47 protein-coding genes, 1 tRNA gene and 2 pseudogenes (2 of these 50 running past the window's edge) are annotated in these 57,671 nt (G+C 69.1%); 30 read left to right on the top strand and 20 right to left on the bottom strand.

What is annotated here, in order from left to right; all coding sequences use genetic code 11:
* The 4 genes in view from ACFYPM_RS02350 to ACFYPM_RS02365 are tightly spaced (at most 23 nt apart) and all read left to right on the top strand, a layout consistent with a single transcriptional unit that may run on beyond the window.
* A protein-coding gene (locus ACFYPM_RS02350) for a toxin glutamine deamidase domain-containing protein (RefSeq protein WP_387190369.1) crosses the window boundary here: on the top strand, positions 1–11,948 show its 3' portion. It extends 3,118 nt beyond the left edge of the window; only the last 11,948 of its 15,066 coding nucleotides appear in the window; the start codon falls outside the window, past its left edge; it ends in the stop codon at positions 11,946–11,948.
* Entirely contained in the window at positions 11,945–12,829 is an 885-nt protein-coding gene (locus tag ACFYPM_RS02355; RefSeq protein WP_387190371.1) for a DUF6406 domain-containing protein, read from the top strand. The genes ACFYPM_RS02350 and ACFYPM_RS02355 overlap by 4 nt, the downstream gene beginning before the upstream one ends.
* Complete coding sequence (locus ACFYPM_RS02360) at positions 12,826–13,458, top strand: hypothetical protein (protein WP_387190373.1); 633 nt, start codon at positions 12,826–12,828, stop codon at positions 13,456–13,458. Before ACFYPM_RS02355 ends, ACFYPM_RS02360 begins: the two co-directional genes overlap by 4 nt.
* Positions 13,459–13,481: 23 nt before the next feature.
* The gene (locus ACFYPM_RS02365) at positions 13,482–14,108 is read left to right on the top strand and encodes a hypothetical protein (RefSeq protein ID WP_387190375.1); all 627 of its coding nucleotides are present in this window, start codon (positions 13,482–13,484) and stop codon (positions 14,106–14,108) included.
* A 64-nt stretch (positions 14,109–14,172) separates the two neighbouring features.
* Here the strand turns inward: ACFYPM_RS02365 and ACFYPM_RS02370 are convergent, their stop codons facing one another.
* The gene (locus ACFYPM_RS02370) at positions 14,173–14,718 is read right to left on the bottom strand and encodes a hypothetical protein (RefSeq protein WP_387190377.1); all 546 of its coding nucleotides are present in this window, start codon (positions 14,716–14,718) and stop codon (positions 14,173–14,175) included.
* Positions 14,719–14,867: 149 nt separating this feature from the next.
* Here ACFYPM_RS02370 and ACFYPM_RS02375 point away from each other — a divergent pair, with 149 nt between their 5' ends.
* Positions 14,868–15,218, top strand: coding sequence for an STAS domain-containing protein (locus ACFYPM_RS02375; RefSeq protein WP_387190380.1), 351 nt, complete (start codon positions 14,868–14,870; stop codon positions 15,216–15,218).
* 9 nt (positions 15,219–15,227) lie between these two features.
* On the opposite strand, the gene ACFYPM_RS02380 is transcribed toward ACFYPM_RS02375, so the two are convergent.
* Together ACFYPM_RS02380 and ACFYPM_RS02385 are read right to left on the bottom strand one after the other, a co-directional pair.
* Entirely contained in the window at positions 15,228–16,472 is a 1,245-nt protein-coding gene (locus ACFYPM_RS02380) for a PP2C family protein-serine/threonine phosphatase (protein ID WP_387190383.1), read from the bottom strand.
* A 227-nt stretch (positions 16,473–16,699) separates the two neighbouring features.
* Positions 16,700–18,076, bottom strand: coding sequence for a lectin (locus tag ACFYPM_RS02385; RefSeq protein WP_387190385.1), 1,377 nt, complete (start codon positions 18,074–18,076; stop codon positions 16,700–16,702).
* Positions 18,077–18,570: 494 nt separating this feature from the next.
* On the opposite strand from ACFYPM_RS02385, the gene ACFYPM_RS02390 reads away from it, so the two are divergent.
* On the top strand, positions 18,571–19,791 hold the full coding sequence (locus tag ACFYPM_RS02390) for a DUF418 domain-containing protein (RefSeq protein ID WP_387190386.1): 1,221 nt from the start codon (positions 18,571–18,573) through the stop codon (positions 19,789–19,791).
* 97 nt (positions 19,792–19,888) lie between these two features.
* Positions 19,889–21,280 (top strand): glycoside hydrolase family 6 protein, encoded by a 1,392-nt coding sequence (locus tag ACFYPM_RS02395; RefSeq protein ID WP_387190388.1) that lies wholly within the window; start codon positions 19,889–19,891, stop codon positions 21,278–21,280.
* A gap of 146 nt (positions 21,281–21,426) precedes the next feature.
* Here the strand turns inward: ACFYPM_RS02395 and ACFYPM_RS02400 are convergent, their stop codons facing one another.
* A complete protein-coding gene (locus ACFYPM_RS02400; RefSeq protein ID WP_387190390.1) occupies positions 21,427–22,650 on the bottom strand; it encodes an MFS transporter in 1,224 nt (407 codons plus the stop codon).
* A gap of 280 nt (positions 22,651–22,930) precedes the next feature.
* Between ACFYPM_RS02400 and ACFYPM_RS02405 the strand changes: the two genes are divergently transcribed.
* Positions 22,931–23,581, top strand: a complete 651-nt coding sequence (locus ACFYPM_RS02405) for a CGNR zinc finger domain-containing protein (RefSeq protein ID WP_387190392.1) — start codon at positions 22,931–22,933, stop codon at positions 23,579–23,581.
* A gap of 54 nt (positions 23,582–23,635) precedes the next feature.
* Here ACFYPM_RS02405 and ACFYPM_RS02410 read toward each other — a convergent pair whose 3' ends face one another.
* Complete coding sequence (locus tag ACFYPM_RS02410; RefSeq protein WP_387190394.1) at positions 23,636–23,776, bottom strand: hypothetical protein; 141 nt, start codon at positions 23,774–23,776, stop codon at positions 23,636–23,638.
* Positions 23,777–23,982: 206 nt separating this feature from the next.
* On the opposite strand from ACFYPM_RS02410, the gene ACFYPM_RS02415 reads away from it, so the two are divergent.
* The 5 genes from ACFYPM_RS02415 to ACFYPM_RS02435 all read left to right on the top strand — a co-directional run bounded on the left by ACFYPM_RS02415 (position 23,983) and on the right by ACFYPM_RS02435 (position 29,016).
* Positions 23,983–24,696, top strand: a complete 714-nt coding sequence (locus ACFYPM_RS02415; RefSeq protein ID WP_387190396.1) for a serine hydrolase domain-containing protein — start codon at positions 23,983–23,985, stop codon at positions 24,694–24,696.
* Positions 24,582–25,934, top strand: coding sequence for a serine hydrolase (locus ACFYPM_RS02420; RefSeq protein ID WP_387191424.1), 1,353 nt, complete (start codon positions 24,582–24,584; stop codon positions 25,932–25,934). The genes ACFYPM_RS02415 and ACFYPM_RS02420 overlap by 115 nt, the downstream gene beginning before the upstream one ends.
* A gap of 714 nt (positions 25,935–26,648) precedes the next feature.
* Positions 26,649–27,008 carry a DUF1801 domain-containing protein gene (locus tag ACFYPM_RS02425; RefSeq protein WP_387190398.1) on the top strand — a complete coding sequence of 120 codons (360 nt, stop codon included), beginning with the start codon at positions 26,649–26,651 and terminating at the stop codon, positions 27,006–27,008.
* Positions 27,009–27,523: 515 nt separating this feature from the next.
* Positions 27,524–28,414: a helix-turn-helix transcriptional regulator gene (locus ACFYPM_RS02430; RefSeq protein ID WP_387190400.1), complete on the top strand. Its 891-nt coding sequence runs from the start codon at positions 27,524–27,526 to the stop codon at positions 28,412–28,414.
* On the top strand, positions 28,411–29,016 hold the full coding sequence (locus ACFYPM_RS02435; protein WP_387190402.1) for a short chain dehydrogenase: 606 nt from the start codon (positions 28,411–28,413) through the stop codon (positions 29,014–29,016). The genes ACFYPM_RS02430 and ACFYPM_RS02435 overlap by 4 nt, the downstream gene beginning before the upstream one ends.
* A 365-nt stretch (positions 29,017–29,381) precedes the next feature.
* Here ACFYPM_RS02435 and ACFYPM_RS02440 read toward each other — a convergent pair.
* The 8 genes and pseudogenes from ACFYPM_RS02440 to ACFYPM_RS02475 all read right to left on the bottom strand — a co-directional run.
* Positions 29,382–30,058 (bottom strand): annotated as a pseudogene (locus ACFYPM_RS02440) (nucleotidyl transferase AbiEii/AbiGii toxin family protein).
* Between the two features lie 2 nt (positions 30,059–30,060).
* The gene (locus ACFYPM_RS02445) at positions 30,061–30,627 is read right to left on the bottom strand and encodes a hypothetical protein (protein WP_387190404.1); all 567 of its coding nucleotides are present in this window, start codon (positions 30,625–30,627) and stop codon (positions 30,061–30,063) included.
* Positions 30,628–31,109: 482 nt separating this feature from the next.
* Positions 31,110–31,307 carry a hypothetical protein gene (locus ACFYPM_RS02450; RefSeq protein WP_387190406.1) on the bottom strand — a complete coding sequence of 66 codons (198 nt, stop codon included), beginning with the start codon at positions 31,305–31,307 and terminating at the stop codon, positions 31,110–31,112.
* Positions 31,308–31,523: 216 nt separating this feature from the next.
* Positions 31,524–32,195 carry a VWA domain-containing protein gene (locus ACFYPM_RS02455; protein WP_387190408.1) on the bottom strand — a complete coding sequence of 224 codons (672 nt, stop codon included), beginning with the start codon at positions 32,193–32,195 and terminating at the stop codon, positions 31,524–31,526.
* A gap of 188 nt (positions 32,196–32,383) precedes the next feature.
* Positions 32,384–32,701, bottom strand: a complete 318-nt coding sequence (locus ACFYPM_RS02460) for a hypothetical protein (protein WP_387190410.1) — start codon at positions 32,699–32,701, stop codon at positions 32,384–32,386.
* Between the two features lie 901 nt (positions 32,702–33,602).
* On the bottom strand, positions 33,603–33,860 hold the full coding sequence (locus tag ACFYPM_RS02465; protein ID WP_387190413.1) for a hypothetical protein: 258 nt from the start codon (positions 33,858–33,860) through the stop codon (positions 33,603–33,605).
* A gap of 3 nt (positions 33,861–33,863) precedes the next feature.
* On the bottom strand, positions 33,864–34,352 hold the full coding sequence (locus tag ACFYPM_RS02470) for a hypothetical protein (protein ID WP_387190415.1): 489 nt from the start codon (positions 34,350–34,352) through the stop codon (positions 33,864–33,866).
* 28 nt (positions 34,353–34,380) lie between these two features.
* Positions 34,381–34,572, bottom strand: a pseudogene (locus tag ACFYPM_RS02475) (hypothetical protein); the annotation flags it as partial.
* Between the two features lie 290 nt (positions 34,573–34,862).
* Here ACFYPM_RS02475 and ACFYPM_RS02480 point away from each other — a divergent pair.
* From ACFYPM_RS02480 to ACFYPM_RS02495, 4 genes are all read left to right on the top strand, one after another.
* On the top strand, positions 34,863–35,291 hold the full coding sequence (locus ACFYPM_RS02480) for a hypothetical protein (protein WP_387190417.1): 429 nt from the start codon (positions 34,863–34,865) through the stop codon (positions 35,289–35,291).
* Positions 35,288–38,821 carry an ATP-binding protein gene (locus tag ACFYPM_RS02485; RefSeq protein WP_387190420.1) on the top strand — a complete coding sequence of 1,178 codons (3,534 nt, stop codon included), beginning with the start codon at positions 35,288–35,290 and terminating at the stop codon, positions 38,819–38,821. The genes ACFYPM_RS02480 and ACFYPM_RS02485 overlap by 4 nt, the downstream gene beginning before the upstream one ends.
* A 1,108-nt stretch (positions 38,822–39,929) precedes the next feature.
* Entirely contained in the window at positions 39,930–40,940 is a 1,011-nt protein-coding gene (locus ACFYPM_RS02490; RefSeq protein WP_387190423.1) for a mechanosensitive ion channel family protein, read from the top strand.
* 233 nt (positions 40,941–41,173) lie between these two features.
* A complete protein-coding gene (locus tag ACFYPM_RS02495; RefSeq protein WP_387190425.1) occupies positions 41,174–41,626 on the top strand; it encodes a DUF1345 domain-containing protein in 453 nt (150 codons plus the stop codon).
* Positions 41,627–41,714: 88 nt separating this feature from the next.
* Here the strand turns inward: ACFYPM_RS02495 and ACFYPM_RS02500 are convergent, their stop codons facing one another.
* Positions 41,715–42,344 (bottom strand): TMEM175 family protein, encoded by a 630-nt coding sequence (locus ACFYPM_RS02500; RefSeq protein WP_387190427.1) that lies wholly within the window; start codon positions 42,342–42,344, stop codon positions 41,715–41,717.
* A 650-nt stretch (positions 42,345–42,994) separates the two neighbouring features.
* Between ACFYPM_RS02500 and ACFYPM_RS02505 the strand changes: the two genes are divergently transcribed.
* From ACFYPM_RS02505 to ACFYPM_RS02515, 3 genes are all read left to right on the top strand, one after another.
* Positions 42,995–43,837 (top strand): aldo/keto reductase, encoded by an 843-nt coding sequence (locus ACFYPM_RS02505; RefSeq protein ID WP_387190430.1) that lies wholly within the window; start codon positions 42,995–42,997, stop codon positions 43,835–43,837.
* Between the two features lie 156 nt (positions 43,838–43,993).
* Entirely contained in the window at positions 43,994–44,482 is a 489-nt protein-coding gene (locus tag ACFYPM_RS02510; RefSeq protein ID WP_387190433.1) for a hypothetical protein, read from the top strand.
* Entirely contained in the window at positions 44,479–45,654 is a 1,176-nt protein-coding gene (locus tag ACFYPM_RS02515) for a zinc-dependent alcohol dehydrogenase (protein WP_387190436.1), read from the top strand. The genes ACFYPM_RS02510 and ACFYPM_RS02515 overlap by 4 nt, the downstream gene beginning before the upstream one ends.
* A 6-nt stretch (positions 45,655–45,660) precedes the next feature.
* Here ACFYPM_RS02515 and ACFYPM_RS02520 read toward each other — a convergent pair whose 3' ends face one another.
* Both ACFYPM_RS02520 and ACFYPM_RS02525 read right to left on the bottom strand, forming a co-directional pair.
* Entirely contained in the window at positions 45,661–46,773 is a 1,113-nt protein-coding gene (locus tag ACFYPM_RS02520; protein ID WP_387190439.1) for a hypothetical protein, read from the bottom strand.
* A 175-nt stretch (positions 46,774–46,948) separates the two neighbouring features.
* Positions 46,949–48,094, bottom strand: coding sequence for a glutathione-independent formaldehyde dehydrogenase (locus ACFYPM_RS02525; protein WP_387190442.1), 1,146 nt, complete (start codon positions 48,092–48,094; stop codon positions 46,949–46,951).
* A 282-nt stretch (positions 48,095–48,376) separates the two neighbouring features.
* Here ACFYPM_RS02525 and ACFYPM_RS02530 point away from each other — a divergent pair, with 282 nt between their 5' ends.
* A complete protein-coding gene (locus ACFYPM_RS02530) occupies positions 48,377–49,315 on the top strand; it encodes an IS982 family transposase (protein WP_387190444.1) in 939 nt (312 codons plus the stop codon).
* Here the strand turns inward: ACFYPM_RS02530 and ACFYPM_RS02535 are convergent.
* A complete protein-coding gene (locus tag ACFYPM_RS02535; RefSeq protein ID WP_387190447.1) occupies positions 49,254–49,685 on the bottom strand; it encodes a hypothetical protein in 432 nt (143 codons plus the stop codon). The two genes, ACFYPM_RS02530 and ACFYPM_RS02535, sit on opposite strands and share 62 nt — an antisense overlap.
* Before the next feature lie 522 nt (positions 49,686–50,207).
* Between ACFYPM_RS02535 and ACFYPM_RS02540 the strand changes: the two genes are divergently transcribed.
* From ACFYPM_RS02540 to ACFYPM_RS02570, 7 genes are all read left to right on the top strand, one after another.
* Positions 50,208–50,525, top strand: coding sequence for a hypothetical protein (locus ACFYPM_RS02540; RefSeq protein ID WP_387190450.1), 318 nt, complete (start codon positions 50,208–50,210; stop codon positions 50,523–50,525).
* A gap of 388 nt (positions 50,526–50,913) precedes the next feature.
* Entirely contained in the window at positions 50,914–51,438 is a 525-nt protein-coding gene (locus tag ACFYPM_RS02545) for a MarR family winged helix-turn-helix transcriptional regulator (RefSeq protein WP_387190453.1), read from the top strand.
* Positions 51,435–52,757, top strand: a complete 1,323-nt coding sequence (locus tag ACFYPM_RS02550) for an APC family permease (RefSeq protein ID WP_387190456.1) — start codon at positions 51,435–51,437, stop codon at positions 52,755–52,757. The genes ACFYPM_RS02545 and ACFYPM_RS02550 overlap by 4 nt, the downstream gene beginning before the upstream one ends.
* Positions 52,754–54,085 carry an MFS transporter gene (locus ACFYPM_RS02555; RefSeq protein WP_387190459.1) on the top strand — a complete coding sequence of 444 codons (1,332 nt, stop codon included), beginning with the start codon at positions 52,754–52,756 and terminating at the stop codon, positions 54,083–54,085. The genes ACFYPM_RS02550 and ACFYPM_RS02555 overlap by 4 nt, the downstream gene beginning before the upstream one ends.
* A 21-nt stretch (positions 54,086–54,106) precedes the next feature.
* Entirely contained in the window at positions 54,107–54,400 is a 294-nt protein-coding gene (locus ACFYPM_RS02560; RefSeq protein WP_387190462.1) for a hypothetical protein, read from the top strand.
* Positions 54,397–54,897, top strand: a complete 501-nt coding sequence (locus tag ACFYPM_RS02565) for a DddA-like double-stranded DNA deaminase toxin (RefSeq protein ID WP_387190465.1) — start codon at positions 54,397–54,399, stop codon at positions 54,895–54,897. Before ACFYPM_RS02560 ends, ACFYPM_RS02565 begins: the two co-directional genes overlap by 4 nt.
* On the top strand, positions 54,894–55,307 hold the full coding sequence (locus ACFYPM_RS02570; protein ID WP_387190468.1) for an Imm1 family immunity protein: 414 nt from the start codon (positions 54,894–54,896) through the stop codon (positions 55,305–55,307). Before ACFYPM_RS02565 ends, ACFYPM_RS02570 begins: the two co-directional genes overlap by 4 nt.
* Before the next feature lie 94 nt (positions 55,308–55,401).
* Here the strand turns inward: ACFYPM_RS02570 and ACFYPM_RS02575 are convergent, their stop codons facing one another.
* Positions 55,402–55,866 carry a hypothetical protein gene (locus tag ACFYPM_RS02575; RefSeq protein WP_387190471.1) on the bottom strand — a complete coding sequence of 155 codons (465 nt, stop codon included), beginning with the start codon at positions 55,864–55,866 and terminating at the stop codon, positions 55,402–55,404.
* Positions 55,867–56,078: 212 nt separating this feature from the next.
* On the opposite strand from ACFYPM_RS02575, the gene ACFYPM_RS02580 reads away from it, so the two are divergent.
* Positions 56,079–56,151 (top strand) — tRNA-Arg (locus tag ACFYPM_RS02580).
* Positions 56,152–56,359: 208 nt separating this feature from the next.
* On the opposite strand, the gene ACFYPM_RS02585 is transcribed toward ACFYPM_RS02580, so the two are convergent.
* Positions 56,360–56,533, bottom strand: coding sequence for a hypothetical protein (locus ACFYPM_RS02585; RefSeq protein ID WP_387190473.1), 174 nt, complete (start codon positions 56,531–56,533; stop codon positions 56,360–56,362).
* Positions 56,534–56,678: 145 nt separating this feature from the next.
* The gene (locus ACFYPM_RS02590; RefSeq protein ID WP_387190476.1) at positions 56,679–57,563 is read right to left on the bottom strand and encodes an NAD(P)-dependent oxidoreductase; all 885 of its coding nucleotides are present in this window, start codon (positions 57,561–57,563) and stop codon (positions 56,679–56,681) included.
* A gap of 46 nt (positions 57,564–57,609) precedes the next feature.
* Here ACFYPM_RS02590 and ACFYPM_RS02595 point away from each other — a divergent pair, with 46 nt between their 5' ends.
* Positions 57,610–57,671 carry the 5' end (the start) of a winged helix-turn-helix transcriptional regulator gene (locus tag ACFYPM_RS02595; protein ID WP_387190479.1) on the top strand. 310 nt of this gene lie beyond the right edge of the window, so 62 of the gene's 372 nt are visible here — the first part of the coding sequence; the start codon lies at positions 57,610–57,612; its stop codon lies off the right edge, out of view.

Raw genomic sequence — 57,671 nt, forward strand, 5'->3', positions numbered from 1 at the left:
CCGCACTCGCTCGGACCAAGGTGGCCTTGGGCACCGGAAAAGGCGCTGGCCACGGCAACTGCGCCGAGGTCGCCCTGGTATCGGACCAGCTCTACCGGCTCGAACAGCAGTGGCGGGAGGCCGGTGAGCCGAGCACCTTCGAGCAGTACGCGTCAGATGGTCTCAAAGGCGCAAGAATCGTCACCCATCAGATCAAGCCTGCTCTCGAGGAAGGCATAGAGTACGACCTGGGCCACTATCGTCCGCCGTGTCGATCCTGTAGGCATTTCCTGCCGCAGTTCGACATCAAGGCGATCGAAGATCCGGAGCGGTCGCCAGCGAACTACCAGCCATCGGTCCCCGGGGTGGTGGGCACCGGGCGACCGCTGAGCGACGCTCGTCCGTACGGGGACCCCCAGGGCCTGGTCCCGCCGGACCCGGCCGACCAGCAGACGCTCGACGATGCCGTGCCCCGCGACCCGGGCACCGGCCGCCCGGAAGTGCACCCCGATCCCACCAAGGGCATATGGGCGCGCCTGCTCAACGACGGCGGCCCAACGGTTTCCGGCCGGGCCCGGAACTGCGCCGACGCGGGGCTCTCCTTCCTGTCCACCTGGTTCGGCCGGCCCGAGGTGGCAGCGGCCGTGGCGGACCCGGGGAGCGTCGAGAGCAACAGCACCGCCCGGCAGGAACAGGCGTTGCGCACCCCATTCAGCCACCGTGGCACCGGACCGGCCGGGTTGGCCGACGTCGCTGCTGCTCTGCGGGAGGCCGGTCACGGCTCGGCTGCCCTCATCATCACCGCACCCGCGGACGCCGACGGCCGGGCGCACACCTGGAACGCGGTGAACCACGAGGGCACGATCGTCTGGGTCGACGCGCAGACGGGAGAGGTCTCCGACACGGACCCGATCCACAGCGTCGATGTCGACAACGTCTGGTCGATCACGCTTGACGCCGAGGGTGACCCGATCACGCCGGCAGTCGACCGGACCGGCACCGACGCGCCGGCCGCTGACCCGGTGCCGCCGCACTCCACCGCACCGGCGGGTCCGAACTCCGAGGTCAGCGCCAACGACCCCTCGGCCGCGCCGGACCAGACGGGCACGACAGACAGCGACTACCTGAGCGGGTTGTCCGACGCCGACCAGACGACGTTGGCCCAGGCCGTCGCTGCCGCTCAGCAGGATGCCGACCAGATCCTCGCCGACATGCGGGGCGTCGCTGCCGAGGTGAACGAGCAACTCGGACTTACCGGCGAGAATGCGCTGCAGACGCTGGGCGAGGAGCACCGGGTCAAGGCTGCGGAATCGCTCGCCCGCAAGTTCCGCACCGAACTTGAGCCAATGGGTCATGACCTGGACAGCGCGCTGCAAACAGTCAACGACATCGTGCGTTTCTCGGTTCGCGGTCCGGAGTCCGAGTCTTACGGTCCTGCGGTTGACCAACTACTTAGCAGTATGGAGGCCAACGGCTATCAGGTCACCGACCTGAAGAACTTCTGGCATCCCGGTAACCGGTTCTTCGGACTGAACTGCACGCTGGTGTCCCCGAACGGCCGTACCTTCGAGCTGCAGTTCCCGACCGCGACCAGTTACGCGATCGGCAAGCAGACCCACGGACCGTACGAGGTGATGCGGGATCCCGCCTCACCTGCCGTTGCGCAGGTCCACGCGTACCTCGACATCTTGGCGATCAACAAAGCGAACGGTGCGGCAGCGTCCATGCCCGGGGGCACGGACAGTCGGCCGGAGCGATTCGGTGCGCCGAAGAACACGAGCTTCGCGGCCTGGGCTGGCAAGACGGCCCAAGCGGACCTCATGCAGGAGTACGCCGCCGAGTTGGCCGCACAGGGCCGTACATTCCAGGAAGCCCTCGCCGAGCGCGGGTTGGACGCCTCCGACCTGCCCGGCTTCGATCCCGCCTCCCTGGGGAGCACTGATGCCCGAACCGACCTTCCGGTACCACCTGTTGTTCCGCCCGGACAGTCCGGAAGTGCCAGTCAACCTGATCGCGCTGCTCCGGAGCAGCGGACCGACGAAGGCCGTGATCTGGGACCGACCACCCAGAGCGTGGACCTTCAGGCCGGACGTGGCGACGGCGATCCTGTACGCGAATCCGGAACGCCATCTGACAAGAGCGGTCGACCGGGCCACGGCCGAGAGGGAGACGGCCCACTTCACGACGGTCCCGCTGCCGACGGAAGCGGAGTTGACGGAGATCTGCCGCCAGGGGACCTGACCGTTGGCGACGCGTTGGCCGAGGAGACGGCCGGCGAGCAGACCGTCGAAGATCTGTCCGGGGACGACCAGGCCGAGGGTTACCCGGACATGCGGGGCTGGCCGATGCCGGACACCAGGCGTTTCGGGCCGGACGAGCTGACGCAGCTCGAGGATCCGCAATTCCAGGACGATGTTGCCGACAGCCTGTTGACTCCCGACGGGTACGCCGTCCTCAGCGATCCGTCCGCCCACCCGTACGGCCAGCTGATCAACGACGGTGGGCCTGGCCAGCCTGGCCGGAGCAACAACTGCATCGATTGCTCTCTGGCTGCGCTGGCTAGCTTCCTGGGCGATCCCCAGGTGGCCCTTCCGCGCTGGCCGGACCAGCTCGAAGATGGCTCCTTCGACACTGAGACCGGTGAGCTGGACGGCTTCGGCCGGGTGGAGAGTTGGATCGGCGGCGAGTGGACCGGCGACAGCGATGCGATGCCGTCGGCTCCCGCAGAACGCGCTGCAGCAGTTGCCGAGCGGTACGCAGAGCTCTACCAGCGGATCCGGGACGCCGGCCCGGGGGCAGCGGCGGTCGTGGTCGTCGAGTGGCTCGCGTTCGACGAAGACACCGGTGAACCCGCGCTCGACGAAGACGGCAACGTGCTCGGGGCCGCGCAACACGCCTTCCTGATCGTGTTTCCGGAGGGTGCGGACGGGCCGGTCTGGTGGGATCCGCAGAGCGGCGACACCACCTCGGAGGCGCTGCCCGGCGACTACGTTGATGGGACGTACGACCTATGGTCGATGGAGGTGGAGCCGAGCGATGGCTATGACCAAAGAGGAAGCCAGGCAACTGATAACCCGCCTACTGGGGACCAGCAACCCGGTGGCGGTGATTCCGTTCGAGTTCGGCTGGGCGGCACAGGAGACCCTCTCGCCACAGCAACGAGCGCAGGGCAGGCATCTGGGCCAGGGGGTCTTCATCATCGACGAGACGGGAGTGGTGACGGCCCATTCCAGCCTGCCGCCACCCCTGGTGATGAAGCGGTACGCGGCGGCACGCCGGGAGGGTCGGGTAACCGGCCGGCAGGTGTGGCCGAAACTGGCCCAGCCGGACTGACCCCAACCGACGCCGACACCGACACGAGCGCGCCGGCCGTCAACACCGACACCGACACCGACACTGACACGACCGTGCCGGCCGTCGACACCGACACCGACACCGCGCAGCCGGCGACCCCGGGCAGCACCGACGCGTCCACCGACGGAAACGTGGCGACCGACGGGCCGATCACCGCGAGCGCGTTGCCCGGCACGGCCTTCCATGGCGAGGGACGGGCGCAGGCCGATCCCGATGCCGTCCTGGACCGGGCGCGGACCGCGCTACCCGGTGTGGCCGCGCACGCCGGTGTGCAGGCCGTGACCGCCCTGGCCGACGGGACGTACCAGGTCACCCGCGCTGACGGTAGCCAGTTCAACCTCCGGGTGAACAGCGGGCCGGTGGCCGACCGCGCGGTCGCGGCCAGCGCGTTCGACACCGACGGTACGGCCGTGGTGACGGTCTCCGACCGGGCGGCCGACGCGGTGATAGATCGTGCGGTGGCCCACGAGGTGGCCGAACTGGCCGCCGTCGGTCAGCCACTGGCGGACGGCGCACCGGTCGTGACACCGCTCAGCCGCGCCGACGTGGCCGAGCTGGTGACGGCCGCGCACCAGGTCCGGACCGCCAACCCGTCGTCCCGGGCGGCGGTGCGGCGCGAGTTGTCCGCCATCGTGGACCGGTTGGGTCTGCGTGACGGGATGCTCGGTTCCGAGCAGAAGATGGCCGCCCTGCCTGCCGACGTGCGGGCCGCGTTGGCCGACGCGACCAGCCTACGTTCGACGCGGACGAGCGAGCGTTCCCGGGTGCGAGCCGACCGCCGCGCCGCCGAGGCGAACGGGCGCCCGGTCGGCCTGCCGCGGATGAGGACGTACCTGGTCACGCATCTCACCGTGAACTCGATCCTGGTCGCGCTGGCGACGAAGCTCACCCTGGATGCCGGTGGGCGGCCGGAGGTCGCCCTGATGCTGGGCGCCGGCGCGGTCGTCGGAGCCGTCGCCACCGGTCCGGCGAAGTGGCTGGCGAAGCGGTCCGGTCTGGCTGCCGAAGACCGGCGGGCGCGGTACGACACCCGCCAGGACGCGCGTACCGCCGCGGAGACGGACACCACCACCGCCGAGGCGCTCGCGGCCCAGACCGGGGACGCGAGCCCGGCGGTCCAGGAGCTGGGCGAGGCGGTGACCGGGCTCGGTGAGCAGCTCGCGGCCGTCCAGGAGCAGTTGCGGCAGGGCGAGCGCCGGCATCGGCTGATGGGCCGGCCCCGCCGGCTCCCGGCGGTCGGCGGAGACCCATCGGCGGCGACCGGCCGGGACCCCGGCAACGGTACGACGTCGACCGACGGCCAGGGCGGTCCCTCGCAGGTCGGGCTGACCCCGCACGAGCAGGGGCGGCTTGCCGAGTTGCGCGCTCTCGCGGCCCGTCACGACGGAGCGCGTCCATGGACGCGGCCCGGCACCGGCCGGGAGATCAGGGCGCTGCTGGACAGCCTCGGGCTGCGACAGGGGACGCCCGGTGTCCAGCAGCGCCGGGACCTGGTGCCGGCCGACGTACGGCCGCTCGTCGACCGGTTCGGTGGTTCGCGGACGGCGGCGGTGCGGGACCGGGCCCGGGCCGTGATCGACCGCCACCCGGCCGATGGTCAGCGGCCGGGCAAGGTCGCGCCGTGGTGGATGTCGGTGACGGAGAACGCCCCGAACCTGCTGACGGCCGCCACCATCGTGGGGGTCGGTGACATCCTCGGCCAGCTGCAACTCGGCTGGTCCGGCATCGCGGGCGCGCTCGCCGCAGCGGCGACCGGCGTGGCGGTCGACCCGGTGGTCGCCCGCAAGGAGGCCGCTGCCAAGGACGCCCGGGACACCTGGGACGTGGACCATCCGGCGCTGCCGGCGGAGGCGCTGCTGTCGCAGGCTGCCGAGGCGCTCGTCGACCCGATCAGTGCGGTGGACGCCCGCGCCGCGGACGTCGTGCAACGCACGGTCGACCTCAGGCAGCGCCTCGCCGACCTGGAACGCCGGCTCGCCGAGTCGCAGCGACGCAACGGTGTCGCCGACTCGTTCCGCAATCTGCTCTTGGGCAATCCGGCCTGGGCCGGGCTGGCCCCGCCGAACGCCAACATCCCTGCGCCGCGTCAGTCGACCGACCCGGCGACGTCGGCCGGTCCGGCTGCGGCTCCGTCGGCCGATCCACCCACGCCTTCCCTGCAACGGCTTGCCGAGCTCGCCGCACGGCACGAGGCCGCGGGTCCGATGGCCCGCGCGTCGGTGGCCCGGCAACTGCGGGTCCTGGTCGACCAGCTCGGCCTGCGCGAGGGTACGCCGGGCGTGGACCAGCGCCGTGAGCTGGTGCCGGCCGAGCTGCGGCCGGTGGTGGAGCGGCACGGGCGTCCGGGCCTGACCGACCGGGCGAAGCAGCGGCTCACCCGCACGCCGGCACAGGCGACGGACAGCGACGCACGGCCGAGCAACGTGCCGAGCATCGGGGTGTACGCGGTCGAGCAGACACCCGGGCCACTGATTCAGGCCGGTACGACGGTCGGGGTGGCCCAGGCCCTTCAGGTCGCCGCCGGAGCCGGGCCGGGCAACATGCTGGCCGGTGGGCTCCTGAGTCCGCTCCGCGACCTGCTGCTCAAGCGGGTCGAGGCTCGGATCAAGGACGCTCGGCGGACCTGGGACCTGGCCCACCCCAACCCGGCGACGGACCCGACGACACGGGTGGCCGGGCTCGCCGGCCCGTCGACGACCACCCTGACCGACGCCGCCGGTCAGCTCGACGCGGCGTCGCGGCACCTCGACGAGATGAACGAGACCCTGGAGCGGCTGGCGCAGGGGCGCACCACCGCCCCCGGCACCACACCTCCGGAGACCGGCACCGGCACCACCACGCCCGGTTCGACCGACACCACGGCGGGGGTCGACCCGGCAGCCGCCACCGGAACCCCGGATTCGGCGGCCACCACCCCGGACCAGAACCAGGAAGGGATCGGTCCGGACCCGCTGAGCAGGGCGGACGCCTGGGAGGTGCAGACGGCCGCGCACCACGTGCGGACCGCTGATCGGGTTTCTCTCAAGCCGGCGTTGCGCGAGCTGCACGCGGTGATCGACCGGCTGGGTCTGCGGGAGGGCATGCTCGGGGCGCCGGACCGGGTCGCGCAACTACCCCCCGAGGCCCAGCAGGTGGTTGCCGAGTTCGGTGGCGACCGCTCGGGCCGGGCGCGGCAGCTCCGGACGCTCCGGGGCGAGCGGCGATCCGCCGAGGACGCTCGTCCCGCGGGCATTCCCCGACTGCGGACCTACCTCGTGTCGAGCGTGCTGACCACCGCCGCGACCGCCGGAGCGGCGACCGCGATCGCGTTCGCGGTGGCCAGTCCGCTGGCACCGGTGATCCCCATCGCCGCAGTAGCCGCCGCGCCGGTGATCGGGTTGGCGAAGTGGCACGCCAAGCGGCAGGGCCTCGCCGCCGACGATGTGCGGACCCGCTTCGACGGGCGTAGCGATGCCCGGGATGCCGCGAATCGGGTCGACCAGGTCATTGATCGACTGAACGAGCCGGTCGCCGAGCTGGAACAGGCGGCCGACCGGGTCGAGGGCCGTCTGGCCGCCGCCGAGGTGGCCACCGACCGGTTGGCCGAGCGGCTGGCGGAGACCCACCGCCGCAACGGCCTGCTGTCCCGCCTCCTGGGCACCGCCGACAATGGTCGGGCCGACCCGGCCGCGACCGACCCGGCCGCGACCGACCCGGCCGCGACCGACCCGGCCGCGACCGACCCGGCCGCGACCGACCCGGCCGCGACCAACCCGGCCGCGACCGACCCGGAGAGCGGCGGCAACCCGGACAATCCCACGGACCCGGCCGGCAACGGCGACCCCGGCACCGACTCGGGGCGGATCACTGCGGCGGCCGTACCGAACTCGGACTTCCACGGTCTGGGGCGGCCGACGGCCGACCCGGCCGCGGTGCTGGACACCGCCCGCGCCGCGATGCCGCAGGTAGCCCCGTTCGCCGGGGTGAACGAGATCACCGCGGTCGGGCCGGACACCTTCGAGGTACGCGCCGCCGGCCTGAATCCGCTGCGGGTGCAACTGACCGTCGGCCCCCTGACCGACGGGGTGGTGGCCCAGTCGACGCGCAACCCGGACGGGTCGTTCACCGTGACCGTCTCGGACCGGGCCGTGGACGGAGTGGTCGCCCGGGCGCTCGCGCACGAGGTCGCGGAACTGGTGGCCCTGCACGAGGCCGGGCAGGCCCTGGTCGGGCCGCTCGACCCGGGCAACGTCGAAGGGCTGATCGACCCGGCCGGGCTCACCGCGCACGACCGGGGTCGGATGGCCGAGATCCGCCAGCTCGCCGCCGAGTACGAGACTGGCGACCAGGCCACCCGCCTCGCCGTGCGGGCCGAGATCGACGCCCTCGTCGACCATCTCGGCCTGCGCGTGGGTGATCCGGCCGCACGCGCGCGATGGGCTGCCCTACCGCCTGACGCGTTGGCGCACCTGATGCGACTGAGCGTGCCGTCGGTGACACCCGAAGCGGTCGCCGCGGTGCTCAAGGGCAGCCCGACGCTCACCGACGTCGAGCGGTTCCGGATGATCGACTACCGGGCCCGGCTTGCCCCGGACTTCCAGGTGCCGGCGACCACCGAGCTCGACGCGAGGCTGCGCGAGCTGGCGGTGCAGGGTGAGCAGGCCCAGACCAGCCTGCCGCGGATGCCTGCGTACGCAGGGCAGATCATCGCCATGCTCCCAGCGCAGCTGGACCTGATCCGACAGGTGGATCCGCAACTCGCCGACCAGGTCGCCGCCCAGGGCGTGTACGTCGACCTGACCGGTCAGTTCGACCTGCGACCCTACGCGGTGGACAGCCAGCCCGAGATCAGCCTGGGTGACGCCCGGCCGGCGTTCGACCTGGGGACGCCGGATGGCCGGCAGTCGCTGCTGGTCGAGGACCGGGTCCGGGCACGCGCCACGTTGCGCGGCCTCACCAGCGGCCAGCCAGTCTCGCTGCTCACCACCCACGACTTCCACTACCTGGGCGCGGGTCGGGTGATGGGTCTGGTGCCGGACGCGCTGACCCAGGTGCTGCGCGGGTTCAGCCCGATCGCCGGGGCGACGGCCGCGGAGACCACAGTCGCCGTAGGCCCGGCCGAGACCGCCGTGGTCGCCGACCGGGTCACCCTGCCGGCCGCGGAGGCGGGCAAACAGGGCGTGGTGTACGGGCCGGCGCTCGACGGCCGGACCGGCCAGCCGCCGCCGCTGTTCGACGGGCCGCCCAAGCGCGAGGACGTGCAGCAGGGCATGCTCGGCGACTGCGGCATGATCGCGGTGATCGGCGCGGTGGCCGGCCAGGTGCCCGCCGCGCTCGCCGACGTGTTCCACGTCAACTCGGACGGCACGGTGGACGTGCTGCTGCACGAGACCAGCCTGCCCGGCTCGTCGGTGACGCCGACCGGGCGGCGGCTGCGAATCACCGTCCAACCGGACGTGCCGCTGCAACCCGGCCCGGACGGGCCGACGCGACCTGGCCCGAACGGCCGGACGGCGTACGCGGACCAGTCGACGGTGGGCGTGGCCTGGGCGTCGCTGCTGGAGAAGGCAATCGCCGCGGTCGACCGGACGTGGACGCAGGACCGCCACGACCAGTGGCAGCGGCAGTGGACCAACCAACCCGGCGTGAACGACACCCAGGCTGCCCCGCTCGGCTACGCGCGACTCGACAACGGCAGCTCGCGGTTGGCGCAGGCGGAGCTGCTCAGCCAACTGACCGGCCTGCCGACGTCGGTCAACCAGCTGGACACCACGCCCGGTCAGGAGGCCGTCGCCGAGGCGCGGCTGGCGGAGCTGTTGGCAGCCGGCAGTCCGGTGATCACCGGCACGCGATCGGCGTCGACGTACCCGACCGGGAAGCTTCCACACGGCCTGTACGCCGGACACGCCTACGAGGTGGTTGGTGTCGCCAACGGTGAGGTGCAGCTGCGTAACCCCTGGAACAGCAGCCACCCCACACCGATGCCGGTGCGCGCCTTCCTCGACCTGATGAGCCCCTGGTTCGCGCACGTCGAGCTGGCCCGTACCGCGACCCCGGCGGTGCCGGGCTCGTCGTTCAACGGGTTGGGTCGGCCGGCGGCCGACGCCGTGGCGGTGGTGGATGCGGCCCGGGCCGCGCTGCCCACGGTGACGGCGGCCGTACGGGCCCACCAGATCGTCGCGGTCACCGCGGATCGTTTCGAGGTGCGGGTGAGCGGCCTGGACCCGCTGTCGGTGCGGGTGGCGGCCGGCCCGCTCGCCGACGGGGCGGTGGCCCAGACGGTGCGGCACCTCGACGGCTCGTTCACACTCACCGTGTCGGACCGGGCGACTGACGCCGCGGTCACCCGCGCGCTGGCGCACGAGGTGGCGGAGTTGGTGGCGCTGCACGACGCCGGCCAGGCGCTGGTCGGTCAGCTGGACGTGGACCACCGCGACGGGCCGATCGACCCCGCCGGCCTGACCGCCCAGGACCAGGGCCGGCTGGCCGAGCTGCGGGTCCTCGCCGCGTCGTACGCCGGCGCGGATCCGGCGGCCCGGCTCACCCTCCGGGCCGAGATCGACGCCCTGGCCGAGCACCTCGGGCTGCGCCTGGGCACCCCGGACTCGCATGCCCGCTGGGGCGTCCTCCCCGGCGACGTGGCCATTCAACTGATGCAGTTGAGCGTGCCGCTGGTGAGCCCGGACTCGATCGCCGGAGTGCTCCGCGGTGCTCCGTCGAGCCTCGTCGAGCGCTTCCGCGCGATCGACTACCGGTCCCGGCTGGCGCCGGACTTCACGGTGCCTGCGGCCGACGTGGTGGATGCCCGGCTGCGAGAGCTGGCCATTCAGGGCGAGCAGGCACAGTCGAGCCTGCCGCGGATGCCGGCCTGCGCCGGGCAGATCATCGGCCTGCCGCCGGCTCAGCTGAACCAGATCCGGCAGGCGGCTCCGCAGCTCGCCGACAGGATCGCCGCCGAGGGCGTGTACGTCGACCTGACCGGCCGGTTCGACCTGCGCCCGTACGTGCTCGACGGCGTACCGGAGATGAAACTGGCGGAGTCGACGGCCGCCTTCGACCTGGGTACGGAGGTGGGGCGGCAGTCGCTGCTGGCCGAGGATCGGGTTCGCACCCGGGTCGCGTACCGAGCCGAGCACGGCACGAACCCTGCCGCCGTGGCGGTGCTGAGCACGCACGACTTCCACTACCTGACGACTGCCCGGGTGCTGGCCCTGGTGCCGGACGTACTTGCCCGGGCGTTGCACTCGTTGGTGCCCGGCGCGCCGCCGCTGGACGTGGAGGTCGAAGCGACGGTCACGGCCCACGAGACCGCGGTGGTCGCCGACCGCGTCACGCTGCCGACCCCGGAAGAGGACCAGGTCCTCCCCGAGTACGGCCAGGCGCGCGACGCGCGGACCGGGCAACCGGCGCCGCTCTTCGACGGACCGCCTCGCCGCGAGCAGGTGCGGCAGGGCTTGCTCGGGGACTGCGGGATGCTGGCCAGCGCGGCCGCCGTCGCCGCGTACCGGCCCGACGCGATCGCCCAGCTCTTCCAGCCCAACCCCGACGGCACCGTCGACGTGCTGCTGCACGAGAGCACCCTGCTCGGTAACGCGATCAACCCGACGGGCCGGCGACTGCGGATCACCGTGCACCCGGACGTGCCGCTTCGGTCCGGCTACGACGGCGTGAGCGCCTACGCCGATCAGTACGCGAACGGCAGCTCCTGGGCGTCGGTGCTGGAGAAGGCGCTCGCCGCGGTGGACCGGACGTGGAGCGCCGAGCGGCACGTGCAGTGGCAGCGCGACTGGCGTTCGTGGCACAGCCGAGAGGATCCGCACGTGGCGGCGCCGACCGGCTACGCCCGGCTGAACGTCGGCAGTCGCCCGCGGATGCAGGCCGAGCTTCTCACCCAGCTCACCGGAGTGCCGAGCCGTGCCGCGATGTTCGACAGAACACCCGGGCGGGAGGCCGCCGTCGAGGCCCGGCTGGCCGCACTACTGGCCGCCGGTAGTCCGGTGATCACCGGCACCAAGCCGGAGGATCGCTACCCGCTGGCGATCCGCAAGAGACTTCCACACGGGCTCATTGCCGGACATGCCTACGAGATGGTGGCGGTCAGCAACGGTCAGGTGCAGCTGCGCAACCCATGGAACGTGGACCACCCGACGCCGATGACGGTGCGGGAGTTCCTCGATCTGATGGACCCGGAATTCGCCTACCTGGAGCCGCAGCAGGCCCCGCCAGTTGCGACTTCCGGAGCTGGCGGGGCACCTCCACTCCCACCTCCACCGCCGCTTCCGCTGCCACCTCCGCCGAAGCTTCCGTCGCACCTTCCACCGGTGCCGCCGTACTCGCCGACGTCGCCGGAGCACGTCCCCCGCCGACACAGCCTCGGACGGACCCATCTCGAGGAGTCGAGGTACGTCATCGTGTACTACGCCCTGCTCGCGGTCGACGGTACGGTGGGTGGCCTGGGGGTCGTCGAGCCGTCCGAGCAGGGGCAGCGCTCAGCCCACTGGACGGTGGGCGGGGCACCGCCCGGCCAGGGTGGCTCGCTGCCGGTCGGCCGGGCCGAGGCCGAGCGGATCGCGCGTGAGGTGCTCGGCTTCGCGCTGCCCGACGAGGCGACGTTGCACGACATGCTGGACGGGTGACCGTGCCGAAGAGAGAGCTGGGAGGAGAGCCGTTGCGCTCCTACACGGACGTGATGTCCATCCGCAGAAACGTGCCGTCGGACATCGGGCCGGCCCGGCTCGGCGTTCGGTGGATCGACGAGGGCCCCCCGGTCCGGGCGGAGATCATCGTGATGCCCCTCTGGGACGAGGAGTCCCCCCACTACGAGGTCGCCCTGGGCGAGACCTTCCCGGTGGGCGACGAGACCTGGCGCTTCGCGGACGTCGACATGAAAAACGCGGACGAGTGGCGGGTGACCGTCCGACGGGTCGACGAGAACGAGGTGATGACGCCACCAACCGGCCACGTCTGGAAGGGGATGCAGCTGCGGCCGTACGGTCAGCTCGACGAGGCGCAGCTCCGCGCGGTGGAAGCCGAACTCGGCACCTCGTTGCCTGCCGACTATCGCGACTGGCTGCGGGAGAACAACGGGGCGCAGTCCGAGGTCGAGCATCACGTCCCCGGCCTGCCGTTCGCGCTCATCCCGGAACGCCCCCTGCTCGGCGTCCACCCGCAGTACCCCCCGTTCGACCTGGTGCACGCGCAGCGCGTACACCGGGATCCCTGGCTGTCGCCGGACCTGCTGGTCATCGCGAACCTCTCCGGCGGTCTCCTGGTGCTCACGCTGCGCGAGCGCGACGAGGAACGGGAGGGTGTCTACTTCCTGCCGGACACCGCCCTGGGCGGGCCGACAGGTCCCGCGGGTGCTGCCGCGCGTGAACGGCATCTCATCCCGATCGCCCGCTCGATCGGCCGTTTCCTGGGCAAGCTGACCCCGATCGAGCTGCCCGACCTGCCTCCGCCGCAACTGATCTGGCCCGGTGAGGCCGGCCACTCCCAGCACGAGGACCAGCCGCGATGACCACGACGCAGCCCGCGCAGGCCGTGCTGCTGCCGGTCGGGCAGTTCTTCGGCACCTTCCACCCGGTGGCCGGTTCGGCCGAGCGTTATCACCGGGTCCGCCTCGGCGACGAGGTGTGGGAGCTGGACGACAAGCGTTTCACCCTGTGGGCGCTGGCGCACGGCACCGGCGACCGACCGGCCGAGCAGCCCTGGACGGTGCCGGCGGCGTCCGAAGCGGCGGCGAGCCAACTGCCCGGCGTCGACAGTGCGTCGCTGCTGCACGGGCTGCTGGCCGAAGGGCTGGCCGTCGAGGTCGCCCCCGGCGAGGCGGTGGAGTTCGCTCGCCGGCACCGGGTCGGCGCCCGCATGCTCGGGTTGGGCAACAGCGCCGAGCAACCCTGGCTCTGGTCGATCGGCTTCTTCGAGCACCCGGTGGTGAGCGTCACCCGCACGGTCTACGACCTGTGGGAGCGGTGCCCGTCCGGGGAGAGCCTGTGGACGATGTGCCAGGCGCTCGCCGACGAGGAGCGGGAGGCCGGCGGCACCGAACCGGACCTGGTCGACCCGGAACGTCTGCTCACCTCGTTCCTCCGCACCGCCCACCTCCTGCTCACGGCCAGCGTCGTCTACCTGGAGCCGCTGCCGTGACCGACACGACGAGGAACCCCGCGATGGCCGCTCCGCTGATCCTGCCGGTAGGGCGATACACCGGGGAGTTCCACCCGGCCGTCGGCGCGCCGACGAAGTACCACTCGCTGAGCGTCGGCCGCCTCTCGGTGACCATCGAGGACCCACAGGCCTTCGCGGTCTGGGCCGCGGCGCACCGCCCCATCGACCGGCCCGAGGCGACCTGGGACCGGGCCGCGGTCGTCGAAGCGGCCAGGCAGCTCGGCGTGGCCGACCCGGACCGGATCGTCGCGGAGTTCCTGGAGGACGGCCTGCTGGTGGAGACCGCGCCGGACGCGCCGGACGTGGAGGACTTCGCCCGTGCACATCGGGTGCATCCGCTGATGGTGTCGCTGGGCAACACTCCGGACGATCCGCTGCGCTACGGCATCGGTCTCTTCGGCACCGCCCCGGTGCTGCGGGTGCCGGCGCTAACGCACGACCTGTGGCAGTGGAGCAGCGTGGGCGCCAGCCTGTGGGACGTCTCTCAGGTCTTCGCCGACGCCGGCGCGCAGGCCGAGGTGACGGACACCCGCGAGCACGACCCTCGGCACGTGCTGCGTGAGTTCCTGGCCGCGCTGCCCCTGCTGGTCGGCGCGAACGCCGCCTGCCTGGACGAGGCCCGCCGGTGAGGACAGCCGCATCCAGGACCTGGCGGGCCTGAGGGGCTGCTGTCCCGGTCGTGCGTCGCCCGACTCAGACCGCCTGCGGCAGCATCCCGGCGTACGCGGCGCGGACCGCGGCGAGCCGGTCGCGCCGGAAGCGGCCCGGCTCCCGGCGGTGCAGATCGCGTCCCTGCTCGCTGGTGAAGGCGGCGGCGGGCACCACGTCCTCGCCGGGCGGGACGAACTTGAGCACCTCGTCCAGGGCCGCGACGGCCCGGATCAGCGTGGCGCGGGCACCCTGCCCCGCGTCCCCGTTCGCCACCTCTGCCGGCACCGACCTGGCGTACCCGTCGGCGACCCGAAGCCACTCGCCGGGATCGAGTAGTTGCGACGGCTCGTCCCCGCCGTAGCGGAAACCACCCGCGGGAGCCACGGCGGGCTCGGCCGGCAGCCGGAAGATGAATTCGCGTGGCTGGCCGCAGGTGGGACAGGCGCCGGTGTAGCGGGCGGCCAGGTCGCCGTCCTCGAGCGCCACGACCGCGCTCTGCCGGGGAAACCGCGTCTCCCCGCAGGAGCAGGGCCGCAGGTCCATGTAGAGGTGCGCCTCAGCGTTCGTGCGACTGGGGGGCAGGATCATGCGCTCCACCGTACCGATCCTTCGCCCTCCCCGGCCGCCCCGCGCGGTAGCGCCCCGGCGTCGACGAGCGATCGTGGCCAGTTTCTGGCACCGTGAGTACGGCGCGACGTGTTGCCGGGTGCCGGTGACGGCGGTATCGAGGGGGTTACGTGGACTTTACGCTGTCGACGCGGCAGGGGCGGATCGGCACCGTGGTGGAGGTCGCCGGCGACCTGGACATGAGCACCACGCCCGAGCTGAGGGATCAGTTGCGCCTGCTGGCGGAGAGCGGGGTCCAGGTGGTGGTGGTCGACCTGACCGGCGTCGGTTTCATGGACTCCAGTGGCCTGGGCGCACTCGTGGTCGCCTACAAGGACCTGCGGGAGCGGGGCGGTTCGATCGCCCTGGCCGGGGTCGGTCGCTCGGTGCGCACAGTGTTGTCGATCACCTCGGTCGACCGGGTCATCGACGTCTTCGACACGGTGGACGAAGCCGAGGAAGCGGGACGGGTGGTGTCGTGACCGCCCTCGCTAGGGGAGGGTGCTGGCGCGGGAGGTGTCCGCGCCGGCGGTGCTCGACCGCGATCCCGCGCCCCCGTACCAGTCGATGATGAGCAGGGTCGCGTCGTCGGCCAGGACCGGCCCGGCGACTGCCAGCACCGCGTCGGACAGCGCCCGGACCGCCTCGCGTGGATGCAGGTGGGAGATGCCGAGCAGGGCGGCGGGCAGGTCCAGGTCGGCGGCGTTGCGTTCACGCACCCCGTCGGTGACGATGACCAGCCGGTCACCGGGCAGCAGGGAAATCGCACCGCTGCGGTAGCCCTCCTCGGGAAACATGCCCAGCGGGAAGTTGGCGGGCAGGTCCAGCGGCGCGGCCCGGCCGTCCTGGACCAGCATCGGCGGAACGTGCCCGGCGTTGAGCAACTCGCAGCGCCCGGTCGTCAGGTCGATGCGGCCCAGCACGGCGGTCAGGTAGGCGCCGCGTACGTTGGCGTGCTCGGCGACGGCCCGGTTGGCCTCCTCGGCCTGTTGGACCAGGCTGTCGCCGCGGCGGCGGGTGTTACGCAGGCTACCCACGCCGAGGGTGGCGGTCAGCGCGCTGGCCACGCCGTGGCCCATCGCGTCGGTGACGCTGACGTGCAGCACGTGGCGGGCAACGCTGTAGTCGAAGGTGTCCCCGCCGATGCTGGCGGCAGGCTCCAGCCAGCCGGAGAGCGCGAATGAGCCGGCCTCGCAGGTGAACGAGGCAGGCAGCAGGCGGCGTTGGATCTCGGCGGAGAGCGTGAACGGGGTGCTGCGTTGCCCCCATTCGAACAGGTCGGTGTGCCGGCGGTTGGCGATGACCACGAACGCCAGCGCGTGCGCGGTGCGGGCGATCTCCGCGACCGTGTCGGTGGCCGGCTCGTCGGGCAGGTCGATCTCCAGCAGGCCGATGGCCTCGCCGCGCTCGGTGACGGGTGCGAGCACCGTCCAGTGGCCGTCTCCCGGAAGCACCAGGGTGGTCTGCTGGCGCAGTGCCCGCTCGTAGGGCCCGCCGTCGAAGGGGAAGACCTCGGCGGTCTCCGTGCCCTCACGCCGATCGGGGCGGCCGATGGTCGTCCGTTGGGCCAGCCGGACCAGTGCCCGGCCGCTGAGGTCGGCGATGAGCAGCGAGACGCCGAGCGCGCCCAAGGCCCTGGCGACGGTGCCGGTGACCGCCTCGACCGCCTCGACCGGAGCGGCCTCCTCGGCCGACTCGAGCATCCCGGCCAGCACAGCCTGATCGTTGTCCGTCACCCGTCGAGCATAGGCAACCAGCGGATGCGCCGACATGGTCTGCCGGCGGCGCGGCCAGTCGACCCCCACCGTCGCGGCCACCGATGACTGCCGGCCGCTCAGGTGAGCGGCCGGCAGCCATGATGAACGGGTACGAGTGCGGACGCCGATCGGTCGGCCGCGGATCCCCTGTGACGAAGGTCGGCGGCCCGGGGACTACCGTTGCCCTCCCGCGACGGTCGCCGGGTTCAGCTGCGGCTCCATCGTTGGTTGGCCCCGCCGTTGCAGTCCCAGATCTGGATGCGCGTGCCGTTGGCCGTACCGTTGCTGACCACGTCCAGGCAGCGGCCCGAACCAACGCCGGTGATCGAGCCGTTGGCGTTGACCGACCACCGCTGGTTGGACTGGCCGTTGCAGTCCCAAATGATCACCGAGCTGCCGTTCGCGGTGCCGGCGCCGTTGACGTCGAGACACTTGCCGCCGAAGACGCGCAGCTCCCCGGCGGCGGTCGCGGTCCAGCTCTGGTTGCTCTGACCGTGGCAGTCCCAGATGATCGCCGCCGCGCCGTTGGCCTGCGCGGCGCCGTTGACGTCCAGGCACCGTCCGGAGGCCACGTTGCGCAGGGCCGACGTGCCGCCCGGTGGCGGGGTGGTCGGGCTGGAGGTGGGCGACGTGGTCGGGGTCGGGGTCGGTGTCGGGTCGGTGCTACCGAACTGGGTGAAGAACCTCCACACTTCGCCCTTGGTCCAGGTCCTGGCTCCACTGTCGCCGCCGCCGTCCACCGGACCGGGGGTGTGCCCGCCGTCGAAGGCCGCCCACACCACCGGATAGCCGGATCGGCAGCCGGAGTAGGTGGTCGTGGTGTGGGTCAGGCTGCCCGCCCTCGGCTCTGGTGGGTTCTGTGCGGTGCACCCATTGTTCCGGACGAACCTGTCCCGCAGGGACCGTCCGGCGGAGATGTTGAGCACCGAGTCCCCGAGGCCGTGGATTCCCATGTACGCGATCGGCTGGGTACCGCCGCTGCACCCGCTGAGCTGTCCGCCGGAGTAGACCGCGACGGCGCGGAAGACGGTCGCCCGGGAGCAGGCAAGCGAGTAGCTCATGCCTCCGCCGTAACTGAAGCCGAGCGCGAAGAGTTGCGTCGTGTCGACGCACAGGTCCGCCTCGATCAGGCTGATCATGTTGTCGACGAAGGTGACGTCCTGGCCGTTCGGGTTGGCCCAGCCGTTGCCGTTGCCCTGGGGGGCGACGAAAATGGTGCTGTTGTTCGCCTGCTGCCGCAGCCCGTAGTAGGACCAGGCCGCCCCGTCGGACCCGCCACCGTCGACGTCGTTCGCGGTGCCGCCGTTCCAGTGGAATCCGAAGATCAACCGGTACGGGTGGTTCCGGTCGTAGTTGTCCGGGATCCGCAGGATGAAACTACGGTTCTGGCCGCTGCTCTGGATGGACCGCTGACCGCTCGTCAACGTGGGTGCCTTGCCGCACCCGGCGGTCGCCGCGGCCGGGGCGATGTCCGCGGCCGACGCGGTGGTGCCCAGGCCGCCGGCCAGTGCCCCCGCGCTCACGGTCACGACGACAGCCGCGGCCGTTGCCAGAAGACCAAGGATGGGTCTACGTCTTGTCATGATGGGGCTCCTGCCACTCGACACGAACTGACTCAGGCGCAGGGGTCCACAGCGACACCCGCACCGCTACCACGCGTCACTCCCGATCGCCCCCGCCGACCACTGCCGTGACGAACGGAAGCCAGAGGACTCGCTGTGCCCACGGCGCCCTGCCGGCTCATCGCCACAGGCTCCCGCGGTTGGCCTCCCGCCCACGCGGGACCAGTTGGTCGATGAATCGTCGGCGACGGAGATCGTGGGTGCCCGAACACCAGCGGTCTACCGCTCGGCGGTGCCAGAGCACCCGGCTAAACGTCGAACCAATTCGCCCTGACGCTAGATCGCACAGTGAAAGATGTCAATGCCGTGTCCGGCAGGTTGCGGCCGGAGAGAGGGCCTGGGTAGGGCCTGCCCCACCGGCAGCCCTGCCGCTCACCGGCTGTCAACTGGACAGTCCATTTCCTAGCGTTGCAGGAGAGTCCTCCACCACAACTCCTGTCGCTCGGAGGCGGCCAATGAATCCTTCCATCGAAGACCCGCTCGCCGGGAATCGAGCCTCGTCCGGTAGACCGTCCCGGATCGTCGACGTCGACGCTTTGCGCGCCGTGGCGCTGCTCCTCATCCTGATCGTCAACATCGCCTACTTCGCCGACGGCTATTCCTTCCAGCTGATTCCCGATCCCGCCCACGACTCGTGGGGCGACCAGGCGGTTCGGTGGCTGGTCGAAATGCTCTTCGCGATGAAGGCGTACCTGCTCTTCTCCTTTTTGTTCGGCTACAGCTTCACACTCCAGCTCGACTCCGCCGCACGGCGCAACGTCGATTTCGCCCCACGATTCCGGCGACGGCTGGCCGGGCTCTTCGTGCTCGGAATCCTGCACGCGGTGCTCCTGTTCCACGGCGACATCCTGACCACGTACGCATTGCTCGGGCTGATCCTGCTCGCCATGCGGCGAGTCGCCGTCGGGACCGCGCTGCGCACCGCCGTACTGGTGACCGGCGGGATCGGCTTCGTCCTCGCGCTCGCCGCCACGGGCGGGGTGCAGCTGGTCACCGATCCGGCGACGGCACTCGTCGCTGGGCAGCGGTCGACCGAGGCGCTGCAGGGCGGATTCGGCTCGGTGATCGCCGAGCACGTACGCCAACTGCCGGCGATGTTCGGTGCGCTCCTCGTGCAGGGGCCGCTCGCCTTCTCGGCCTTCCTCTTCGGTTACCTGGCCGGGCGGCGCAAGCTACTCGCCACCATCGGCGAGAACCGGCAGCTCCTGCGCCGGGTGCAGCAGGTGGGCTATCCGATCGGCCTGGCCGGTGGCGTGATCTTCGCCTCGGGCGGGGGCACCGCCAACCTGACCGGTCTGACGGCGAGCGTGCTCACCGCGCCTCTGCTCGCGGCGGCGTACGCGGCCAGCCTGCTCCAGTTCTTCAACAGTGACCGGGGGCGGCGGGTCGTCGCCGTGCTCGCGCCGGCCGGCCGGATGTCCCTGTCGAACTACCTGGGTCAGTCGCTGCTCTGCGTGCTGGTGTTCACCGGCGTTGGTCTGGGCCTCGCCGGCAGCGTCGCACCCGCTGTCGTCGTCCTCATCGCGGTCGCGATCTACGGTGTGCAGCTTGCCGTCAGCGCGGCGTGGATGGCGCGGTTCCGGTACGGGCCGATGGAGTGGGTGTTGCGGGCCTGGACCGAGCGGCAGTGGCCGCCGCTGCGGGCGGCCGAGAGTAGCCCGGTACTGCATCGATAGGTCTCCACGTCTTGGCAGCGACGCGTGCCTCCGCTACCGTCCATGGGAACGCTCCCACATAATTGGAAACGTCTATGTGACCAGGAGGCAACACGTCGTGGCTATCCTCTCCTCGCTCCGCCGCAGATCGGTGGCCACCAGCCTGGCGGCCGTCGCGGGCGCCACCGCTGTCGGCGTCTGCCTCACCGTCGGCAGTGCCTCCGCGGGCACGCTGTCCGGATCGCTCTACCGCGACCCGAGTTCGGCAGTCGTACGCTGGGTCGCCGCCAACCCCGGCGACTCACGTACCGCCGTCATCCGCGACAAGATCGCGAGTCAGCCGCAGGCCCGCTGGTTCGCCAACTTCAACCCCTCGACCGTGCAGTCCGAGGTCTCCGGGTTCATCGGCGCCGCCAACGCGGCGCAGCAGATCCCGGTGCTGGCGGTGTACGAGATCACCAACCGGGACTGCGGCGGGGCCAGCGCGGGTGGGGCGCCGGACCTCAACCAGTACCAGACGTGGGTGTCCAACTTCGCCAGGGGACTGGGCAACCAAACGGTCATCATCATCCTGGAAACCGACTCGCTCGCCCTGCTGACGTGCCTGAGCAGCGCCGAGATCAACGCGCGTAACCAGGCGATCTCGACGGCCACCCGGACCATCAAGTCGGGCAACCCCAACGCCAAGGTGTACCTCGACGCCGGACACTCCACCTGGAACAGCGCAGGTGAGACGGCCAACCGGCTCCGGGCGGCCGGCGTGCAGTACGCCGACGGCTTCTTCAGCAACGTGTCGAACTACAACTCCACCTCCAACGAGGCGAACTTCGGCCGGGCGGTCATCTCCGCCCTCAACGGCATGGGCATCTCGGGCAAGCGCCAGGTCATCGACACCAGCCGCAACGGCGGTGCCAGCGGCGACTGGTGCGGTGACGACAACAGCGACCGGCGCATCGGGCAGTACCCGACGACAAACACCGGGGACAGCAACATCGACGCGTACCTCTGGGTGAAGCCGCCGGGGGAGGCCGACGGCTGCCGCTACACGGCCGGATCGTTCCAGCCCGACCTGGCCTACAGTCTGGCCAACGGTGTGCCCAACCCGCCCACCACCGCGCCGCCGACCACGGCCCCGCCGACCACGGCCCCGCCCACCACGGCCCCGCCGACGACCGCGCCTCCGACCACGGCTCCCCCCACCACCCCGCCGCCGACCGGTAACGGCTGCTCGGCGTCGGTGGCGGTCAACCAGTGGTCCGGCGGCTTCACCGCGAGCGTGACGGTCACCGCCGGCTCCGCGGACATCAACGGCTGGACCACGACCATCACGCTGCCCAGTGGCGCCGCGGTCACCGGCGTCTGGAGCGCCCAGGCCAGCGGCACCAGCGGCACCATCAGGTACACGAACGTGAGCTACAACGGACGCGTCGGCGCCGGACAGTCGACCTCCTTCGGCTTCCAGGGCACCGGCACCGGTCCGGGCGCGTCGGCCATCTGTGCGGCCAGTTGACCCCAGCCGATATCACGAGCCCGGCGCGGAGGACTTCCGCGCCGGGCTCGTGCGCGCCCTGCGGTACGGGCCGGCCGGCGCCGGAATGACGGACGGGCCCAGTGGGCGTGCAGGATTCGTCGACTCAGTTGCTCCGGTGCACGGACTCAAGCAGCAACTACGGATTGTCCGACCGGTGGTAGGTCGGGATGGCGACTGCCGGTTTCCCGGTGTCGGCTTCTCCCTCTCCGGGACGTCTCGTGGCAGGCGAGCAGCGCGAACGCCGCGGCCGTCAGCAGGCCACCGAACAACGGGATGACGCGTACCCCGGACGTCGCCAGCAGGCCCGCACCGATGAGCGAGCCGGCGGCGAGGCCGATGTTGAACGCGACACTGAGGCTGGCCGATGCCATGTCGGTGGTCGACGGGGCCACCTGCATGATGCGGTGCTGGATGCCCGCGATCAGCGAGCTGAAGGACATCCCCGCCACGGCGAGCAACGGGATCGTCAGTGCCTTGCTCGCTCCCACCCCGTAGAGGCCGAGCATCGCGGCGGTGATGAGCCCGAGCAGCCCCAGTACGACACCGACCGGAAACCGGTCCAGGACCCGGCCGACCGCCCAGGTGCCGGCGACGCCGAACGAGCCCTGGACGAAGAGCAGCAGGCCGAGGGATGCGGCGGCGAACCCGCTGACGTCGAGGAGGAAGACGGTCATGTAGGTGAACGCGCCCATGGCGCCGGTGACCGCGAGGATGGTGGCGACGAGGAGCACGACGAAGCGGGGTCGATCCGCCAGGGGTCCGAGACCGCCCGCACCCTCTTGCGGTGTGCCGCTCGGCAGGAGCAGGACGACCGCGATGCAGGTGACGAAGCCGAGGATGGCCATCGCGAGGAAGGCGGCCCGCCACCCGGCCTGCCCGCCCAACCAGGTGCTCAGCGGTACGCCGAGGACCGGGCCGAGAGCGTTGCCGATCGACAGTCGAGCCACGATGCGGCCGCGGATATTCGCGGGGAACATCGAGATCGCTACGGGAAACACCACCGCCCAGAAGACCCCGTTGGTGGTGGCGGACACCAGCCGCGCGGCGAGCAGCACCTCGTAGGAGGTCGCGAAGGCCGACACCGTCGTCGCCGCGGCGAACACACCGAGCGAGCCGGCGAGCAGTGGGCGCCGGGGCAGTCGCCGGGTGACCCGGGTCAGTGGGAGCGCCACAATCATGACCACCACGGCGTACCCGGTCACCAGCAGACCGGCCTCGGACCTGGAGCGGCCCAGGTCCGGGGCGATCAGCGTGAGCAACCCGATCGGCAGCACCTCGGTGGTGACGTAACAGAAAGTGGCGGCGGACAACGCGGCGAGGGCATAGGCCGCGCGTCGTTGGTGCGCCATTGGCTACCTCCCAGATCCAGGACAAGGCGGAGCAGGAAACAGCCAGGCAGGCGGTACGCGGAAGCCCTCGATCACTCGATGGCGTCACTCATCGCCGATGCGCTGGCATGATTCCAGCAAAACGGGTTTTGACGGTAGCATAGACAGTCGGGAATTCCTTGCCGTGGCATGCGCCGACGCCGTCCTCCAGAGTCGTGGTGCACGGAGGCGCACCGCGCTCACCGGTTGTGCGCCAACGGACGGCAACCGCCTTCGATGGCTTAGGTGGTAGCCTCTCGGTATGCCCCTTGACGTGTGCCAGCTACCGTTGGTTGGTGGGCACCCTGTGCTCGACCTGGTCAACACGCGTGAGCGCGGGGGCGGGTCGCCGCACGACTTCCTGGCCGACAGCGCCGCTCTGCTGCGCTGGTCGGTCCGGGTGGGCGTGATCAGCGACGCGGAGGTCGACGAGATTGGCCGGGCGTGGCGCGACGAGCCCGCGGCGGCGCACGCGGCAGTGGCCGCCGTCCGGGACATTCGTGAGGCGCTGCATCTCGTGCTGCTCGCGACGATCAGCGACCCAGACGGCGGCACGGCAGGTGACCCGGTCGCGGCTGGCGCCGCGCTGGTCGACCTACATCAGCGCTGGTCCGGCGCTGCCGCCCGAGCGAGACTCGTGCTCGACCAGTCGCGGGTGCGGCTGACCTACGGCACGGCGCCGGCCATGGTGGTGCCCGACCGGATCGCCGCGGCCGCCCTCGACGTCATGCTGACGGCTGACCTGACCCGGGTACGCCGCTGCCCGGCGCTCGAGGGCGGTTGTGGCTGGCTGTTTCTCGACCAGAGCCGCAGCGGTTCCCGCCGTTGGTGCCGCATGGCCGACTGCGGCAACGCGGTGAAGGCGCGACGGCTCACCGAACGTCGCCGTGCCGCCCGGACAGCCGGCCCGTAGGTAGTGACGAAGGTTGGCGGGTCAGCGGCCTGTCGTGCTGGTGGACCTCCTGGCTCAGCCGCTCTCGTCGACGAACTTGTAGTACCTCATCCGGAGAGGTTGCAGCAGGGCCCGCATGAATTCCGGACCGGCCCCCGGCGGCACCCGCCCCACGCCGACCGGCACGCCGTTGTCGTGGAAGTCCTGTGCGATCAAGGGCTCGGCGAAACCGCGCCCCGCCGGATCGCCGCCCGGCCTCCGCCTAAGCCCAACCGCCCTTGTGCGGGGGTTGGCTGCTGGTCCACATCGCGGTTGCACACTCTCCATATCGGACGATTAGTCGGCTCGGTAGGGTTAGCCCTACCGCGTAGACGAGGGCCAGCACGATCGGTATCCGACCGCCGTTTCGGAAGGCTCGGGGTATGCACATGACCCGTCCGATGCGCATACTGGTCGCCGGAGTTGCCGCTGGGGCTTTAACGCTCGTTCCTCTCTCGGCGGCCTCCGCAGCGCTCGTCACCCCGGATGAACCTGCCGTGGCGCCGGTGGGGGCACCGGCCTCCGAGCTCACCGATCTCGGACAGCTGGTGGATCAGGTCGTCTCGACCCAGTTGGCGCGGGACCGGATCCCTGGCGCCGCGGTCGTCGTCGTAGCCGGCGGAAAGCAGGTCTTCGCCAAGGGATACGGCGTGTCGAACGTTCCGGCCCGAACGCCTGTGGATGCGGCCTCGACCGTGTTCTTCACCGGCTCGGTGGCAAAGATCTTCACGGCGACGGCGGCTGCGCAGCTGATCCGGCAGGGCAAACTCGATCCGAGCGCCGATGTGAACACGTACCTCAAGGCCTTCAAGATTCGCGACACCTATCCCGGGCGCCCGGTCAGGGTGGCGGATCTGCTGACCCACACGGCGGGCTTCGACGACGACCCGCGGGGGGTCGCCGTGGCCGACCCCGCAGCCGTGCCGGCTCTGGGGAGTACCTCGCCGCGCACCAGCCCGGCCGGGTCCGCCCGCCGGGCACGCTGGCGCGATACGACAATTACGGCGTCGCGCTGGCCGGATATCTGGTGCAGGTCGTCTCCGGCCAACCGTTCGCACAGTACGTCCAGGACCACGTCTTCGGGCCGCTGGGAATGACCGGCACGACATTCGTTCAGCCGCATCCGGCCGCGATCCAGGTGCACGTGGCGGACGGCTACCGTCCCGGAGGTCGCGGTCAGGTCCGCGAAAACGGCCAGTACGGCGCGTGGTCACCGACCGGGGCGGGCACGGTGGCCACCGCGACCGACATGGGCACCTTCATGATCGCCCAGATGGCCGACGACCCACGGCTCGGCGCGGGCGTCGCCCAGTCGCTGCGGCAGCAGCACTTCACGATGGACCCGCGTCTGCCGGGGATGGGCTGGATGCTGCAGCAGGCGCCGCGCAACGGACAGCCGCTGCTGTTCAAGAACGGCGACGTCCCGGGCTTCCACGCCAATCTCGCGATGCTGCCCGACCAGAAAATCGGGATCTACGTGGTCTACAACGGCGACGCGACGAACGGTGTCGCGAGCTGGGACGGCAGGGACCTCATCCACCAGATCGTCGACCGCTACGTCTCGGACACGAGTCCAGCACCGAAGGCGGTCAGTGGGATCGACACGTCCGGTCTCGCGGGAAACTATCGGGTCAACCGCATCAGCCACACCCAGGTGACGAAGGTGGTGGCGCTGCTCTCGACGGCGTCCGTCGCCGTGGCCCCCGGCGGGTCGCTGACCACGAGTGGTCTGTCGTTGAATCCGAACGCGGGCGACCAGCACTGGTACCCGATCGGCACGGGACTGTTCCAGGAGCAGGCCGGCCAGGCTCAGATCGCCTTCGACGGCAAGGGCAACTTGTTCATGTCGGACGACCCGACGGTCGCCTTCACGAAACTGGCCTGGTATTCGTCGCCGACCCTGCACCAGATCATGCTGGGGGCCGGCGTGGTGGTCCTGCTGGTGGCGTTCCTCTGGCTCCCGATCCTGGCGTTGGTACGACACCGGAGAGGCAGGCCGGCGTACTCGCGCTGGGCGCAGGCGGCGCGGGTCGCAGCGTGGCTCACCGGCGGACTGACGACGGTCTTCATCGGCTGGCTCGCCGTGCTGGCGTCGGACATGAACGCCCTCACCGAATCGGTCGTCCTCGGCTCGGTGGTGCTGACGGTCCTGTTGTCCCTGAACGGAATCGCGGTGGCGACGACGGCGGCGATGATCGCCGGCACGGGAGCGGCGTGGGCCAGGCGATGGTGGACCGTAAAGGGCCGAATGGCGTACACGATCACGACCGCCGCCGCCATCAGCTATCTGATGGTGGCCTTCACCTACAACCTGATCGGAACCCCAATCGGGTGAGGGCGCGCGTCGCAGCTCAGCTGATCACCGTCTGGGCGGGGTCACCGAAGATCCCACCCCGGCGGCCGGGAATGCCGAACGTCCCTCGACGAAGGCTCTGGAGAAGCTGGTCGGGCTTCCGAAGGGGTGGACCTTCGGCAGCGTCCAGTGTGTGGAGGATTGGGCGGGAGTCGATCCGCAGGGTCCGACCGAGGGTGACGGTGCCTTCCTGTTTCAGTACGTGGCTGGTACAGGTTGGATGTACTACGGCGATGGCAGCGGTTATGACTGCAAGGATCTCGGTCTCAGCGAGGCGCCGTGCTGCATCTCCTGGTCGGGGTGACCGTGGTCGATTGCGTCAGGTGCCACCAGCATGTGCGCTGGTGGCGATGCCGCGGGGAGGCTGGGTCGTTGCCTGGGGAGTGGACCGACGTGGCTCAGCCCGGCAGTGATCACGCTCGAAGACGAGCGCCGGTCCGGCATCCACCGACGCTCGTCGTCGAGCGGGCGCGCACCCTCGATCTGCTCGCGCGGCAGCTCGGCGGGAGTCGCACTCCCAGATGCCGGCCACGCCCGTCACGGGTAACCCCGATGCGGCAGCCCCTCGGCTCAACGGGGCAGACGGGCCGGGGGGTACCGCGGGAGGATTCGGCCGAGGCGGTTGGCAGTGCAGAGTAGGAGCGAGGCGGTCACCGACCCTCGGCTACGACACCTGTGAGAGACCAGTGAGCACCGATGAGGGAGAAATACGTGAACGACGAGGTCACCCAGTACATCAACAAGGCGCAGCCGTGGCAGGTCGAGGTCTGCGAGAAGCTGCGCGCGATGATCGACCAGACCGTTCCGGGCATGGACGAACGACTCCAGTACGGCAAGCCGCACTACCTCAAGAACGGCCACTATGCGGCCGTCATCGCGGTGGCCAAGGCCAAGGTCTCGTTCATGGTCTTCAACGCGGCGGACGTCCCCGAGGTCAAGGGATTCCTCCGGGCAATGGGCAAGGGGGAGCGCAAGACCGTCGACATCACCGAAGGGCAGGACGTCGACTTCGGTGCACTCGCCGGCATTCTGGAGAAGACCACTGCTGGCCTGTAGCTGTCGGCGTGCCGCGATCGTGCCGACCGGTGTCCATCCCGGCAACGTGGGTGGCGATCTCCAGAATCTTCTCGCTGGTCAGCCGGACGACAGTGAACATCCCCGATGCCACCCGCCCGCGCGGACCGGCGATCGCCAGCACCGCGCGCAGGACACCCACCAGCGCACCCTGGCCGTAGGCGCAGCCCGTCGTGCGCCTTGCGGATCTCCTGGGTGGCCTGGTCGAGTCCGTCGCGTCGTGTGGCTGGTACCTGTCCGCCGAGGGACTCGTGCTCCTCCGGTGGCTCGTAGACGTCGCCGGATGTCGTGGACACCTGGCAACTGAGCCGTTCCACGGTGTCAGTTCTAGAGCAGGCTCTGCGAACTCACCCGCGATTGACGGGCTCCGACGGCTCATCCTTGATCTTGCCCGCCCACAGGGCCGTTCATGAGAGGAGCAGGTAACACGCGGAGGTCCGCGAAGGTGTCCCTGTCTGGGGCAGGCGGAGTTCGGCGATCGGCGCGACGATGAGCTGGTGGTCAACAAAGGAGCGAACGATCTCGGCGGCTTTCTGCGTAGCCGACGCGAACGCCTGACGCCAGAGGCTGCGGGTATCGAGCCTGGCGCTACTCGTCGGCGAGTCCCGGGACTGCGCAGGGAAGAGCTGGCCGAACTCGCCGGGGTCAGCATCGGCTACTACACGCGACTGGAGCAGGGGGTCAGCGGTAGCGCCTCTGGCGCTGTCATCGACGCGCTGGCCGCGGCGTTGCAGCTCTCTCCGGCTGAGCACGATCATCTGCGGATCCTTGCTGCTCCGCGACGACCGACTCGTCCTCGTGCCCGTAGGAGCAAGCTGAGGCCCGCAGTACGTGAACTGCTCGCCGCCATGCCTGGAACACCGGCGATCGTGATCGATCACCGCGCCGACGTCCTCGCGTGGAACCGCCTCGGACACGCTCTGTTGGCCGGCCATGTCGAACTCGGGGCTCCGGACCTGCGGATTCGGCCGAACATCGCCCGAATGCTGTTCCTCGACCCGCACCACCGCGCGTTGTATTGCGACTGGCACGCCAAGGCACAGGTCACCGTCGCGGCCCTGCACCAGGCGGTTGCGCGGCACCCGGCCGACCCGGTGCTCGAACAGCTCGTCGGCCAACTCGCCGTCGACAGCCCGGAGTTCGCGCGAATGTGGGCGCGCCACCCCATCCAGACGTGCTCGTACTACCTACGAGAACTCGACCATCCGATCGTCGGGCGAGTGACTCTGGCTAACGAGACGGTCACCCTCCCTGACGATGACCAGCAGATGGGCCTGTTCTACGCGCGTCCCGGCACAACTGACGCCGACGCGCTCACCTTGCTGGCACAGAGCCTCGTACGACGCATCGCGCCAGCAACCCTGTCCCGGACGGAGAGAGCACGATGAGGATCGTCGTCGTCGGCGGCGCCGGCACCATCGGACGACGGTTGGTGCCGGCGCTGCGATCGCGCGGCCACGACGTTGTCGTGGCCGGACGTACCTCAGGTGACGTCCACGTCGACCTGACCTCGCACTCGACCATCGAGGCCATGTACCGCGAGGTCGGAGCCGTCGACGGCGTCGTGAGCATCGCGGCGCACGGCGCGCTCGACGAGTTCACGACGCTGACATCCGACGCGCTGTTCGAAAACATGCGAGCCAAGTTCTTCGGGCAGGCAGACCTGGTTCTCACCGGCCAGCACCACTGCGCCGACGGCGCCTCCTTCACCCTGACCTCCGGTATTTTCGCCGACCAAGCATGGCCGCACGTCACTGGTGGCGGTGTCATCAGCGGCGCCCTGCACAGCTTCGGCCTGTCGGCCGCGATCGAGCTGGCGCGGGGTATGCGGATCAACGTGGTCAGTCCCACGATGATCGGCGACTCCCTCGACGACTTCGCCGAACACTTCCCCGGCATGCGTCCGGTGCCGATGGACGAACTCGTCGGCCACTACCTGCACTGCGTCGAAGGCGACGACACCGGCCGCATCATCCGGGCGTACGGATGACAAAGCGACTCGCGCGCACACGTCGTCGTCACGATCATCACGGCTGAACGCGCTGGGCTGCCGCCCGTCCGAGTGGCACTGGAGCCGCTGACGATCGGTGTCGATCAGGACAGGGCGTCGCGCCAACGCAGGTCACTCCCTGCCGTCGCAGGTCGACCCGCAGGTCGTTAGACTGGCCACTCGCGCCCCCGTAGCTCAGGGGATAGAGCATCGGTTTCCTAAGACGACGCTCCGCCGGTGTCCGCAGGCCGATGACCTGCGGGTTCTTGTGTCCTAGCTCTGTGTGCCGGTCGCTTCGCGGCCTTGCTGCGATCGCTTGCCGAAGATCAGCTGAAACGTTGTGGGTCCTGAGTTGGGGCTCAACGCTACCGCGAGTCGGAATCCGAGGCATCCCCGGCGGGTTTCTTCTCGCCAAGCAGTTCCCGGCGCCAATCGGCGAATCGGCTATGGAGATCGTCCAGCGCTCGACCGGTGACGCCGTACTGGGCGAAGTCGTCAGGATCGAGCAGGGTGGCTTGTCCGAGGGCGTTGGCGAAGACGCGCCGGTCGAAACCACGGTCGGCGCGCTGCGCGAGGGTGAGGAGGGCTTCGCGGATGTAGCGGCCGGATCGGAGCGTTGCGTCGATGTCGATGAAGTCACGAGCGAACGCTCGCCCGTAGAGTGCGCTCATCTTGTTCGCGACCGCGTCGTCAGGGTGGAGTACCGGTCCGATCGCCATGACGATCGGTTCGTTGGCGCGCCAGTCCACGCCGAGTTCGACCTTGGAAACTCTCACGCCGTCGGTGACAGCCAGCCGGGCGAAGGTGTCGTACTGCCGGTCGGTCTCGACGGTCAGGCCGTCGTCTCGGTAGGCGTGCACCACGGCGGTGACCGCAGTGGTGAACTCCTGCCGGCGGTCCCAGGCGGTGAACAGGTCGACGTCCTCACTGGGCCGCTCCACAAGCCCGGCGGCCTGAACCGCGTAACCGCCGGCCAGCGCGAAGCGTATCGATCGGCCGCGCATAGCCCGGTACGGGCGAGGCGTTCGTGGAAGGGGTCCACCGCTACGCCGCGTTGCTGCGGGTCGCGGCGAGTTCGGGGAAGGCATCCTCCCAGCGCTGCCGGAGCTGGGGCGGCAGCCAGAGGGTGGGCCAGAGCCGCCGGAGGCGGTCGGCATCGAGCCAAATGTTGAGATCCTCGACCGTGCTGGCTTCGGTGAGCACCACCTTGTACATGCTGGCCAAGCGTGCGAGCCGGTTCAGGTCGTACTCGGCGTGCCCGGACCAGTCCAGATGACGCGGAAGCGTCACCGTGCCTTCGGTTGGGCCGTGCAGTGCGGCGAGGGTTTCGGCCACCACGTAGGGCTTCCGGTCGCCGTAGGGCCGGTAGTCCTCCGGCGGCTGAGGTGATGTCCTACGTCGGCTGATGTTGGTCGCCCGGCGGACTTCCGGCCGTAGCGCCTGACGGATGGTCTCCCGGCTGTACCCGGTGACCCGCTGCAGATCCACCGGCCGCCACCCGGCCGCATGAAACGCCCGCAGTTGCTCGTCCCGCTCGGTCAACGCGGCCGCGCGAGTCGCCTCGTACCGGGAGACAACCCCATGCAGCTCATCCTCGGAGAACTGACCCATGCTCGTCAGCCTACTACGCTAGGCCAAGCACGCTTGGCTTCCTCCATATCTCTGTGCGGGCGGGACCAGCCAGATGATCGCGATCGGGTGCACTCATGTCCGGGTGAAGTCGAGGGCCCGGTATCCGGGCATTCGGCGTGGGAGTGAGGCGGCGAGGATGGGTCTGGCTGGTTCGTGCTAGTCGTGGACCTCGACGAGGTCCTTGCCGGGCGCGGCGCGGATGACGCGGCCGGCGCACATGCCGCCACCGGCAGCGGATCGGCCTGCTCGACCTGCCGCTCCCCACCCCGCCACCGGACGGCAACGCGTGGATAGCACGTGGCGGCCCGCTCCCGCACCAGGACTGGACTGCCATGGCAACTGTCCTGAAACGCATCATCAGCGCCCACAAGACCGCGTCATAGCCGGCTCAGCGAAGCACGGGCGCTCTCGTCGGCATGACAGATAAATCGCGGGCAATGACAGTCACTACCTTAACGTGGCTACTTCGGCCAGCGGACGTGCCCCTTATCGACCCACCAGCCGTTCAAGTAATCGACATCCGTGACGCCGTCCTGGTGCACGCTCTCAAAGCTTGGGCTCAGTCGGGCCACTGCCCAGAGCGTGTTCGCGAGGTGCACATACTCTTCGTCGGTCGCGTCCTCACTGAGCTCAACGGTGATTCTTCTCTTCTTGGGCATCGCTTACCTTTCGGGTGCGGGACAGCCAGCCTAATGGCTCCTGAGGCGACCGGGTAGAGAGCAGGCTTCCGGTTCGGGAGCCCGTCCCAGGAGCCCCATCCCCCGCCAGCGGATCAACTCTCATCGGCACGTCCGGACCCCGACGTCACCTTCGGTGACGAGCGCATTGCGGCAGAAGAGTCGACCCGCTTGCGGCCCATGACGCGCGTCATCCCGCTATGACGTCGGCAATCTGACGTACCCTTGGACCCGGAGCGGCGCTTGTAGATTCCCCGTGGATGCCGTGTCGAGAATGGTTGTCACCATGCCACGCACGGCATTCTTGACATTTCCCGACGTGTTGTAGTTGTCGGTAGCCACGAACGCCGCCCCTCGCGCCAGACGAGTCAATATTCTTTCATCTGCGTTACCGAAGCCGAACGTGACGATGTTCGGCCTGGCTACCCAGTCCGCGCGAGTCAACTCACTGAAGTCACGTTCCCAGCCCTGGTCGGTCGGCTGCCCGTCGGTGAGAAGAAGAACCAGAGGTCGATATACCTGCCCGCCTCGATCCTTGAGGTTGCGTATATCCTGCTCGATCCTTCGGCGGAGCTCACGGAACAGATCTCCAAAGTTGGTCCGCCCGTTAGGCACGAGTGGCAGGATTTGCGGCGATGACGCAGCTCGGCTGAGGGGGAGTATCGTTCGAGCATCGTCACTGAAGGCAACGACACTCATGTAAACGAAGTCTGCCAGCCGGGAATTGCCGGCCAATGCACGGATAAGTTCGCCGATCTGGTCGTTCACCGTCTCTATCGGATCGCCTGCCATTGACGCGGACGTGTCAATGGCGATATAGACGGGCAGGCAGCGGTCAATGGCGTCCGGGAGTTGCGCGGTGGCCGGCACGGGACCACCTACGGTCTTCTCATCGTGGGGATCAGCCGCAGGCTGCATCAACGTCAGAATGTCGGTGCTTGCAAGCCGGCGGATCCACTCAGGTGTAACTAGCCCCCGTCGCCTGTCCACGGCGACTTTGAGCCGTGCGGCTAAGACTTCGGTAGCGTCCACCGGGACCTGGCGCCGCGGCGTCCTCGTCATGACTTCGCCTTGACCACAAAATCGGCATCTGAGGCGTCTGTCACGGATAAGAGAGTTGCTTCTGCCACAGCACTTAACATGTCCTGCTCGTCCCGACCGGCGTAGCGCGACGACGCCAGTGCCACCAGCGCCGAGAATCCCACCACCTGATCAGTCTTTTGCTGCGATCTCGCCAAGTCCAGGGACCACTGTGCCCTCTTCCACCACTGGTCCCGCCGATCCGTCCGGTCCTTCTGCCACACTGTCAGCCCAACACCGACCAGCGCAAAGATGCCGACAACAGCTGTTGACATAGGTCCCCAGAGGTCTTTCATAGCCCCCAGCGCAATCGGAGTCGGCGAGTCGGTCTCAAGTTCCTGACGGTAGCTCGCCTACGCATGAAGGGCAGTCAGCCGATCGCTCAAGTGTGGCCCAGCGCATGGCCAGGAAGCGACAAGAAGGGCCTTCTGCAACAGCCCTGGAGTGCACTCACATCGGCATGAGCGGACGCCCGGTGGGGAACGTCGTAGTCGGCATCACGGCGGAGTCCGAGCGCCCCATGGCCCCTTGGCGGCGACGACGAAGGCGCTGTACGGACGTTACGTTGTTGATCTTTGATGACGTGCTCGGTGTGTGCTCTCCAGCGGGTGCCAACCCGGGTCAACCGGTGCCAACGCGGGTCACCCCAGCCGACCGCCGGTCGCAAACCAAGGTTCGTGTACTCCTGTGCTGGGAGAACGGCGGTCCGGGGAACGTGGGCGATCGTTGGCCACTCCCTGCCACCCCAGGTGAACCCCAAGGTCGCTAGACTAGGCCCTCGCGCCCCCGTAGCTCAGGGGATAGAGCATCGGTTTCCTAAAACGCACGCAATTATTCTTCGTAGGCCGGTGACCTGCGGGTTCCTGTTTCTCAAGATCAAGAATTGGTCGCAGAGCGGTACTGCTGTGGTCGCTTGCTGAAGATTTGCGGGCGGGCCCTCTGGCCTGTTGAGAGTGCACAGGCGCGACAGTGTCCATCGATTGTGGCGGCTCCCGATCCCAGCGCAACGCGTGTTTCTGACGGCATCGTTGGGCCGCAACATCTGACGTGCGCCGCGGCCCTGTCGATCCAGCAAGGCAAGCGTCCAATAGGCCGGCTGGGCGGCACTCTTTGCCCGACTCGGGCAGCGTTGCGCCGTTCGGGAGTCTCACGCTGGGCGGTATGAAGATCGCCGCCGTCAACTCGCCGGCACCCTGTTCAGGCGCTGCGGTCGCGTGGATCTTCGACGAAGGCCAGGAAGGATCGACCGAACCGCGTGACCGCGTCCAGCCTGACGTGATGGGCGAAGTATCTGTGATCGGCGTTGTATCCGGATTCGCTGAGTGCAGTGGCGTCGAGCAGGCCCTCGTCCCTGAGGCGCTCGCACTGCTTGTCGAGGAGGACCTCCGCGTCTCCGCTGTCATCGCCTCGAGGTTGCATCGGCGATAGCTGGTCTGCGATGTCGGCGACAGGCACCAACTACGATTGCGAGTAAGGCGGCTCGTTGCCGATCATGTCCTCGCGGTACTGCGGGTCCGCCAGGAATTTCAGTAAACGCAGTGAGACTGGCGGGAGTCGATCGACCAATTCGAAGAGAACATGCTGACGGTCTTCGTCCGGATCAACAGCGAGGGCGGTATTCAGCACCGCGTTGCGGAGCAACTCGCGCTTCTCCCGACGGCTCCGTTCAGCGATCCGCGTTCCGGCAGCCACTGCGTCCACGAACGCCTCGTTGCTGGCGAGGTGCTCGAAGTCGCCCACGCGTTCCTCTAGCTCACGCAGGGCGACGGCCAGGTCAGTCAGCCACTCCTCCATGCGCCGGTTGTACGGCCGCGCGAGCACGTCGGCGAGCACCACCCCGAGCGGCCCTCCGATACCAGGAATCGCAGAAACCACCATCTCGGCGGCCTTGCTGAGTCCATGTCGGCGGTCGCTCTGCGCAGGCGGTCTCAACTCCATGGTGAACATGATGGACGACGCTGGCCACCTCGATGAGTCATCGGGCCCGGCTCGGCTCGTGCGAGGGCACCCTGGTTGGCGGTGTCGTAGGGGGTTGGTCGGTGCGGACGAACGACCACGCCAGGATCGTCGCTGTTCCGGTGAGCGCGTCCATGACCGGCCGGTGGTCAGTGACTGCGAGGGCTACGCGGCTGCGGCGAGTGCGGAGATGACAGCGGTGGGCATCTGCTGGCGGGCGGTTCCGCTCGCGGTCGAGGAACCATTGCGGCGCCTAGCTGACCTCGTCCGAGAGTCCGCGATGGAGGCCGTCTTGAGCGGGCAGAAAGCGATCACCATGCGGCTGATGGACACCATCGTTATCAGCAACACGCCGAAGGCGCGCCTACCAGAGAAGGCTCAATCGGGCCGCAACCGCCAACCGCGCTCCGCACGGGGGCCTCGAACGCCCGCTAGCCGGCGGCAGACTGCAAGCCGACCTGCTTAACGGCTGGATGAGTGTGCCGCTGGCATCATGGGGACATGAGGCTCGGGTTCAAGGTGGGCGCCGCGGTGGTCCTGGTCGCCGTCGGGGCGGTCGGCGCGGGATGGTTCCTACTCGGCGAGGGACTCGACCGGGCGGAGAAGTGGGTTTCGATCGTCGGCGTGTGCGTTTCAACGGCTTTGAGCGGCGGCGGGACGCTCCTTGGCTGGTTGACGTGGCGGCAGACCCGGGCGGTCAGCCACGCCCCGGCGGTGACCGCCTGGGGGATCGGAGCCGTGGGCATCGGGGGAAGCAGCGGCGGCGAGATCCAAACCGACGTCTCGGGCGTGGCGAAATCGACCTCCCCGACGCCCGGCGGGGGCGCTGGCGTCCATGCGGGCGGGCCGGGTTCGGTTGCCGTCGGCGGTGACAGCACCGCGCCGATCAGCACCCGAGTCACCGGACCGGATGCCCAGCAGCGGCCATGATCTTCTGGCGACGCGGGCAGGCCGCTCCCGACACGCCCGAGGTTGTCCCCGTGGAGGCGTCTGGCCCCGGAGCGGTCGCGGTCGGTGGCGACAACAACGGAACCATCAACACCACGGTGATCATGCCGGGCAGCGGTCGCCCCAGCATCTGGCTCGAGTCGGACCGGTTTTTCGGCCTGCACAGCGGCACCGGCCTGTACTCGCACGACTGGGCGTTGGTCGGCCGCGGGCCGGAACTGCATGGTCTGGTCGAGTGGCTCACCGGGGACGGGCCCATCGTCGCCCTGCTCAGCGGTCGAGGTGGGATCGGGAAATCCCGGCTGCTACGTGCCTTCGCTGATGTCGTGGCGAGGGAGCACGGCTATGTAGTGCGCTTTGTCGACCGGTCGGTGCTCGTGCAGTCTGAGGACGTTGAGGTGCTGCCCTCGGCGGACCGGCTCCTGGTAATCGTGGACGATGCCCACGAGTCGCTGGGTGTTGCCACCACGGTCGTCGGCATCCGGCACGAGCGGCCGACGGTGAGGATCCTGTTCGCGACGCGGCCCTACGGCGTGGATCACCTGCTGAGGGAGTTGCGCGGCGCCGGACTGCACCGCGTTGACGTGCCGCACTGGCGGCTGGAGGATCTGTCCTTCGCAGAGGCGACCGCTCTCGCCGGCGCGGTGCTTGGGGCGGGGCACGACGAGGACGTGGCGCGCAGGCTCGCAATGATCGGCCGTGACTGCCCGTTGATCATCGTGGTGGGTGGGGGACTTATTCGCCGAGGCAGGCTAGACGCCGGCCGTGTGACCAGCGATGACCTACTGCGGGACGAGGTGATGGCGGCCTTCGCGAAGGCGCTCACTGCGGATACGGCGGTCGCCGACCCTGGCCTGCGGCGGGAGGTGCTGCATGCCATCGCGGCCCTACAGCCCTTTCGGCTGAATGAGCCGGAATTTCGGGCGGCACCTGAGGCGCTGACCAGTAGGGCGTTCGATCAGATTCTGCCCGAGTTCCGTGAGTTGGAGAACGCTGGAGTCCTTCTGCGCAGGGAGAATGCGCTGCGGGTCGTGCCGGACCTGCTGGGTGACACTCTTCTCGCGGACGCCATCGTCGACATCCGCTCGGGCGTCGGCACAGGGTACCTTGTGCGCATCCTGCGGGTGGTCGACGGCGAGGCGCTTCTTCATCTGGTGCTCAACGCCAGTCGGGTGGACTGGAATGTCCGCCACGCGGCGCCGGAGTCGCGGCCCTCACTGGTGGACGAGCTGTGGGACGCCCTGGTCGCGCGCTTCGACCGTGCAGATCTTGACGACCAGTTGGCCCTGCTCCGGCGGCTGCGGCGGGTGGTCTTCCATCAGGCGGCCGCGTTGCTGAGGATCTGCCAGCTCGCGTACGAGGGCTGTACGGCACCTGACGCCGATCCGGAGTGCCGGGACCAGATCAGGGCCGCGCTGCCGCCCGTGCTGGAGAAGGCGGCGCTGGATCGGAGAACCTTCTCCGCTTCGGTCGATCTCCTTTGGAAACTGGCTGGGCAGGACGGGCGAACAGACCGGCGGCAGACAGATCATCCCGTCCAGGTCCTGCAAGACCTGGCCGAGTTCAAGCGGTGGAAGCCGCTGGAGTTCAACGCTGGAATGGTCGCCGCCGCGAAGCGGTGGATCGCGGCGAGCCTGGGCAGCAAAACCCGGGTTTCGCCGCTGGAGATTCTCCAGCCACTGCTGGCCACGGAGGTCGACGAGAAGGAGTCCGATGGGGCCCAGGTGACTCTGAAACAGTTCCAGCTGGACCCCGTGGCGGTGTCGTCACTACGACGGCTGGTCGTCGACCTCGTTCTAGACGAACTGTGGTCGCCGGATCGCTGGGAAGCCGTCCGCGCCGCAGAGACCCTGCAGAAGGCGCTGCAGTACCCTCACGGGTTCTATGGATACACCGTTCCCGCAGAGCAGCGGGACGAGTGGACACCCGACTTCCTGGAAACGCTTGGCCTGCTCGGCGACCGTGTCGCCACCCGGCCGCTCGACCCCGTTGTCGCGATCGCGGTCCGCAAAAGCCTCAGGTGGCACGCTCGTTCTGCCCCCGGCGCGACTAGGGCAGCAGCGAGATCGGTCCTGGACGCGCTCCCGGACTCCATCGAGTACGAGATCGCAGTGGCTCTGCACGATGGGTGGGGGGAACTGCTGGTTGACGTGAACGACTTCCGCGAGACGCAGCGGGTACTGGCCGAGAAGCTGGAATCCCTCGCGTGCCGGATTCTGGCGAATACGTCGGAGGAAGCGTTGCTCGACGTGCTCGCCGGTGGCCTGCTGGCTGAGCAGGAAGCCGCGTTGACCGGACGACAGGCGAATCCTGAGCCGTTCGCCCGTGCCCTGATGCGACACAGGCCCTCGCTTGCGCACGCTCTCGTGGCGTCGGTGATCCGCGAACCGGAAAGCCCGCTGGCGTGCCTGCTTCCGGTTGCTGCACAGGAACTCCTGCTGAGCGATGCCGACGCTGGATGGGAAGCGGTGAGCAGGCTGCTGCGCCGCGATCGTCTCACCCTCACTCGGCTGACTGCGAACGGCCTAAGCCGCTACCGCGGCCACCAAGGGCCGATGGACGCCCGGGAGCAGGCGACACTCCGCCAGCTGCTAAATCACGAGGACGAGACAACTCGACGCCTGGCGTTGCAGGCGGTGCGGTGGATCGGCGAGTACGACCGGGCCAGCGCCGCGAACCTTGTCCTGTCGGTCTCCTTCCAGCACTCGCCGGCCGTGGCCGAGGAGGTGCTCTCCGCCTTCGGAGAGCACGGCTATCTGTCGTACGACGATGTCGACGCCGCAGACCGTGAACAGCTCCTCGCCGGAATTGCCGGATCCGCCAGGATCGAGCAGTACGAGGTCCAAGATTTCCTGGCCTGCCTCTCGGCAGTGCAGCCCGAGGCGGTCATGCGACTACTTAAGCGCCGGGCGAAGCCAGACGCGGAACAGCAGGCCGACGGGTACCGTGCCTTGCCGACCGAATGGCAGGAGACTCTTCGGTTCCGCAGTACCGCGCGCTTCCGCGACTTCCTGTGGGAGGCCCTGGACTGGGTCGCCGTGAACATCGACGACGCTAGCGTAGATGACTGTGGGGCGCTCTTTGCGGCGGTGGCGGTGACGTTCGACGACGACGTCCTGGAAACGCTGGACCGGGCGCTGGAAAGCGACTCGCTGCAGCACATCAGGGCACTCGGCGTAGTTCTGGAGCACGCGCAGCGTACGTTCGTCTGGGTGCACTCGGACTTCGTCGTGCGAGTCCTTCGCGCTGCGGAAGAGCACGGCGAACGTTGTCGCCGGGAAGTCCGCCGCGGCCTTCACCGCTCTGTGCGCAGCGGCGGATGGGGAGGCCCGGTCGGTGAACCATTCCCCCAGGACATCGAGCAGCGCGACCGGAGTCGCGCCGTTGCGGCAACATTGGCGGAGGGTTCGCCAGGGCGGGTGTTCTATGACGAACTGGCTGAAACAGCAGAGGTAGCCGTCCGCTTGGAGGTCGACCATGAGCGCCGCTTCCTCGAACACCGCGACTGGTGAGTCTTTGTGTTCGTGGGGTCGCATGATTGTCTCCTCATTGGGGGGTGGGATCGTGTGAGGCTGGGGCGCCGTCGTGCCCGATGGGTCGAAGCGATCGGCATCGGAAATGGGTCAGGGCGGCGACCGCGGACAGCGGAGCACGCTCGGCCACTGATGCCGAGGCTTCGGCCAGCAGCGACGACACCGACGTGCTGCAGGTTTCGTGGCCACTCAGGGAGTGGCCACGGCTTCTCCCTGCTGATGGCGGACCAGACTGGTCCGGCCGGGCGGCGGTAGCCGAGGTCGTGGAGCGCCAAGGCACCGGTCATTGCTGAGCAACGGTTTGGGCAACTTGCCACGCAGCGCTGGATTGAGGGCTAGCCGACTATGGACCAGAAGGTTAGGGGTTCGATTTTCTTCGGGCGCACAAGATCAAGGGGGTCTGCCTGCAGCAAGGTGGTCCAAGCCCTCTGCGTCGAGTTCGGGCACACCCCCGCAGGATCCCTCTGCCTATCGGCGGGAGGATCGAGGTGCAACTCGACGACAACAGCCCGGTCCTGCGCTACCCCGACGACTACTTAGTCTCATGCCGCGATTCGGGCCGTCAGCCCTCATCCAGTGAGCATTCGCCGTGAGTAGCGGACGTGGTTCGGCCGAGCCGGCCGCCATCGGCAGCGTAGGGAGTGCTTCGCCTCCCCGACCTGTGCGCATGTGGCGTACTCGGCTATGCATCGGAACCCGTACGCCGACACCCGCCGACATCGTGCTCGCCGAGCGGGTGATCACGACAGCCCCGTTTGGCGCGAGCGAGGCTTCCTCACTCTGGCGGCTCCCGTCGACTAGCCCGCCCCGTCACCCGTCCCTTTCGCCGCAGCCCCCGAGCATGCCGCCTCTGCTCACTGTCCAGAACAACCCGGCAGGACAACCAGTGGAAGGAGACCGAGCCCTTCCACTGGTTGGCCCTGGCGAGCTTCCGCCGAGACTGACGGGGCTGGTGGGACCCGGCGGTCACCAGGCCCAGGTTGTTTGCCATCTTCGCCGCCCATCACCAAGTCCGATGGCACCCTGGGCACGTGGAGGGCAGGGAGCCCGGGGAAGCTGGCGTCGGGATTACGGTGAGCGGCCTCTGATGCGTACCGCGTTGATCGTAGTAGCCACGCTGGCGGCGGTGGTGGTCGTGGACCTGATCTTCGGCCTGCTGGTCCGCCGCGTGGCCCGTGGCCGTTACCAGTGGCTGCTGGAGCCGCTGCGGCAGGCCTGCCGCCGCCCGGCGGCAGCGGTCCTGCTGGTCGGGGCGCTGTACTACGCGCTGCCGGTGGAGTCGGCCGGGTGGCAGCGGAACCTGCGGCACGTCGTACAACTGGTCCTGGTCGTCCTCGGCGCGTGGCTAGTGATCAAGGTGTTGCACGTCGCCGAAGCTGTCGCGTTCAGCCGACTGCCGGGCGACCCGGTCGCCAGCCGGCGGATCCGGCGGGCTCGGACCCAGATTCGCCCCGTGCGGCGGCTCACCGTCGCCGTGGTCACGATCGTCGCGATCGGCCTGATCCTGATCACCTTCCGGCCGGTACGCCTCTTCGGCATCTCCGTGCTGACATCGGCGGGAGTGGTCGGCGCACTGATCGGCCTGTCCGCCCGAACTGCGCTCGGCAACGCGTTCTCCGGCATCCAGGTCGCCTTCGCCGACGGCCTGCACGTCGGCGACGTGCTGGTGGTGGACGGCGAGTGGGGCCGGGTTGAGGAGGTGAAGCTGACCAACGTGGTGATCCGGCTCTGGGACGAGCGGATGCTCATCCTGCCGACCACGTACTTCACCGAGCGGCCGTTTCAGAACTGGACCCGGAACGAGTCCAGGGTCGTCGGCAAAGTTCAGATTCATGTCGACCACACCGCCGAGTTGGACGACCTGCGCCGGGAGGCGCGCCGGCTGGTCGAGTCCTCACCGCTGTGGGATCGCGACCAGTGGGTTCTCCAGATGGTCGACTCCACCCCGCAGACGGTGGTCATCGAGGTGCAGGCCTCGGCTGCCGACGGCGCCAGCGCCTGGGACCTGCGCTGCGACCTGCGCGAGGGGCTGGTCGGCTACCTGCGCGACAGTCATCCCCAGTGGCTGCCCCGCACCCGCGGTCAGTATCAGCCCTGAACCTCCGGGTCCGTTGGGCGTCCAGCGGGTCCTCGCTCAGGATATTCACGACCTGATCCGGTAATCACTTCGGGTATTCCCTACATGATCCGTTCGAACTGGAACGCTGATCAAGTGGAGCAGCATTCGGGATGACCGGCGCGGGGACGACTGCTGTCGGTTAGGCGTGCCCTGTGGTCGTTAGCCGTCGGTGTCGTCGGGGGGCCGCTACCGCGCTGATCGGTGCGCCGGAGTTGACGCCGCTGGTGATCTGGACGTTCGCGGCGGGGGCGATCCTCGTCTGGGTGTGGCGGGCCTGCTGGTCGGCGAGCCCAAGGCGTACCGAGCAGCTTGCTGAGGCGGAGCACCAATCCAGTTCCACCGATGCGGCGATCCTGATCGCGTCCGCCATTAGCCTCGCCGCCGTGGCCGCGGCGCTCGTCCGCGCCTCGGGCCAGCAGGACATGGTGGCTGTCACGCTGGTGATCCTCAGCGTCGTCGCGGTGGTCCTGGCGGGGGCGCTGGTGAATACGGTCTTCGCATTTAAGTACGCCCGGCTGTACTACCGCGACGATGGCGGCATCGACTTCAAGCGGGAAGAACTCTTACACCTTCGGAACTGGCATTCTGGCCGTCGCCGTCAACCTGGTCACCAACCCCAACCTGGGCCAATCGTGACCCCGCGGAGGGTGCACTGCGGCAACTGACTGGCTGTAGTTCACCTCGGATCCCCTCTCGAACCGGATTGCGGCGGGTACCCGCCCCGACCGGGGTGCTACGGCGGTTCGCCCGCCCTCAGGGTGGCGGGGGAGGGTGGTGGGTGATCCGGCGGGTCACCCGCAGCTGGTACAGGCCGGCGCTGGTGATCGCGTAGAAGATGGGCAGGAGAACGAAAATGGCCAGGCCGATCAAGGGAGCCACCAGGTAGCCGACTACCCCCGCGAGGACGTACAGAACGACTCCGGCGATGGCCCGGACCCGCTCCACGGGAAAGAAGTCGTCCTTGGCCTGGTCCTTCAGCAGATCGGGATTCCGGGCCAGGTAGTGGTAGAACGCCAGCCACGTCGCGCACAGCAACGCGCCGATCGCTGCGTAGAAGGCGATGGCCACACGCTGGTCCGTATTGTTGTGTTCCTGCAGCGCGTGCGAGACGACGCTGGTCGGAAACGGCAGCAGCGCCGTGCTGAACAGCACGAACAGGTTCATCCAGTGCAGGCCGCGATCGACCTGCTGAATGCGGTTGAACGCCGCCTTGTGGTTGAGCCAGACGACGGCCACATACGAGTAGGACGCGAGGTACGCGACGTATGAGGGCCACTGGTTGAGTAGGCCAGACAGGATGCGGCCAGGAGGAACGTCCGGCACCCGGAGGTCCAGGACCAGCAACGTGATGATGATGGCGAAGATGGCGTCGCTGAACGCCACGGCGCGGCTGGTGTCCGACCGAGTGCCCAACTCTGCGGCTGGCGGGCTCACCGGCTGCGCCTACCCAGGGTCGTCTGGGGCAAACAGCTGGGCACCCTGGTTGCGATTGCTTGGCGCCCTGCGGACCGTCGCCTCAGGACAGGAGTTTCAGCCATTCACCGGGCGCGTCGCGGTGGCCGGATGCGGGTGATCGGGGAACCACCTCAACCCGCCCATTGGCGGCGTCTCGGCCGGCGGGAAAGCCGCCGGCACGGGCTCACGACCGGCCTGATGCTTCCGGCCCTGAGCCCCAGCGGTCAGGCTGTCGCCATCTGGCGGACGTCTTCACCCTGGGCGAGTTCCTCGACCATCTTCGCGCACAAGGCCGGTAGGTCGCCGGGGCTGCGGCTGGTGACAAGGCCGTTGTCGACCTGCACCTATTGGTCGACCCAGTTCCCGCCGGCGTTGCGGATGTCGGTGCGCAGACTGGGGAACGAGGTGAGGGTCCGGCGGTGACCATGCCGGTCTCGACCAACGACCAGGGGCCGTGGCAGATCGCCGGCACCGGATCGTCGCACAGCCGGCGCTGTGGGAACAGGCGCGTTATGGGCGTGTACTGCCTGTAGCAGCGGGTAAGGCAGATAACCCACTCGTGACCGGGAAAGGCCGAGATGACCCTCTCCAGCGATGCGATCGAGTTGCCGTCCGGCCAGACGATGCCCGTGCTCGGCCAGGGAACCTGGTACCTCGGCGAGCACCCCGCGCGGCGGCAGGACGAGCTGGCCGCCCTGCGTACCGGGATCGACCTGGGCATGACCATGATCGACACTGCGGAGATGTACGGTGACGGCGCTTCCGAGGAACTCGTCGGCGAGGCGATCGTCGGACGCCGCGCCGATGTCTTTCTTGTCGACAAGGTGCTGCCGTCCAACGCCAGCCGACAGGGAACCGTGCAGGCCTGTCGCCGTAGCCTGCAACGACTCGGCGTCGACCACATCGACCTCTACCTGCTGCACTGGCGCGGCACGCATCCACTTACGGAGACGATCGAGGCGTTCGCCGAACTCGTCGACGCCGGCGACATCCGGCAGTGGGGTGTGAGCAACTTCGCCCTTTCGGATATGACGGAGTTGCTCGATGCGGGCGGAGATGCCTGCGCGACCAATCAGATCCTGTACAACCTCACCCGCCGCGGTCCCGAGTACGACCTCCTACCGTGGCTACGCGAGCACCGCATCCCGGTGATGGCGTACTCGCCGATCGAGCAGGGGCGGCTACTCGGCCACCCCCAGGTCGCGGAGGTCGCCGACGGACACGAGGCCACGCCCGCTCAGGTCGCGCTGGCCTGGCTGCTGCGGCAGGAGACGGTCGCGGCCATCCCCCGATCGTCCGATGCGGAACACACTCGGGAGAACGCCGAAGCGCGCGACGTGCAGCTGACCGAGGAGGACGCGGCGGCACTCGACACGGCGTTCCCGCCGCCGGCCGGCCCACAACCGCTGGAGATGTTGTAGGGCCTGCGACAGTTTCGGCGGGAGCCACCTGACCAGCGGAAGCTCACTCAGTGCCAGAATCGCCCCGGCAGGGTCGCCCTTTATGAAAGGGTTTGCTCTAGAGATTGCCAATTATCGACGGCACCCGCACGAGCAGACCAAGCGACAGGGGCGGACATGAGATGGCTGATCGGCGGAGCGGTCGTGGTTGGCGGCGGGATGGTCGTCCGGCGCCTGCTCGGCGGGATTGACCAGGGTGACGGCCACTGGCAACGAGGTCAGGCACGGCGACGTCGGCCGCGGTGGCATGTGGCGACGGTGAACCGGCCAGGCAATGACGTCGCTCCCGGCGGGCAACTCCCCGAGCCGCTGGCCGGGCTTGGCGACGCCGTCGAGGTCCGGCTCCGGCCTGCCCCCGGCGACCGGGGGACAGAGATCGCGGTACGGCTACGTGACGGTGCCCAACTTCCTGTTGCGGCCGCCGCCCGACGGGCCACCGGCCGGGATCCTGAGCAGGCGATCCGGGCTGCGCTGCGGGAGTCGAAGCAGCTCATCGAGACCAGTGAAGTCCTGCACCCGGACTATCCGCCCACCACCGAGCCGACTCCGGTGAACAAGCCACTGCGGATGGCCACCCAAGAGGGTCGGCGGGAGGGACGGCTGTGAAGGCGCTGGTCTGGGAGGGAGCCAACGAGCTCGCGGTGCGGCAGGTTCCGGACCCGCAACTCCGCAACGAGCAGGACGCCATTGTCCGGGTCCGCCGGACTGTGACCTGTGGTTCGGACCTGCACCTGCTCGGCGGGTACATCCCGTTCATGGAACGTGGCGATGTTCTCGGGCACGAGTTCCTTGGCGAGATTGTTGAGGTCGGTTCGCAGGTCCGCCACCACAAGGTAGGCGATCGCGTTGTCGTCTGCTCGTTCGTCTCCTGCGGCAAGTGCTGGTACTGCCAGCAACAACAGTTCTCGCTGTGCGACAACGGGAACACGAACCCGATGATCACCGAGAATGTCTGGGGTTCCGCGCCCGGCGGCTGCTATGGCTATTCGCACGCACTCGGGGGCTTCGCCGGCAGCCACGCCGAATTTATTCGCGTGCCCTACGCCGATCAGGGTGCCTTCACCGTCCCGGATGGGGTGAGTGATGAGCGCGCCCTGTTCGCCTCCGACGCCGCGCCGACCGGCTGGATGGGCGCCGACCTCGCCGGGGTCAAACCGGGTGATGTCGTGGCGGTGTGGGGCGTCGGTGCGGTAGGGCAAATGGCGGCCCGTGCCGCCGTGCTGCTTGGTGCGGCTCGAGTGATCGTGATCGACCGACTGGACAACCGGCTCCAGATGGCCCAGACGCATCTCGGCGTCGAGACGCTGAACTACGAGCAGCAGGACGTCAGCGGCGAGTTGCTGGAGCGCAGTGGCGGTCGAGGCCCGGACGTGTGCATCGAGGCGGTCGGTATGGAGTCGCACAGCAGCGGTCCGCAGTTCCTGTACGACCAGGTCAAGCAGCAGCTGCGGATTGAGTCCGACCGTCCGATCGCTGCGCGGGAGGCGATCTACAACTGTCGCAAGGGTGGCAGTGTGTTCGTGCTGGGCGTGTTCGCCGGGCTGGTGGACAAGTTTCCCCTCGGGGCCGTGATGAACAAGGGGCTGACGCTGCGGGGCGCACAGCAGCACGGACAGCGCTACATTCCCATGCTGCTGGATCGGATGGCCCGCGGCGAGTTGGTCACCGAGCATCTCGCGACGCACACCATGCCGTTGGACGAAGCGCCGCGCGGCTACGAGATGTTCAAACAGAAACTCGACGGCTGCGTTCGGGCGGTCTTCCTGCCCACCAGCTGACCGCGGTCACCGCGCGTCTCGCTCGTCCCGCCAGCCGCCTGGTTCGGGATGGTAGCCGTAAGCGGCAGCCCGAACCGTTTCCTCGTTTTCCAGCCCGGAGCCGATCGCGCCGCCCACGGTGGCCAGCGAACTGGTGATCCAAGCGAGCGTCAGATAGTCGGCGAAGCTGACCGGTCGCTGCAGGGTCTGTTCAAGCACCGATGTGTCGATCAGCAGTGCCCCGACAAGCACCGTTCCCACGAACAGCACCACGTATGACACCGCCGTAGCCAGCGTGAGGGTGAGGACCGTACCCAGGTTGAACAGTCGAGCCAGCTCAGCCGGTGTGTCGTGGTCTGGTTTCTCCCATAGGTCATGCGCGAAGATCAGCCGGGCCACCAACGCGGTCAGCCCGAGCAACATGATCACGGCGAGCCGGAGTCCGCCGAGCGCAACGCCCATCTGCCAGATGGTGTCCGTGGTGAGCGCAAACGCGGCCGTGCCGAACGCACCGACCAGCAGTTTGGACAGACCCAGCAGGGCGCGCCCCGGGCGGTTGGCTCGGACCATGCCGGTCAACAGCCGCACTCGGCCGATCAGCCCTGAGGCGACGTAGCGCCGCTCACCGGGGTCGGCCTCGCCGACCACTCGGTGGACGGCCGGCATCCGGCTTGTCATCTCGGCTGGTGCCCGATCGATCGGCGGCACCCGCTGGTCGGAAGCGTCGGTCAGCAGTCGGCCCACCAGATCCGGAACGACCGCACGGGCTGCTCGCAGCTGGTGCAGTCCCAGCGCGGGCAGGGACACCATCGCGACTTGGCGCCGGGCGGAGGTCTGCGCGACCAACGGCGCCCGCTCGGCGTGCAGTGGCAGGTCGGTCAGGCAGATGGCGACGTCCCACTTGTCGCTTCTGCGCCGGCGAGCGACATCGTCGAGCAGTGCCTCAACGCTGCCGTCGCGGCGCGGCGCCACCTCGCCCCAGCCTTCCCGAACGGTCCACCGCACATCCGCGCTCACCCGCTCAGCGAGCCGGCCGGCCAGCTCGGTGGTGAGCCGCGCGGCCACCCGAGCGGGGTGGTCCGGTGGGGTTGCCACCAGCCCGACGACGATCTCCGGGCGTTGCTGTTCGCTGTGGTTCATCCCTGCTCCTCTAGCCGGCTCGTCGCCGTCCGTCGTCACCAACGCCGGCTGTCGCGTAGGCATAATGCCGAGCAGCGCCCGGAGCCGTTCGGCGACGTGGACCAGGCAGGCCGGCCACCGGGTGAGCAGCACGTGCAGCAACCCACCCGGCGACCCTTAAGAGGCGGCTACTCTTCTAGCGATGACCGTCGGGGTGCAACAGAACCTTGGTCCAGCCGTCGTTGCGGGCATCGAAGTTCTGGTACCCCGTTGGTGCTTCGTCGAGCGTGAGCTCGTGGGACACCAGGAAAGAGGGCTCGGCCTTGCGTGATGCGATGAGGTTCATCAGCTGCCGGTTGTAGGCCTTCACGTTGCACTGCCCGGTGCCCATGCTCTGCCCCTTGAACCAGAACATGCCGTAGTCGAACGGCGCCTTGCCCTGTTTCTGCAGTGGGTCGGGCGACCCGGGGTCCTTCGCCATGAACACGCCGACCACGCCGATCGTGCCGCCGAACCGCACGGAGTGCACGAGGTTGTTCAACGTCAGTGCCGACTTCTCCTGGCCCTGCGGATCATGCGCCTGGTGACCGACGGCCTCGCAGCCGCGGTCCGCGCCCATCCCCCCGGTCTGCTCCAGGATCTGGTCGACCGGTGGTGCCTGGGAGTCGTCGATCGGGATGGCGCCGATCTGCTCGGCCAGGCGCAGCCGGTCCGGATGGCGGTCGACCACCATCACCTTGTTGGCACCCTTGATGATCGCGGAATAGGCGGCGAGCAGGCCGACCGGTCCGGCGCCGTACACCGCGACATTGTCGCCGGGCCGCACGCAGGCTAGCTCGGTCGCGTGCCAGCCGGTGGGGAAGATGTCGGACAGCATGACGTAGTCCTTCTGCCTGCTCAGGTCCCGCGCATCGGGCGGCAGGACCAGGCAGTTGAAATCCGCCCACGGCACTCGCAACAACTCCGCCTGACCACCGCTGTAAGGACCCATGTCCGCGTAGCCGTAGGCGGCACCGGCCATGCCGGGCGCCGGGTTGGCTACCAGGCAGAACGCGGTCAGACCCTGATTGCAGTTGGCGCAGCATCCGCACGAGACGTTGAACGGCACGCACACCATGTCGCCGACCTTGACCAGATCGACCCCTTCGCCTACCTCGATGATCTCACCCATGTTCTCGTGCCCGAGCACCCGGCCGGGCTCCATGTCTGTGCGTCCGTCGTACATGTGCAGGTCGGAGCCGCAGATGTTCGTCGTCGTAATCCGGATCAGCGCATCCGTCGGTCTCTCGATCCTCGCGTCCGGAACCTCCTTGACGCTGACCGTCCTCGGTCCCTCGTACACGACAGCCTTCATTTGCTTCCCCCGTAAAGAATCCACTCGCTGTTGAACCATGCCGATTCCGGCGTTCGAATCCTCGCAGACCGTTCCGACCCTTATAGCCGGTTCGCACCCCTGCGTAGGGGTCGGGCGTAGCTAGATGATCGATTCCTAGGGATTCGGTGCAGCGAGCAGGCGCGAGGGCGTCCATGATCGGCGTTGCCTAGGCAACGAGACCATGGAGGCCCCGTGCACGTCGATCTGGACACCCTCGCGACCGCACTGTAGGTCAGGATCGACGACGAATTGAAAGCGTCCCCGCAGCTCAACCCGTACCGGCCGAAGTTCGGGATCACCCCGAAGATCACCGACGCCGAGCTGATCACCGTGTCGGTGATGCAGGCCTTACGGGGCTATCACAACGTGAGCCGCTGGATCCGCTACGCCCGCAATTCCTTGATCCACCTGTTCCCTGACCTGCCCAAGCAACCCGGCTACAACAAACGCCTTCGACGCCTGACTACCCAGCTCACTTATTTGATCGCGGTCCTGGTCACCGACACCGACCTGTGGCAGCACCCGATCCGGATCGCTGATTCCACCCCGGTGCCGTGCGGCATGTCCCGCGAGACAGCCCTGCGTTCCGACCTGGACTGCTGGGCCGTCTACGGCTACTGCGCCTCACACTCGCGGCTGTTCTGGGGTCTGCGGCTGCATCTGGTCACCACCGTGCACGGCCTGCCCGTCGCGTTCGCCCTGAGCAACGCCAAGACCAACGAACGTGAAGTCCTCGTCGATCTGGTCACCTTACAGCCGAGCATGTTCCACCACCCAGACGGGCTGATCCTGGTCGCGGACAAGGGGTACCGCGACCGCGACACCGAAACGTGGCTCAACGACAGAGGCATCACCGTCATTCGACCCGCGTACCGCACCGAACCAGAACGCCCCGGCCGTGGCCTGCTACGAGCCGTCCGGCAGAGCATCGAATCGGTCAACCAGACCTTCAAAGGTCAACTCGACCTCGAACACCACGGCGGCCGCACGATCACCGGCGTCGCGGTGCGGATCCTGCAGCGCGTCCTCGCCGCTGACCGCGGCGATCGGGCACAACTGGCACACCGGCCAACCAGTCCTACGGTCACTGGTCGCCTACGACCGCTGACCCCTTGGAATCGATCATCTAGACCTCTGGGTGGGGGGCTTCGGGGTCCTTGTCGCGCGCGGCTTCCTCCAGGCGCATGAACTCGTCGATGACCCGGGCGAGGCTTTTGCGGGTTCTGGGAAGGAGCTTGTCGAAGGACCTGGCCATGACTCGTGCCTCGCGGCTTGTCAGTTCGACGTCGTCGTCGCCGAGGAGGTAGCCGGCCGGGACGCTGAAGAACTCGGCGAGGGCGACCAGGGTGGTGGCCTTGGGGTTGATTTTGGGTGAGCGCAGGAGAACGCGGATGCCTTCCGGGGTGATCGGGTATCCGCGTTGCTTGAGCTCCCGGGCAACTTCGGTCTCCGTGTAGGGCGGCCGGTCCTCGCCGCGGGCTTCGAAGAGTTCGCGAAGCCGACTTTGGATCAGCCGGGAGGTGGCGTCCTCGGCTTGCTCGGCAGGCGTGTCGCTCACGCAGCCCTCCCAACTCTGGTTGGTTCGCGAGCGAACCACAGTTGACGCGCTCGGTGTTCCGTGTTTAGCTCTCCGTACCGCTTCGGCAACTACGGTTCGGTGCTAGTCGAACTGAAGTTGGTTGGAGCGTAGCGGATCGGGGTGGCGTGCGCCATGCGGCCACCCGGATGTGCGGGCGACGGCGTCGGAGGGGACGCGCCGTCGCTTGTTGAGGCAGGCCAACCGCTCGACGCGTAGGTCGCCGGCACCGGCGGACGAAGTCGCTTAGGACTCCGGTCGTTGGTATGGGCGGACGTGGTGAGCAGTTGTGCTGCCTTACCAGCTCATCACCTCATCGGGCCCCCCGTGCCGGTGAGGTGGTGGGCCGGGGGAGCCGGCGGGCGGGGAGAGGGGCCCTTCCCGCCGGTCCTCCACCCCACGACATGCCCACGGCTCACACAGCGTCTCGCTGCCACCGGCCCCGCTCGGCGCGGTAACCAGGCAGCGGTGGCCCTGATGTGGCGACTAGGAGAAGAGGCAGCGGTGATCAGACAACGACAGGCCCGCACGGCCAACGATCCGCACCTGCTGGTCCGGCGACGCTCTGCCGGGCGAGGTGTCACCAGGCGACGGACCAGTTCGACCACTGCGTTCGAGGCGCCGTTGACCGCTATCAGCGCCGGCCTCGCCCAGCTGCGCGGCGACATCGACGCTCTCGTTGACACCGCGGAACGTCGGCCCACCGCGTCGCGTCGCGCGGCGCTGGTCGACGTCCATCACCAACTTCGCCTGCTCGGTCAGCGGGTCAACGCCGCACTCGGCGCCCCGTCCACGTCAGCGAATGATTCCCAGCGCGCCTGACCTGCAGCCGTTGCGACAGGACCGCGATCAGTAGCACCGGCACGCCCTCGGTGGCGGTCCGAATCACCCGCGGCAACGCGCCGCATCGCCGAGCGATCACCAGAAGTCTCGCGTCGCAGCAGGCTCGTTGACCCGCGCCCTGACGCGGCGCCATCGGGCGGTGACACCGCTGAACGACGCCGATCACGCCCGTCCTGACATGGGGCCAGAGACCGCACACCAGCGACGGTCGACAACACACGGATGAATTGGGGTTCACCATGCCCAGTCAGCGTTTCCTGCGCTCACGCGGGAGCTCACCGCAGCCCACACCCGCCAAGCGCAGTCGCGAAAGACGGCGACGCGATCGGCAGACCGTGCGCCGTGCCCGCCAGCGCAGGTGGTCACGATGAGCGCCACCACCTCCCGTCGGGTGACAGGTGTGCACCGGCGAATGAACAACCGGCGCGCGGCGTCCCGCCCGGAGTCCGACCCGGTGGCGCAACTGTGCCGCACCGCCAACACCGTCCGCGCGCTCCTTGAGCGCACGGTGCTGCGGGAGGCGGACCTGACATGGACCACCTACGACGTGCTGGTCCTTGTCTGCGCTTGTGACGTGCTGGAGCCGCCGGCTATCGCGGCGGAGATCGGGATCGCCAGGGCGACCCTCACCAACGCCCTCGGTCTGCTCAGCGACCGTGACCTGATTCGGCGTGAACTGCAAGAGCATGACCTGCGGCGTACCGTCGTGCGTCCCACCCGGGCGGGCCTGGACCTAGCGGGGCAGCTGCGGCGGCGCGTTGATGCCCAGCAGTCGACCCTCTTCGCCGCACCGGGCATGCCGAGCGAGAACGACTTCGCCCGGGCGTTGAGGCTTTTGGCCCAACGCACCCGCCCTCCCAACGGCGGCCCCCTTGCCGGGGGCAACCGATGAGCGGCGGTATCGGTGTGGCGCGGGGCACCGCCCTGTGCGTCGGGGCCGTCCTCGGCCCCGGAGTTCTCGTCCTGCCGGCGGTCGCGGTGCGCGCCGCCGGCCCGGCGTCCCTGCTGGCGTGGGCGGCACTGCTCGCCCTGTCCGCGCTGATCGCGACGACGTTCGCGGACCTCGGCGCCCGCTACCCGGACACCGGCGGTGTCGCCGCGTTCACCGGCCGGGCGTTCGGCGACCGCGCCGCCGCGGTCGTTGGCTGCTGGCTGTACACGGCGGTCCCCGTCGGGGTGGTCGCTGGCGCGGTAGCGGGCGCCCATTACACCGCCACCGCACTGCACACCCCGCCGGCCACAACGGTAGGGATCGCGGCCGGGCTCCTGGCCGTCGTGTTCCTGACCAACATGGTGGGCCTGCATGTGTCCGGGCGCCTGCAGTTGGCGCTCACCGGCGCCCTGGTCGCGCTCCTCGTCACCGTCATCATCGTGGCCGGCCCGCACGTCGACCCGCAGCGCATCGGCCCGTTCGCACCCCACGGCGCGGCCGGGGTCGGCAGCGCCGTCGCCGTGTTGTTCACCGCCATCTGCGGGTGGGAGGCCACCGCCAACCTCAGCGCCGAGTTCACCCACCCCCGGCAGGTGCGCCGCGCTGCCGCGGCGAGCCTGACCATCATCGTGGTGCTCTACGCGGGCCTGGCCATCTGCACCGTCGGAGTCCTCGGCAACCAGGCCGGCGACACCACCGTGCCGCTGATGCGCCTGCTCGCCATCTCCGGTCAGCCCTGGGCGCCCGGGGCGGTAGCGGGCGCGGCGGTGCTGCTGACCGTCGCGGCCAGCGTCACCTTCGTCGCCGCCGGCGCGCGAGCGGGCGTGTCTCTGGCCCGTCACCGCATCCTGCCCCGCGGTCTCGCGGTCGTGACCAGCGACGGCGCGCCCCGACGCGGCGTCGCGGCGCAGGCCGGCGCCGCCGCCGTCGTCGCGGTCGCCGCCGCGCTGGCACCGCGCGTGGTCACCGTGGAGACGTTGATGCGCCTGTTCGCCGCGCTCCTGGCCTGCGTCACGGTGCTCGGCCTCGCCGCGGCGGTGCGTCTGCTGCCCGCACCACGCCAGCGCGCCTGCGCGGCGGTGGCCGCGCTCGCCGTCGCCGTCGTGGCCGCCCTCAGCGCGGCGTTCCTGCTCGCACCTGCCGTCGTAGCCGCCGCTGTCTGGGCACACCGACGTCGGGAACCCACTCCACAGCTTTATCCACAGCCGCCGACGCCTGTGGATAACCCGTTCGATGACGCGCACGCCTACGCGCCGGCTCAGGAAGTGAGGATCCGATGACGGCCCCCGCCAGCACGTTAACGTTGACCTCCACGGGCAGCACGGTCGTCCGTAGCGGCTCAACCGCGGGGTGGCAGCTGGGTGTTCTGTATGGACCCGCTGTCTACGGAGTCAGCGCCGCCGCCGTCGCGCTTCCCGACGCCGCCACCCATCTCCACGCCAACGCTGCGGGGCTGGCGTGGATCCTGACCGCATACGCCGCAGGCGTCGGCGTCGGCGCGGTCACCGCCGGACGCCTCACCGACCTGTTAGGCACCCGCCGGGTACTCCTGAGCGCCGCGGCACTACTGACCATCGGTGCCCTGATCTGCGCGGTCGCCCCCACCCTGAACACCGTCGTCATCGGCCGCGTCCTGCTCGCTACAGGGTCCGGAGCGGTCATGGCAGCGGCACTCGCGAGCACAGCCCGCCTGCCCGCCGCCCACCGACGGGCCAGCATGGCGACCTTCGGTGCCTGCATGGCCGGGTTCGCCGCGACCGCCCCGCTGGCCGGCGCGCTCGCGGCGCACTGGTCCTGGCGCGCGGCGCTGATCCTGCCGGTGCTGTCCATCGCCGCCATCCCGTCATGCTGGCCCCTCACCGCGCCACGCACACAACTTGACCGGCTCGACTGGCCGGGCGCTGGACTCCTCGCGGCCGTCGCCGCCGGACTGCTGCTGACCGCGCAAACCGCACCCCACACCAGCGCGCTCACCACCGCGATACTCGCCGCTGCCACCGCAGCCGCCGCCCTGGGCCTGGCCGCGCGCACCCGCATACACCCGGGCGGGTTCCTCACCCGCGGGATCCTGACCGCCGGCTGGTTCCACAAGGCCACCATCATCGGCGCCAGCGTGTACGCCGCTCTGTTCGCCGTGCTCTACACCGCACCTCACCTGCTCAACCAGCAGGGCTACAGCACCATGCAGATTGGGTTGCTCCTGCTACCCGGCGCGGTGATCGGCGCCGCGCTGGCCCGACTCGCCGCACTCGCCGCTCGCCGCCTGCCCGCACGGCACGTCCTGGCCGCGGTGAGCGTGACCCTCACCGCCACGATGCTCAACGCCGCGATCACCCCGCGCCCCTGGACGATCGTCGCAGCGGCCACCGCGGCGTTCACCGCCTCGGCCATCACGCAGATGCTGCTCACCGCCCACGTCACCGCCCACACCGCCGTCGAATCCCGCGGCGGCGTCAGCGGTCTCCTTACTCTCGCGACGTTCCTTGGCGGCGGCTGCGGCACCGCGCTGTGCGCCACCCTGTGGCAAACGTGGGGCCCCGCCGCCGCGCTGGCCGTCGTCGCGATAGCGCCGGCCCTTGGCACGCTTGCGGCCCGACGTCTGCGCTGACCGCCCATCGCATGAGCATCGATGTTCTGGGACAGTGTGTCGGTGAGCGCGGCGGAACTGATGACTCGGCTTCTTCAGGCGAAAGCTCATCTCGATCGGTCCCGAGAGTTGATCCGGGCAGCCGGCGCTGAACTGCACCAAGCGCGGGCGTTGATTCAAGCGGCGCTGCACGGCGCCGCCGACCACAGCGCGGCGGAGATGGTCGACCGCAGCGCACGTCAGCTTGACGGCGTGAGCGTGGCGGTCGCGCAGTCAGCCAGCAAGGTGCAGGACATCCTCACCCGGGCGAGAGGGTTGGGTGGGCTGGGAAATTGACGGCGGGTGGCGACGAGAACCGTCGACCACCCGCATCACCTGACACACCACAAGTTGTCCTTCGGGCAGCTGCGAGCCTGGCGCGTCGCACCAGTGCGCACGACAAGACCGAAGCGGTCCTCCTCGCCGACAGCGCGGTCATCCACGACCCTGACTTCTCGGCGGAGCCTGACGGGCGGCTTCGAAGCCGCCAGCTGCGTGTCGGCCGGCTTCCCGCCGCCGGGGTGGGATTGAAGCCGCCGCTGGCCCAGGCCACGGTCATGGATCACGCCGAGGCGCAGGCCGCCGCCGTTCTCCGGCGTCGCGGCAGCCCAGAGGAGGCGGTCCTCGTGCTGAACCACACTCCATGTGACGACCCGATACGACCTTTGGTCTGCGAGAAGATCCTCGCCACGATCCTGCCGGAGGGAACCCGCCTGACGGTGTTCCTCACCGACGGCGACCGGACATGGCTCCATAAGCTGTACATCGGAACAGGAGAAGGGATCCGGCGATGAGCATCGACATCACCTGGGGACGCGGTGACGGCGCGGCGTCCGTCAATACCGTCGCCGAACTCGACGCCACGCTCAGCAGCGTCGCTCAGGACCACCCCGAACGCCTGCCCTACTGCGTTACCCTCGTCGCTCCCAGCGGAGCGGATTTCCCGGTCATGCTCGACATCTGCGTCGGCCACCCGCAACGGTCGTTCGTCTATCACGTCGGCGCCGATGGCAGCAGCGCCTGGGGGTACGAGCCGGATCTTGAAGCCGGGCCACCGTTCACGTTCGACTATGCCGGCACCCCCACCGACGCGTGGCCCGAGCGCACCAGAGTGAGCAACGCGACCGCCCGGGAAGCCGCCCGGCAGTTCCTCACGAGCAATGGGCAACGTCCACGTGCCCTGGCCTGGGAGATCCTCGACTAGGTGTGCCACGCAGTGGTTGCGAACGCGGTTGGCGGGCGCCGGCTGTCGTCGACCCGAACGCTGGGGGCCGCCCGCGGCGACCCCCAGCGATCGGTCACCAGTCGCCGGCGGCCTTGAAGCCGTACCACCTGCCCAAGTCGATGCGAATCCAGATGTAGAACTTGGTGCCGTCCTTCACGTTCGTCGCGAGGTTGCGCCACTGGCCGACGGGCACGTGCGTCCAGTAGTTGCAGGTGGCGCGTCCGTAGAAGTTGATGCAGGCGTCGAAGGGGCCGTAGTCGTCGTTGTCGCCGGTGTTGCGAATCTGGATGTCGCTGCACTGGCTGGTCGTGGTGAGGTATTTCGGGTACTGCGGTTGACTGATGATCTCGACGCCGTCGTAGAGCATGTAGAGGTCGCTGTAGTTGGGGTAGCCGCTGTACGGGGCGACGCGGCAGCCGCCCGCTTGCGCGGGTGCGGAGGTGACGACGAGGCCGGCGGTGGTGCTCAGCAGCGTGACCGCGATCGCGGCCAGGCGAATCAGCCAGTGGTGGGTTCGAGTAGATGAGCGTTTGGACACGTGTCCTCGCCGTGTGGTCTCCAGCGGAGGCCACCCCGGGTCAATCCGTGCCACTTCAGGTCAGTCGGGGTCAACGATCATGGTCGCTGACCCGTCTGGTGTGATCCGCGTGTGGTCGTCGGTCGGGCCAGCACGCCGGGTCAACGCAGGTCAACGGGGGTCACTCCCTGCCAACGCGGGTCGACCCGCAGGTCGTTACACTGACCACTCGCGCCCCCGTAGCTCAGGGGATAGAGCATCGGTTTCCTAAACCGTGTGTCGCAGGTTCGAATCCTGCCGGGGGCACCTCGAACAAGCGCGCCGTAAGCCCGCCGCACTCGGCCTGCCGGCGATCTCCTCGTCAGTGCGTCGCGCCGAGAACGATGCCGATGATCTAGTCGCCGACGAAGCGCAGGCACCGGGTTGCACTGTCACGGCACGGCACGGCACGGCACGGCACGGCGCGGCACGGCACGTCCCGGCCTGGCGCCGTACGGCATCGAGGATCCGCTCCTCATCCGCCCCCCTCTGCCTGCTCGACAAGGACATTCAGCTCACCGAGGAACTGAGGCATCGCCACCGAGGTGACTACCAGCAGGCCGTAGGGGTCGATCCGGTCCAGCGTCCTCCCGTGGTGCTGGACCCGCTCCAGCACCATGGCGAGGTGAAACTCCGCGTCACCGATCACTGCACCTGCGACTCGTAACGCCTGCGTGGGCTGGTGCCCTGCTGCTCGACTCCGATCAGCTCGACATCGACACCCAGGCGGCGAGGCTAGGGCCGGCCGCAGGGATGCCGTGACGATGAGATCCACCGCGGACCGGCGGCGACCCTCAGCGCCGTCCCAGCATCTCGGCGACCCGGATGAACCCGTCGGTGCCGTGGCCCAGTCCGATCACGCGGCGGACCATGCCCTCGGCGGCGCGCATCACGCCCGCGTCGATGCCGTGGGTCTCGGAGGTGTGGACGATGTGAGCCATGGACGATGCCGCCGAGGTGATGGGGTTGTCCTCGCCGGAGAAGCTGCCGCTGTCCACCTCCGCCGCGGTCTGCTCGAAGATCGGCGGGAGGATCGCGCCGATGCCCTTGGCGAACGGGGCCAGCTCGCGTGCGCTGACACCTTCCGCCCGCGCCACCGCCAACGCGTGCGCGTAGCCCGCCATCGCGGTCCAGAAGATGTCGAGCAACGCGATGTCGTACGCCGCTGCCCGGCCGATCTCGCCGCCGAGGTGGGTGTGGGTCCCGCCCAGCGCGCTCAGCGCCGGCCGGTGCTCCTGGTACAGGTCGGTCGGTCCGCTGTGGAGGAACACCCCGTCCGGCGTACCGATGGTGGGGGTCGGGGTCATGATCGCACCGTCCAGGTACCCGATGCCGTGTCGGGTCGCCCATCTCGCGGTGTCCCGGGCCCGGTCCGGAGTGTCCGCGGTCAGGTTCGCGACCGTGCGCCCCCGGAGCGCATCGGTGACCGCGTCGGGTCTCAGGATGGCGTCCGACGCGTCGTAGTTCACCACGCAGACCACGGTCAGCCCACTCCCGGCGACCGCCTCCTCAGCCGAGCGGGCGGCGGTGGCGCCCCGCTCGACCAACTCTCGTCCCCGGCCCGGGGTCCGGTTCCAGACTGTGGTCCGCAAACCGGCGTCCAGGAATGCGCCGGCCAGGGCTCGCCCCATCGGCCCCAGACCCAGCACCGTGACAGACTTTTCAAAGTACGAGGACACGATCCAACTCCCGGAAAGCATAGCAAAAGCAGCGAATAGGACGGATATGACGCGCAGCCGTGCACAGGACCTGAACGTTTGCGGGGTGACCGCCGCGATCGCCGTGAT

Source organism: Micromonospora sp. NPDC005203 (genome assembly GCF_042872705.1).
Taxonomy (GTDB): Bacteria; Actinomycetota; Actinomycetes; order Mycobacteriales; family Micromonosporaceae; genus Micromonospora.

Coding starts and splice junctions, on each gene's coding strand:
- ACFYPM_RS02510 (WP_387190433.1), top strand. CDS start 43,994: ATGAGATGGCTGATCGGCGGAGCGGTCGTGGTTGGCGGCGGGATGGTC.
- ACFYPM_RS02545 (WP_387190453.1), top strand. CDS start 50,914: ATGAGCGCCACCACCTCCCGTCGGGTGACAGGTGTGCACCGGCGAATG.
- ACFYPM_RS02390 (WP_387190386.1), top strand. CDS start 18,571: ATGAATCCTTCCATCGAAGACCCGCTCGCCGGGAATCGAGCCTCGTCC.
- ACFYPM_RS02460 (WP_387190410.1), bottom strand. CDS start 32,701: ATGAAAGACCTCTGGGGACCTATGTCAACAGCTGTTGTCGGCATCTTT.
- ACFYPM_RS02385 (WP_387190385.1), bottom strand. CDS start 18,076: ATGACAAGACGTAGACCCATCCTTGGTCTTCTGGCAACGGCCGCGGCT.
- ACFYPM_RS02520 (WP_387190439.1), bottom strand. CDS start 46,773: ATGAACCACAGCGAACAGCAACGCCCGGAGATCGTCGTCGGGCTGGTG.
- ACFYPM_RS02555 (WP_387190459.1), top strand. CDS start 52,754: ATGACGGCCCCCGCCAGCACGTTAACGTTGACCTCCACGGGCAGCACG.
- ACFYPM_RS02445 (WP_387190404.1), bottom strand. CDS start 30,627: ATGGGTCAGTTCTCCGAGGATGAGCTGCATGGGGTTGTCTCCCGGTAC.
- ACFYPM_RS02480 (WP_387190417.1), top strand. CDS start 34,863: ATGAGGCTCGGGTTCAAGGTGGGCGCCGCGGTGGTCCTGGTCGCCGTC.
- ACFYPM_RS02505 (WP_387190430.1), top strand. CDS start 42,995: ATGACCCTCTCCAGCGATGCGATCGAGTTGCCGTCCGGCCAGACGATG.
- ACFYPM_RS02415 (WP_387190396.1), top strand. CDS start 23,983: ATGCACATGACCCGTCCGATGCGCATACTGGTCGCCGGAGTTGCCGCT.
- ACFYPM_RS02365 (WP_387190375.1), top strand. CDS start 13,482: ATGGCCGCTCCGCTGATCCTGCCGGTAGGGCGATACACCGGGGAGTTC.
- ACFYPM_RS02370 (WP_387190377.1), bottom strand. CDS start 14,718: ATGATCCTGCCCCCCAGTCGCACGAACGCTGAGGCGCACCTCTACATG.
- ACFYPM_RS02435 (WP_387190402.1), top strand. CDS start 28,411: ATGAGGATCGTCGTCGTCGGCGGCGCCGGCACCATCGGACGACGGTTG.
- ACFYPM_RS02490 (WP_387190423.1), top strand. CDS start 39,930: ATGCGTACCGCGTTGATCGTAGTAGCCACGCTGGCGGCGGTGGTGGTC.
- ACFYPM_RS02570 (WP_387190468.1), top strand. CDS start 54,894: ATGAGCATCGACATCACCTGGGGACGCGGTGACGGCGCGGCGTCCGTC.
- ACFYPM_RS02550 (WP_387190456.1), top strand. CDS start 51,435: ATGAGCGGCGGTATCGGTGTGGCGCGGGGCACCGCCCTGTGCGTCGGG.
- ACFYPM_RS02560 (WP_387190462.1), top strand. CDS start 54,107: ATGTTCTGGGACAGTGTGTCGGTGAGCGCGGCGGAACTGATGACTCGG.
- ACFYPM_RS02405 (WP_387190392.1), top strand. CDS start 22,931: ATGCCCCTTGACGTGTGCCAGCTACCGTTGGTTGGTGGGCACCCTGTG.
- ACFYPM_RS02450 (WP_387190406.1), bottom strand. CDS start 31,307: ATGCCCAAGAAGAGAAGAATCACCGTTGAGCTCAGTGAGGACGCGACC.
- ACFYPM_RS02360 (WP_387190373.1), top strand. CDS start 12,826: ATGACCACGACGCAGCCCGCGCAGGCCGTGCTGCTGCCGGTCGGGCAG.
- ACFYPM_RS02425 (WP_387190398.1), top strand. CDS start 26,649: ATGAGGGAGAAATACGTGAACGACGAGGTCACCCAGTACATCAACAAG.
- ACFYPM_RS02470 (WP_387190415.1), bottom strand. CDS start 34,352: ATGTTCACCATGGAGTTGAGACCGCCTGCGCAGAGCGACCGCCGACAT.
- ACFYPM_RS02400 (WP_387190390.1), bottom strand. CDS start 22,650: ATGGCGCACCAACGACGCGCGGCCTATGCCCTCGCCGCGTTGTCCGCC.
- ACFYPM_RS02485 (WP_387190420.1), top strand. CDS start 35,288: ATGATCTTCTGGCGACGCGGGCAGGCCGCTCCCGACACGCCCGAGGTT.